Here is a 55,726-nt window from a genome sequence, read left to right as displayed (position 1 = left end):
CACAGATCTCGGCCATCTCCGCGTCGCCGGAATAGCAGTGGAAGACGGTGCGTTCCGGCGCACCTTCCTCCGCGAGAATGCGCAGCACATCCGCGTGCGCCTCCCGATCATGAATGACGAGCGCTTTTCCCCGGCGCTTGGCGATCTCGACATGCGCACGGAAGGAGCGTTCCTGGGCGGCGATTCCCTCCGGCCCGGTGCGGAAGAAGTCGAGCCCGGTCTCGCCCACGGCCTTCACCTCGTCGAGCGCGGCGAGCCGGTCGATCTCGGTGAGCGCGTCGTCCAGCGCCGCGTCCCCGCCCGCCTCGCGCGCCCCCTGCCGCGACCACCCTCCCCCAGGCCCAGGGGCCTGGGTGGTGCCCCCATGGTCGCCGAGGACGATCCGGGGCGCCTCGTTCGGGTGCAGCGCGACGGCCGCGTGCACCTGCCGGTGCGCGGCGGCCGTCTCGGCGGCCCAGCGGGAGCCCTTGAGGTCGCAGCCCACCTGGACGACGGTGGTGACACCGACGGCGGCGGCGCGGGCGAGCGCCTCCTCGACGGTGCCGTCCTGCATGTCCAGGTGGGTGTGGGAATCGGCGACCTCCACCCCGAGGGGCTCGGGCAGCGGAGGGGGTGCGGACTTCGAGCTCATGGGCGCGATCCTACGAGGCGCGCCGGACGCGCCGCTCACGCGCCCCGCACACCCCGCACGCCCCGAGCGCGCGGGTCACCTGCGGTGCTGGAAGGGGTGCAGGAGGTCGGAGAGGTGCCGCTGCCGGGGCGCCCCGGCAGTCGTATCACCCGACGACGCGTCGCCGCCCCCGGTCTCCTCGCCGCCCTGCCCGCTCTCCGCGCCCTGCGTGCCCTGCCCGCTCTCCGCGCCCTGCGCGCCCCGTGCGGTGCCCTGCCCGCCCTGCGCGTTCTGCGCCATGAGCGCCATCACGGACGAGACCCGGCCCGCCCGCATGATCCGCACGACGTGCCCGCCGCAGTTGAGGCAGGTGGGGCTGGACAAGGGGGACGGCACGCGCTGCCCGTCGGCCTTGTAGACGACGAACGCCTGCCCCCTGCCGTCGACATGGTGCTCGATCTCGTAGGACTGCTCCCAGCCGTGCCCGCAGCGCATGCAGGCGAACGAATACGCCTCGTGCACCACAGCGGTTCCGGTGGTGCCGGTGGTCTCGCTCATGCCAGCTCCTCTCCACTGTGTCCAGTGGACGCCTTTTCCGGCGGGAGCGCATCGGCGCCTGTCGATTAATGGTGCGGACTTGGGAATTTCCATGCACGAAAGGGCCAGGGCGCGGTCTGCGCTTTGCCTTTCACCATAGTCCTTTACGTCCCTTGCCGACTCAAGGGGCCTTTCGATCCGCGTTCTTTGCCGCCACGACGGCATCGAACACCTCGCGCTTGGGCAGGCCCGCCTCGGCGGCCACCGCCGCGATCGCCTCCTTGCGCCGCTCCCCCGCCTCCTCGCGCACCCGCACCCTGCGCACCAGTTCCCCGGCGTCCACCTCGCCGGGCGCCGGCTCGGGGGCGCCCTCCACGACGACGGTGATCTCGCCGCGCACGCCCTCGGCGGCCCAGGCGGCCAGTTCGCCGAGGCCGCCGCGCCGGACCTCCTCGTAGGTCTTGGTCAGCTCGCGGCAGACGGCGGCGCGCCGGTCCGCGCCGAAGACCTCGGCCATCGCGGCGAGGGTGTCGTCGAGGCGGTGCGGGGCCTCGAAGTAGACGAGGGTGCGGCGCTCGGAGGCGACCTCGCGCAGCCGGCCGAGGCGTTCGCCCGCCTTGCGGGGCAGGAAGCCCTCGAAGCAGAAGCGGTCCACGGGCAGCCCGGAGAGCGCGAGGGCGGTCAGCACGGCGGACGGCCCGGGGACGGCGGTGATCGGGACGTCCCGCTCCACGGCGGCGGCGACCAGCCGGTAGCCGGGGTCCGAGACGGACGGCATACCCGCGTCCGTCACCAGGAGCACCCGCGCGCCGCCGACCAGCGCGTCGACCAGTTCGGGGGTGCGGGCGGACTCGTTGCCCTCGAAGTAGGAGACGACCCGGCCGGTGGTCTGCACCCCGAGGGCCTGGGTGAGGCGGCGCAGGCGCCGGGTGTCCTCGGCGGCGACGACGTCCGCGCCCGCGAGTTCGGCGGCGAGCCGGGGCGGGGCGTCGGCGACGTCGCCGATGGGGGTGCCTGCGAGGACGAGGGTGCCGGGCTTGGAAGTCACCCGGCCATCCTCCCAGGCCCGTCCCGCGACGAGGCCACGTGCCCGTCCCGCCGCCGGGGCCCGCGCCCGCGTGCCCGAAGCGCCCGCCCGCCCCCGGAGCGACGCCCGCACCACCCCGCCCATCACCCGCCCACGCGTCCGTGCCCCGCCACGCGCCCCGCCCGCAGCCGCGTTCCCTACGATGGCGCGGTGACCAGTACCGCGCCACAGACCATCGAGGGCAGGGACGCCGGGCAGCCGCCGCCCGACCGGCTGCGCAGGCTGCGCCGCTTCGGCTACGCGGCGCCGCCCGTGACCGGCCTGCGCGACCGCCTCGTCCCGCCCTACACGCGCCCCACCCCCGCCTTCTGGCAGGTGTTCGGCGTCCGGCGCGGCGACGGGGACGTGCTGGCCGCGATCGCCGCGTGGGCGGGTCCGCTGCTGGTGGCGCTGGTCGCGGGTGTGCTGCGGTTCTGGAACCTGGGCAAGCCGCACGCGGTGATATTCGATGAGACGTACTACGCCAAGGACGCCTGGGCGCTGATCAACCAGGGGTACGAGGGGAGCTGGCCCAAGGACGTCGACAAGACGATTCTGCGGGACGGCTCGGCGGTGATGCCGCCCGTCGACCCCGGGTACGTGGTGCATCCGCCGGTCGGCAAGTGGGTCATCGGCATCGGTGAGAAGCTCTTCGACTTCACACCGTTCGGCTGGCGCTTCATGGTCGCGGTGCTCGGCACGCTCTCGGTGCTGATGCTCTGCCGGATCGGCCGCCGGCTGTTCCGCTCCACCTTCCTCGGCTGCCTCGCGGGGCTGCTCCTCGCCGTGGACGGTCTGCACTTCGTGATGAGCCGCACCGCGCTGCTCGACCTGGTGCTGATGTTCTTCGTGCTGGCCGCGTTCGGCGCGCTGCTGCTGGACCGGGACCGGACCCGGAAGCGGATGGCGGACGCGCTGCCGGTGGACGACGAGGGGGTGCTTCGCCCGGACGCGCGGATCGCGGAGTCCCTGCGGATGGGCTGGCGGCCCTGGCGGCTGGCGGCCGGCGTGCTGCTGGGCCTGGCGGCCGGCACCAAGTGGAACGGCCTGTTCGTCATGGCCGCGTTCTGTGTGATGAGCGTGCTGTGGGACGTCGGCATGCGCCGCACGGCGGGCGCGGTCCGCCCGTACGCGGCGGTGCTGCGCCGCGACCTCGTCCCGGCGTTCGTCTCGACGGTCCCGGTCGCGCTGGTCACGTACCTGGTGACGTGGACGGGGTGGATCGTCACCGACAAGGGCTACCACCGGCAGTGGGCGAGCACCGGCCCCGGCCGGGACAGCGCCTGGGGCTGGCTGTTCCCGGACTGGCTGCGCAGCCTGTGGCACTACGAGGCGCAGGTGCTGGACTTCCACGTCGGCCTGACGGACGGGCACACCTACGAGTCCAACCCGTGGAGCTGGCTGGTGATGGGCCGGCCCGTCTCGTACTACTACGAGGACGTGCAGCCCGGAAAGGGCGGCTGCCCGGCGGGCACGGTCGACAAGTGCGCGAGCGAGGTCCTGGCGCTGGGGACGCCGCTGCTGTGGTGGGCGGGGTGCTTCGCCCTCGCGTACGTCGCCTGGCGCTGGCTCTTCCGCCGCGACTGGCGCGCGGGCGCGATCCTGTGCGCGTTCCTGGCGGGCTGGGCGCCGTGGCTGCACTACCAGGAGCGCACGATCTTCGTGTTCTACGCGGTGGTGTTCGTGCCGTTCCTCTGCCTCGCGGTCGCCATGATGATCGGCGCGATCCTGGGCCCACCCGGCTCGGACGAACGCCGCCGGGCGGTGGGCGCGATCGGGGCGGGCGTGCTGGTGCTGCTGATCGTCTGGAACTTCATCTACTTCCACCCGATCTACACGGGCGCGCCGATCCCGCTGGACGACTGGCGCAACCGGATGTGGCTGGACACCTGGGTGTAGCGGGGGCGGCCCGACGAACCGGGGCGGCCCGGGGCTCACCGGGAGCACTTCACTTGTTGCGACAGTTTCGTTTATTGCGAATAATGAGTGGATGGCTGTCACCGTCGTACAGCAACGCCGACCGGGGAGCGCCTGATGACGAGAACCGACATCCGCCAGGAACAGCTACCGCCCGAGAGGACCCACGAGGCCAACCTGGCGTTGGAGCAGGTCCGCGGATATCTCGCACGCCACCGGGAAGCGACACGAATCCAGGTGACGGTCCAGGACGGCGGGGGCGAAGCGCTGGCCCTCCCCCGGGAAGCGGTCGAACTGCTCGCCACCGTGCTCGCCCACATGGCCGCAGGCCGCAGCGTGTCCGTGGTACCCCACAACGCCGAACTGACCACGCAGCAGGCGGCCGACCTGCTCAACGTCTCCCGGCCGTTCCTGATCGGGCTGCTGGAAGCGGGCGAGATCGAATTCCGCACCGTGGGCAAGCACCGGCGCGTCCTGGCGTCGTCCCTGCTCGCCTACAAACGTGATGACGACAGGAAGCGCCGGGAGGCCGCCGACGAGCTGACACAACTGGGCCAGCAGACGGGACTGATCTGACCCGTGGCATTCGTCGTCGTCTACGACGCCAATGTGCTCTACCCGAGCACCCTGCGCGACCTCCTCATCCGGATCGCCGCGGCAGGGCTGGTCCAGGCCAAGTGGACCGAGGCCATCCTGGACGAGACCTTCCGCAGCCTGGCCGCCAACCGCCCCGACATCGACCGGGCGGCGCTCGACCGCACCAGGCACCTCATGAAGAGGGCCGTGCGGGACTGCATGGTCAAGGGGTACGAGCCCCTCGTCGGAGCCCTCGACCTCCCCGACCCGGACGACCGGCACGTCCTCGCGGCAGCGGTACGTGCCCGGGCGCAGATGATCGTGACGTTCAACGTCAAGGACTTCCCTCAGGACAGGCTTGCCCCGTGGGATGTCGAGGCCGTTCATCCCGACGCCTTCATCGAGGCCCAGATCGGTCTCGACCCCGAACGGGTCTACGCGGCGGTCCATCAGATAGCCGACAGCTGGCGGAATCCCGCCGGCACGGTCGAGGACGTGCTCGACCACCTCGAACGGCAGGGGATGGTCGCCTCGGTCGCCGCGCTGCGTGCCCTCTGAGGCCGCGCCCCTCACCGGGACGCGTCCTCAAGGAGCTACCCGCTCAGACCTTGCCGCCGCAGATCACGTCGTACGGGCGCCCGATGGCCATCATCAGCTCCATGGGCTGGGTGGTCCCGGACGGGCAGTTCTCCTTGCCCTTGACCAGGTCCAGCACCTTGTACGCGTCCGCACCGGCGGAGGCGCAGGCGATCTCCTTCGCCGTGGCCGTCACGCAGTCGCCCTTGACGAGCTGCCCGCCGCCGGCGCCCGCGTCGCCGGGGTGGTCACCGGAGAGGTTCCGCCCGCAGACGGTGTTGGTGGGGATACCGCCGCCCTTGGAACTGCCGCCGTACGACACGGACACCTTGATGATCAGATCGGTCCCGGGCGGGCACTGCACGGAGTTGTCCAGGAACGCGCCGTCCTGGATCTCCAGCGCCTTGAACGTCGCCCCGGAGTCGTCGCAGTCGAACGCCTTGTACCCGTCGGGCGCGTTGTCGGGGTCGGGCCCACCGCAGTCCCCGACCTTCCACGGCCCGTCCTTGCCGCCGTCGCCCTTGTCCGCGGCGGGGGACGCGGAGGCCCCCGGCGGCGTGGACGAGGAGTCCTCCCCGAACAGCTTCGACGCCCCGTACCCGAGCCCGATGACCACCAACAGCACGACGACCGCCTGCAGACACCCCCCACGTCTCCTCGGCTGCGACGGAGGCGGCGGCGGGGGCGCGGCGGCGTGCGGGTTGCTCATGGGACGTCTCTCCTCGGCTGGGCCATGGGGTCGGCGGTGCGCGGTGCGCGGTGCGCGACACCGGGGACGCGCCATGGACACCTCATGGTTCCGCCGAGAGCCGACAGAACGCGGGGCCGTTCCTGTGACAGGGTGACCACCGTCCGTCCACCCACCTGGGGAAGCGAGGTGCGCCATGCGCGACGACTCCACCGGGCCCGACGCCGGCCCTCCGCCCGTGAAGGGTGCGCTGCGCCCGATCCGGCGGCTCGCCAACCGGCGCCTCTCCGCGGCGAACCGGTCGGCGGGCCGCTCGATGTGGACCGCGGACCTGGGCGACCGTCCGCTGACCGTCGCCGATCTCGACGTGCACGAAGCCCCCGCGTCCGCACCCGTGGCGCAGGCCCTCGGTCTCGCCGTGGGGGAACCGGTCGTCGTCCGCGACCGCCTCTACGTCGTCGAGGGCGAGCCGGTCCAGCTCGCGACCTCCTACCTCCCCGCCGCCCTCGTCCGGGACTCGGCCATCGCCCGCCCCGACACGGGCCCCGGTGGCGTCTGCGCCCGCCTGGCCGAACTGGGCCTGAGACCAGTCCGGTTCACGGAGGAACTGCGCGTCCGCCCGCCGAGCCGGACCGAGGCCACGCGTCTGCGACCGGGCCCGTCCGCTCCCGTACTGGAGATCTGCCGTACCGCGTTCACGGACGAGGGCCGCGCGGTGGAGTGGACGCGGATGGTGCTGGACCCCGCCGTGTTCGTCCTGGAGTACCAGCTCACCGACGCGTAGATGCCAGGGATTCAGTCGAGACCGTGGACCAGCCGGCCCGAACTCCGCGTCCCGGAGCCGGACTCCGAGGGCGGGCGGGGTCTGCAGCTCGTCGCCGCGCTCGCGCAGCGCTGGGCGGTCGGCGAGCGGTGCGGGCCGGGGAAGGCCGTACGGGCGGAAGTGCATGTACGCGAACCGGACAGCCGTGGCCGGAACGACGTCGGCCGCGTCCCGGTCGGATAACGGGGGCCCCGGGCGTCACGGGTGTCCCGTAGGGTGCGGCCGTACGCGCTTTCTTGAACGTGTTCACAGGGGAAACGGTCACGGCGGCGCGGCGCACGCACTCCGGGGAGGGGGCTGCACAGTCATGCGCAGTGGAGCGAAGGTCGCCGTCGTGGGCGGTGTGTTCGCCGTGGTGGCGACGGGTGTCGGGTACGCGGGGTGGAACCTCTACGAGGGGATGACCGGCGGCGGGGACGGGCAGGCGTCCACGCGGTCCGCCCCCGCGCCGAAGAAGACCGGGCCGCCGGACGCCGGGGAGGTCGAGGCGACCGCCAAGGACTTCCTCGCCGCGTGGGCCGCCGGGGACGGGCCGAAGGCCGCGCAGCTCACCAACAACGCCGTCGCCGCCGAGCCGCTGCTCACCGGGTACGCGGCGGAGGCCCACATCACCGAGGCGGTGATCACGCCCGGGCAGGCGACCGGCGCGGAGGTGCCGTTCACGGTGAAGGCGACCGTCGCCTACGAGGGCGTGCGCAAGCCCCTCACGTACTCCTCCTCGCTGACCGTCGTCCGCGGGCTCACCACCGGCCGGGCGCTGGTGGACTGGAAGCCGTCCGTGGTGCACCCGGAGCTCAGCGAGGGAACGTCACTGCGGACCTCCGAGTCGGCCGCGCCGCCGATCAAGGCCGTCGACCAGGACGGCGTCGAGCTGACGAAGGAGAAGTTCCCCTCCCTCGGCGGGGTCCTGGACGAGCTGCGGGAGAAGTACGGTGCCCAGGCCGGCGGCACCGCCGGCGTCGAGCTGGTGGTCACCGCCGCCGACGGCAGCCGGCCGGACGAGCCCCTGCTCACGCTCACCAAGGGCAAACCGGGCCGGCTCCAGACCTACCTGGACGCCGGGGTGCAGGCCGCCGCCGAGCAGGCGGTGAAGCGGTACGCCAGGGCGTCCGTCGTCGCCGTGGAGCCCAGCACCGGACGCATCCGGGCCGTCGCCAACAACCCGGCCGGCGGCTTCAACACCGCGCTCCAGGGCGGCCAGGCGCCCGGCTCCACGATGAAGATCGTGACGGCGGCGATGATGCTGGACCGGGGGCTGGTCAAGGGCGCGGACTCGCCCGTCGACTGCCCGCCGACCGTCACCTGGGAGCGCGAGTTCCAGAACCTCGACAAGTTCGAGGTCCCGAACGCGACGCTGCGCACCGCCTTCGCGCGCTCCTGCAACACCACCTTCATCAAGCCGGTGAAGCCGCTCGATGCGGCCTCCGGCACCGCGCTGGGCGAGACGGCGCGGAAGTACTTCGGCATCGGGCTGGAGTGGCGCTCCGGCGTGGTGACGCGGGACGGCTCCGTACCGGCCTCCACCGGCTCCGAGACCGCCGCGTCCTACATCGGCCAGGGCCGCATCCAGATGAACGCGCTCAACATGGCGTCCATCGCGGCCACCGTGAAGAACGGCGGCTTCCGCCAGCCGGTGATCGTGCCGCAGTCCCTCGACGACCGCGAACTGGCCACGGCGCAGCCGCTGCCGGCCGGGACGGCGGGCACCCTGCGGCAGCTGATGCAGGCGTCCGCGACCGGCAACGGGACGGGCGCCCGGGCGATGGCCTCCGTCGGCGGGGTGAAGGGCGCGAAGACCGGCTCGGCGGAGGTGGACGGCCAGGGCGACTCCAACGCCTGGTTCACCGGGTACGCGGGCGACCTCGCGGCGGCGGCCGTGGTGACCGCGGGCGGACGCGGCGGCGACGCGGCGGGCGACGCGGTGGCGACGGTCCTCCGGGCGCGGTGAGCCCGGCCGGGGCCCCGGCCCGTCCCGGCCCGGGCCCGGGGCCCCGCTCGTCCCGGCCCGCGAAACGGGTTCGCGTGGCCCGTACACCTACCACTAGCGTGCAGCCCATGACCACCCCCGACTCCCCCGCCGCCACCGCCGACGCCCACCCGCGCTTCGCCGCGGCCCTGCGCGAGCTGGGTCTCGACGTGGCCGTGCGGCGCTTTCCGGACGCGACCCGGACCGCGCGGCAGGCCGCCGACGCCATCGGCTGCGAGGTCGCCGAGATCGTGAAGTCCCTGGTCTTCGCGGCGGACGGCGAACCGGTCCTGGTCCTGGTGGACGGCGCGTCCCGGGTCGACGTGGAGCGGGTGCGCGCGGAGCTGGGCGCCGGGGAGGTCCGCCGGGCCGACGCGGACCTGGTGCGGGAGACGACCGGGTACGCGATCGGCGGCGTCCCGCCCTTCGGCCACCGCGTCCGCACCCGGGTGCTCGCCGACCGGGGGCTGCTGGAGCACCCCGTGGTGTGGGCGGCGGCCGGGACCCCGCACACCGTGTTCCCTCTCGACCCGGCGTCCCTGATCGCCCACGCGGGCGGGACGGTGGTGGACGTCCGCGAGCCCACCGCGTGACCCCGCTGGTCGCCGCCGCCGTCCTGGCCGCCGCGGTCACGCACGCCGGGTGGAACGCGCTCGCGCACCGCATCCGGGACCAGCTCGTCGCGTTCACCCTGATCGCGGGCGGGGCGGGGGCGCGTCGGGCCCGGGGCCGGGGCGGGCGGCCTCGCGGGTACGGGCCCGCCGTGCTGCGCCGGCACCCGCACCGGGCACCGGGGGACCCGGCCCGCCCCGGCGACGGCGTCCGGTTCGGCCCGGCGCCGGCGCCCCGTGAACCGGTCCGGCGCGCACGGCGTCCCTCCCCGCATGGGCAGCACGCAGAAGACCGACGGCACGGACGCCACCACGCCCGGGGAGCGGGAGGCGGCGGCCCCCGGCACCGCCCCGCGCGCCGCCGCCGGGGCGGAACGCACCCCCACGCCCGGACGCACCCCCGGCACGCGGCGCACCCCCAACGCCCCCGGCGCGAAGCGCACGCGCGCCCGCGCCGCCCTCGCGCGCTGGACCGGGCAGTTGCTCCGCTTCACGGTGCTGGAGGCCCGCTGCTGCGCCTTCGCCGTCGCGCTCGTCGGCGGTATCGCGGTGTCGGGGATGCTCCCCGCGCTGCCCGTCCCCCGCTACGACCTGCTCCTCCTCTACGGCATCGGCCTGACCGTCCTCGCCTGGCGCCTGGGCTGGGACAGCACCCGGGACATCGCCGTGATCGCCGCCTGCCACGCCATCGGGCTGCTCTTCGAGCTGGTCAAGGTGCGGATGGGCTCCTGGAGCTACCCCGAGGAGGCATGGACCAAGGTCGGCGGGGTCCCGCTCTACGGCGGCTTCCTCTACGCGGCCGTGGGCAGTTACGTCTGCCGTGCCTGGCGGCTCTTCGACCTGCGGCTGACCGGCTACCGCCCGCGCCTGATGGCGGTCCTCGCGGCGGCGGTCTACGTCAACTTCTTCAGCCACCACTGGCTGCCCGACGCCCGCTGGGTGCTCGCCGCCCTGCTGCTGGCGGCGACCGCGGGCACCTGGGTGCGGTTCCGGGTCGGCGGGGAGGACCACCGGATGCCGCTGGCGCTCTCCTTCGTGCTGATCGGTTTCTTCCTCTGGGTCGCCGAGAACGCGGCGACCTGGGCGGGCGCCTGGAGCTACCCGCACCAACTGGACGGCTGGGAGCCGGTGTCGGTGGCCAAGTTCGGCGCGTGGGCGCTGCTGATCTCGGTCACCTTCGTGCTGGTGGCACGGGGGCCGGGCCGGGCGCCCGGCCCGGTCACGGCAGGTCCCGGTCCCGGTCCGGGGCGGACGCTCGCTCCGCCGCCCGGTGGAAGCCCGTGTTGACCGCCAGCAGCCCGCCGTCGACCCGCAGGGTGGTGCCGGTGATCCAGGCCGCGTCCCGGGAGGCGAGGAAGGCGACGGCCGCCGCGATGTCCTCGGGCTCCCCGACCCGGCCCAGCGGGTAGACCTCGGCCAGCGCGTCGAGGACGTCCGCCCGCCCCTCCCAGGCGCGGGTGCGCACGGTCCCGGGGTTGACCTGGTTGACGCGCACCCCGCGCGGGGCCGCCTCGCCCGCCAGCGTCCGGGTCAGTGAGGCGAGCCCGGCCTTGGCGGCGCTGTAGGCGTGGCCGCCGAAGGACTGCTCGGCGTTGACGGACCCGATGTTCACGATCGCGCCCCGCCCGGCCGCGCCCCGCCCCGACGAACCCGGCCCACCGGACGCGCCCCGCCCCGGCGCACCCCGCCCCGACGTGCCCCGCTCCGGCGAGCCGCCCCCGGCCAGGTACGGCAGGGCGGCCCGCGCGCAGCGCATCGCGCCGCTGAGGCAGATGTCGATGTCCCGGGCCCAGCCCTCGTCGGGCAGGTCCTCGAACGGGCCCTGGTGGTCCAGCGCGGAGAGCGCGTTGTTGACGAGGACGTCCAGCGAGCCGAAGGTCCCGGCCGCGTACGCGACGGCCGCCTCGACCGAGGCCCGGTCCGCCACGTCCACGCGGTACGCCTCGGCGCCGTCGACCGCCTCGGCCGTCTCCTTCGCCGCGTCCGCGTCGATGTCGGCGACCAGCACCCGCGCGCCCTCCGCCGCGAGCCGTCGGACGGTGGCCGCGCCGATGCCGCGAGCCCCGCCCGTGACGATCGCCCCGTACCCCTCGAAACGCCTCACGCCCGCACCCCTGTCCTCGTGCCGTCGCCCGCCGCGCGCCCCGCGCGCCCCTCCCACCGGCCGGCCGGCGACCCGGGGTCACAGCGTGGAACGTACCGCGCGGATCAGCGCCTGCGCACGGGGGTCGGCGGTGACTCCCTTGCGCATCCCGTTGGTGACATAGCCGAGCGCGATGCCCGACTCCGGGTCGGCGAAGCCGAGGGAGCCGCCGCGGCCCGGGTGCCCGAAGGAGCCGGGGCCGAGCAGCGGGGCGGCGGGCCCGTGCAGCATGAAGCCCAGGCCGAAGCGGGTGGCGACGACGAGGACCCGGTCCGGCCCCGCGGACTCCTCGGTGCGGGCCAGGGTCAGCGTGGCGGGCGCGAAGAGCCGCGCGCCGCCGTCGACCTCGCCGATCGTGGCCGCGTAGAAGCGGGCCAGGGCGCGGGCGGTGGAGACCCCGCCGGAGGCGGGCAGGCCCGCGGCCCGGTACGCGGGGTCGTTCTCGTCCGGCAGCGGCTGGATCGCGGAGAAGGCCCGCCGGGTGAGCGAGTCCGCGTCCTCGTAGGCCGCCGCGACCGAGCGCTTGGGGCGCAGCCGCAGTCCGCCCCCGGCGGCGGGCGCGGGCTCGGCGACGGGGCCGATCCGGCCGACGCGGTGGGCCTCCTCGGCGGGCAGGCCCATCCAGAAGTCGAGCCCCAGCGGCCGGGCTATCTCCTCGGCGACCCAGCGGCCGATGGTCCGCCCGGTGACCCGGCGGACCAGTTCGCCCAGCAGCCAGCCGTAGGTGTGCGCGTGGTAGCCGTGCTCGGCGCCGGGCTCCCAGACCGGCGCCTGCGCGGCGAGGGCCGCCGGCCCGGAGACCCCGTCCAGGGCCTCGGCCGGGGTGAGCGGCCGGTCCAGGACGGGCAGCCCGGCCCGGTGCGAGAGGAGGTGGCGGACGAGGAGGCGTTCCTTCCCGGCCGCCTTGAACTCGGGCCAGTAGGTGCCGACGGGCGCGTCCAGGTCGATCTGGCCGCGCTGGTGGAGCAGGAGGACGACGGCGGCGGCGACGCCCTTGGTGGCGGAGCGGACGATCTGCGCGGTGTCCACGGCCCAGGGCTCGGCGCCGTCCACGTCCCGGGTGCCGGCCCACAGGTCGACGACCTTGCGGCCGTGCCGGTAGACGGCGACGGCCGCGCCGCGTTCGCCGCGCTGCTCGAAGTTGCGCACAAAGGCGTCGGCGACCGCCCCGTATCCTCCGGCCGCCGTACCCCGGACGTCCACCACGTCTGCTCCTTCGCTGCCGTCGCTCTCCCCCATGGTGCAACGCCCCCGGGGAACCTCCGCTTCCGGGGCGGGCGCACCCGGGCCCCCGCCCCCGGACGTCAGCTCAGCACGATGGAGACGTCGATGTTGTCCCGGACCGCGTTGGAGTACGGGCAGACCTGGTGAGCCGCCGAGACCAGGCGGGTGGCGAGGTCCTGGTCGACGAGCGGCAGGGAGACGCTGAGCGCGACGGCCAGCCCGTAGCCGCGCGCGTCGTTGGGGCCGATGCCGACCTTGGCGGCGACGGTGGACCCACTGAGGTCGAGTCCGGCGCGGCGGCCCACGAGGACCAGGGCGTTGTGGAAGCAGGCGCTGTACCCGGCGGCGAAGAGCTGCTCGGGGTTGGTGCCGTCGCCGTCCCCGCCGAGGGCGACCGGCATCGCGACCCGCAGGTCGATCTGCCCGTCGTGGCTGGTGACATACCCCTCCCGCCCGCCGTGCGCGGTCGCCTCCGCCACATAGACGATGGTGGTGGGCCGGGTGCCGAGGATGTCCGGGTCGGTGTCGATCTGCTCGCTGTCGGTCCGCTCGCTCACGCGCCTCCCTCCGCCGTCGCGGCCTCCGCCAGCCGCCGAAGTTCGGTGCGCAGCCGGGCGATCTCCTCGCCCCCGAGCCCGGTGCTGCGCATCAGCCCGGCCGGGACGCACTCCGCCCGCCCGCGCAGCGCCGCGCCCTCCTCGGTGAGGACCAGCCGCACCGAGCGCTCGTCGGCCACCGAGCGTTCCCGCCGCACCAGCCCGGCCGACTCCAGCCGCTTGAGCAGCGGCGAGACCGTCCCGTAGTCCAGGCGGAGCGCGGCGGTGAGTTCCTTGACGGGCACCTCGCCGCGTTCCCAGAGGACGAGCATCGCCAGGTACTGGGGGTAGGTGAGGCCCAGTTCGGCGAGGAGCGGCCGGTAGGCGGCGGTCACCGCGCGCTGGGCCGCGTACAGGGCGAAGCAGAGCTGGTCGTCGAGGAGCAGGGAGACAGGCTCCCCCGCCGTCGTCCGGTCGTCAGTCACCCGCCCATTCTCACGGACCGGCCGACCGCCCGTTCTCGGGGCCGACCGACCGCCCGTGCTCAGGGACCGGTCGCCGGGGTCGGCACGGACCGGGGGTCGAAGCCGAACGGCAGCTCCAGCCGGTGCGCCCGCATCAGCTCGGCGTCGCAGAGGAGTTCACCGGTCGGGCCGTCCGCCGCGATCACGCCCTCGCTGAGGACGACCGCGCGGGGGCACAGCTCCAGGGCGTACGGGAGGTCGTGGGTGACCATCAGCACGGTGACGTCCAAGGCCCGCAGGATGTCGGCCAGTTCGCGCCGGGAGGCCGGGTCCAGGTTGGACGAGGGCTCGTCCAGGACCAGGATCTCCGGTTCCATCACCAGCACCGTCGCCACCGCCACCCGGCGGCGCTGCCCGAAGGAGAGGTGGTGCGGGGGCCGGTCGGCGAACTCCGCCATGCCGACCCGGTCCAGCGCGGACATGACCCGCTTCTCCAGCTCCGCCCCGCGCAGCCCGCCCGCCGCCGGCCCGAAGGCGACGTCCTCGCGGACGGTGGGCATGAAGAGCTGGTCGTCCGGGTCCTGGAAGACGATGCCGACCCGGCGGCGGATCTCGGCGAGGTGGCGGCGCTCGACGGGCAGCCCGGCGACGGCGACCGTGCCGACCCCGCCGCTCAGGATGCCGTTGAGGTGGAGGACGAGGGTGGTCTTGCCCGCGCCGTTCGGGCCGAGGAGGGCGACCCGCTCGCCCCGCGCCACGGTGAGGTCGACCCCGAACAGGGCCTGGTGCCCGTCGGGATAGGCGTAGGCGAGGCCCCGCACCTCCAGCGAGGGCGGGGCGGCGGGGTCCCGGGGCGGCGGCGCGGGCTCATGCGTCGGTTCGTGGGTCACAGGGTCCATCCCAGCAGACAGACCACCAGGGCGAGGGCGGGCAGCACGGCCGCGTGCGTCCACTGGGCCCGGCTCGCCCCCGCCTCGTCGAGCAGTGGCATCGCGCCGGTGTAGCCGCGGCTGACCATCGCGAGGTGCACCCGCTCACCGCGCTCGTAGCTGCGGATGAACAGCGCCCCGGCCGACTTGGCGAGCACGCCCCAGTGCCGGACGCCCCGCGCCTCGAAGCCGCGCGAGCGGCGGGCGACGGACATCCGGCGCAGCTCGCCGGCGATCACGTCCCCGTAGCGAATCATGAACGAGACGATCTGGACCAGCAGGGACGGCAGCCGCAGCCGCTGGAGGCCGGCGACCACGGAACGCAGTTCGGTGGTGGAGGCCAGCAGCACGGAGGCGGCGACGCCGAGGGTGCCCTTGGCCAGGATGTTCCACGCGCCCCACAGCCCGGGCACACTCAGCGCCACGCCCAGCACCTCGGTCCGCTCCCCGGGCACCACGAACGGCATCAGCAGGGCGAAGGCGACGAAGGGCACCTCCACCAGCATCCGCTTCAGCAGATGGCCGGGCGGGACGCGGGCGAGCACGGCCACCCCCGCGAGCAGCGCCGCGTACAGGCCGAAGGCCCAGACCGCCTCGCGCGGGGTGGAGACGACGATCAGCACGAAGCACAGGACGGCGACGAGCTTGCAGTGCGCGGGGAGCCGGTGCACGGGCGAGTCCCGTGGCACATGGAGGGCGTGCGCGTGCCCGGCTCCCATGGTCAGGCGGAGCTTCCGGCGGTGTCCCGGTCGCCGCCGCCCGTGCTTCCGGCGCCGTCCCCGGAGCCGGTCCGGCGGCGGCGCACCGCATAGAAGACGCCGGTGCCGACGACGACGGTCGCGCCGACGCCGATCACCCCGGCGAGGCCGCCGGAGAGGCGCGCGTTGGTGATGTCCGCGACCCCGTAGTCGGCGAGGGGCGAGTCGGCGGTGTGGTGCTCCTCGACGGACTTGTCGAAGCCCTTGTCGGAGGCGACCCGCTCCAGGCCGTCCGGGTTGGCGGAGGCGTAGAAGGAGACGAAGCCGGCCAGGACCAGGGAGGCGACGAGGCCGCCGATCCAGACCCTGCGGGGCGAGCGGGCGGGCGCCGGGGCGGGCTCGGCGGCCGGGGCGTCGACCAGTTCCCCGCCGACGCGCAGCTTCAGCGGGGCGGCCAGTCCTCGGGCGCCGTAGACCAGGTCGGGCCGGACGGCGAGGACGGCGCTCACGGTCAGCGCGGTGATCAGCGCCTCCCCGATCCCGATGAGGACGTGCACCCCGACCATGGCGGCGAGCACCGAGCCGAGCGGGACCTCGGTGACCCCGCCGAGCGCGTAGAGCAGCACGAAGGCCGCCGCCGAGGCGGGCACGGAGAGCAGGGCCGCGACGAAGGAGGCGACGACCACGGAGCGCCGGGTGCGCGGCAGCAGGGCGGTCAGGCCGCGGAAGACGCCCCAGGCGACGAGCACGGTGACGATGCCCATGAGCACGATGTTCACGCCGAGGGCGGTGAGCCCGCCGTCGGCGAAGAGGACGCCCTGCATCAGCAGCACGACGGAGACGCAGAGGACCCCGGTGTACGGGCCGACCAGGATCGCCGCGAGGGCACCGCCGAGGAGGTGTCCGCTGGTGCCGGCGGCGACCGGGAAGTTGAGCATCTGCACCGCGAAGACGAAGGCGGCGACCAGGCCGGCGAGGGGTGCGGTGCGTTCGCCGCCGATCGGCCCGGCCCGCTCCCCGCCCAGCTCGCGGCGGGCGCCGCGGAGGCTCACGGCGACGGCGCCGGCGGCGACCACGCCGGCCGCCACCGAGACCGGTGCGTCGATGAATCCGTCGGGGACATGCATGTGCGCCTCCGCTCCGGACAGAAGTACAACCGTCCAATGATAGAGACCTGTTGCGAAGGACTCGCAAGAGCGCAGAGGTCACAAATGAACATGCCCCTCAGCAGAGGGTCGAGCACTCCGCACAAAATATGGGACATTAGAGGACAAAGCAGACGAGTGTGAGGAGCCGGTCGATGTCCCCCGCCGTCACAGAGCACGCCCGAGGTCGGATCGTCACCGACGCTCCCCAGCACCGCGCCGTCCGGGTCTCCCTCCGCTACGACCCGGTCGCGGACCCGCAGTCCGTCTGCTTCGCGTTCCCGAGCGGCCGGGAGTGGACCTTCCCCCGCGAGCTGCTGGAGACCGGGCTGAAGGCCCCGGTCCGGCGCGGGGAGGTGGAGGTCTGGCCGTGCGGCCGGGTGCAGACGGTCGTCGAGTTCCACACGAGCGACGGCGTCGCCGTGGTCCAGTTCGACGCGAAGACCCTGAAGCGCTTCCTCCGCCACACCTACGCGGTGACGGCCACCGCCCCCTCGCGCTGAGCGCCCCGCCCGCGCCGCGCACCACCCCCTCGCGCTGAGCGCCCCCGGGGCCCGGTCGAGGCCCCCGAACACGACGGCGGCCGTTTCCGCACGGACCTCACGGTCTGCACGGAAACGGCCTTCTCCGTACGCGGCGGCCCCCGTCCCCACGGTGCCGCCGCGTCGCCCGGGAGCTCGCTCCTCCGGCCCGGGACGGACCGCGTGGTCCGCCCGGAGCCGGCCCCCCACGGCCTGCCGGTCCGCCGGGGACTCCCGGAGTCCAGGGGTGCGGGCCGGACGGACCGGCCCGTACCCGGGTGGGGTCAGACGCGGACCAGTTCCCGGTCCTCGTCGGGCTCGTCGGAGCCGGCGTCGCCGGGCTCCGCCTTGTGGAGCTTGTCGCCCTCCACGTCCAGGTCCGGCAGGACCCGGTCCAGCCAGCGCGGCAGCCACCACGCCTTGCGGCCGAGCAGCGCCAGCACCGCCGGCACGATCGCCATCCGGACCACGAAGGCGTCGAAGACCACCGCGATCGCGAGACCGAAGCCGATCATCTTGATCATCTGCTCGCTGGAGCCGATGAAGCCCGCGAACACCGCGATCATGATGACCGCCGCGGCCGCGACCACCCGGGCCCCGTGGCGGAAGCCGGTGACGATCGCCTCGCCGGGCCGCTGGCCGTGGACGTACGCCTCGCGCATCCGCGTCACCAGGAAGACCTCGTAGTCCATGGCGAGACCGAAGACCACACCGATCATGAAGATCGGCATCATCGACATGATCGGACCGGTCTGCTCGACGCCGAACACCGAGCCGAGCCAGCCCCACTGGAAGACCGCCACGACCGCGCCGAGCGCGGCGACCACCGAGAGCAGGAAGCCGAGGGCGGCCTTCAGCGGCACCAGCACCGAGCGGAACACGACCATCAGCAGCAGGAACGCCAGGCCCACCACGAGCGCCAGGTAGGGCAGCAGGGCGTCGTTCATCTTCTGCGAGAAGTCGGTGTTCATCGCGGTCGCGCCGGTGACGTAGACGTTGTCGCCGCTCTTGTCCCGGATCTCGTGGACCAGGTCCTCGGTCTCCACCGAGGACGGGCGGTCCTTCGGGACCACGGTGATCATCGAGGTGTCGCCGGCCTTGTTCGGGGTCGGCGGGGTGACCGCGGCGACACCCTCCATGTCCTTGACGGTCTCCACCGTGCGGTCGGCCTCGGCCTTGTCGCCGTCGACGACGACCAACAGCGGGCCGTTGAAGCCGGGGCCGAAGCCGTCGGACAGCAGGTCGTACGCCTTGCGCTGGGTGGTGCTGACCGGCTGGGAGCCGTCGTCGGGCAGGCCGACCTCCAGCGAGGCGGCCGGCACCGCGATCGCGCCGAGGCCGACCACGCCGACGAGCAGCACGGCGACCGGGCGGCGGAGCACGAACCGGGCCCAGCGGGTACCGGCGTTGGGCTTGTCGGAGACCTGCTTGCCCTTGCGGACCTTGCGGCCGACGACCTTGTCCCCGGCGAAGCCGAGCAGCGCCGGGATCAGGCTGAGGGCGATCAGGACGGCGATGACCACGGTGCCGGCGGCGGCGAAGCCCATCTTGGTGAGCATCGGGATGTTGACCACCGCGAGGCCCACCAGGGCGATGACCACGGTCAGACCGGCGAAGACCACGGCCGATCCGGCGGTGCCGACGGCCCGCCCGGCTGCCTCCTCCTTCTCCCGGCCCTCGGCCAGTTCGGCGCGGTAGCGGGAGACGATGAACAGCGCGTAGTCGATGCCGACCGCGAGGCCGATCATCATCGCGAGGGTCGAGGTGGTGGTGCCGAGGTCCAGCACGTTCGCCAGCGCGGTGATCGTGGAGATGCCTATGCCGACGCCGATGATGGCGGTCAGCAGCGGCAGCCCGGCGGCGACCAGCGAGCCGAAGGTGATCACCAGGACGATCCCGGCGACGATGACGCCGATGATCTCGCCCGCGCCGGTGTGGGGCATGGCCTGGAGCGCGTCGCCGCCGATCTCGACCGTCAGCCCGTCCGCCCGGGCCCCCTCACCGGTCTTCGTCAGCGCGTCACGGGTCTTGTCGGTCAGCTCCATGGAGTTGACCTTGTAGGTGACGGAGACGTACGCGGTCGAGCCGTCCTGCGAGACGGCCTTGACCGCGTAGGGGTCGGTGACCTGGGCGATCTGGTCGGAGCCGGACTTCAGCGCGGCGACCGCGTCGGTGACCTCGGCCTTCGGGCCGGCGTCGGTCATCTTCTGCCCCTCGGGGGCCTTGAAGACGACCCGGGCGGTGGCTCCGTCGGCGCTGCCGCCGGGGAACCGTTCCTCCAGCAGGTCGAAGGCGCGCTGCGCCTCGGTGCCGGGGATCGAGAAGGACGAGGAGGTGGCGGCGGGCGCCATGGCCGCGCCGGTGCCGGCGATCGCCAGCAGGGCCACCCACAGCAGGGCGACGAGTCGGCGGCGCCGGAACGCCAGCCGGCCGAGTTTGTAGAGGAACGAGGCCACGAGGGCTACTCCCGTGTGTGAGGTGAACAGGGCAGGGGGAGCCGGCCCGACGACGAGAGCGGCGCGTCAGGTGCTGCGGGTGCGTGGTGCCTGGTGCTTCGGGGAAGCGGACTTGCGGGATCCGGGGACGGTGCGGAGACGGGGAGCTCCGCGGCACCGGAGGCGGGGACGGGCACTCCGGGTGCTGTCCGGAGCGGGGTGCTCCGGGGCCGGAGCGGGGAGACTCCGGAGGTTCGGTGGATCAGGGGTGGATCAGGTGTGCAGGACGGGCAGGACGACGGCGTCCAGGTACTCGCTCAGGAAGGCGCGGTCGGGGATCCGGTCCTCGATGAGTTCGCGGGTGACGAACGCGCCGATGAGCATATGGACGACATAGGGCAGAGCCGGGTGGTCCGGGCGGACCTCGCCCCGCTCGACCGCTCTGCGCAGCACCGCTTCCAGCCCGGTCATCTCGGGCTCGACCAGCAGCTCGCGCAGCGCCTGGTGGAGGTCGGGTGACGTGTGGACGGCCTGGAAGAGGCCCCGCATCAGGGCGGAGTCCTTCTCCATCTGGCAGTCGTCCGTGCGCTCGATCATCGCCTCGAAGTCCCCGCGCAGGGACCCGGTGTCGATGTCGGCCGCATGGACGGGCTTGCTGTGCCGCATGGCCTTGACGACCAGTTCGGCCTTGCTCCCCCACTGGCGGTAGAGGGTGGCCTTGCTGGCCCGCGTCCGGGCGGCGACGGCGTCCATGGTGAGGGCGTCGTAGCCGACCTCGCGCAGCAGGTCGAGCACGGCGTCGTACAGCTCCGCCTCGCGTTCGGGGGTGAGCCGGCTGCGTGGTGTCGTCATGCCGCCTCCTCACGTCCCGGGCGCGGACGCCAACTGAACGAAACCGTTTCGTACACGACGGTAGCCCATCCCTCCCGCGAAACGAAACCGTTTCGCTTGTGGACTGGGTCACGCCCGGGGCCCGGCGGCGGGACACGCCGCGAGTTGCCGCGCCCCGGGCACCCGGAAAGCATTGGGGGGTGAGTGACGACGCCGCGTATCTCCGCTTCCCGCATCTGCACGAGGACCTGCTGTGCTTCGCCGCCGAGGACGATCTGTGGGTCGCCCCCCTGGTCCCGGAAGGGCAGCGGCCCGGCCGCGCCTGGCGGTTGACGGTGGACCGCACCCGGGTGGGCCATCCCCGCTTCTCCCCCGACGGCACCGGCATCGCCTACACGAACTGGCGCAGCCTCGACCCCGAGGTCCACCTGGTGCCGGTGGACGGCGGACCGGCGACCCGGCTCAGCTACTGGGGCTCCACCGACACCCGGGTCTGCGGCTGGACGCCCGACGGCCAGATCCTCGCGGTCTCCTCGCACGGCCAGCCCTTCTCGTACTTCTCCTGGGCCTACAGCCTCCCCGTGGACGGCGCCCCCGGCGGGCGGCTGCCCTGGGGCCCGGTCGCGGACATCGCCGTGACGGACGTGGCCGAGGGCCCCTCCCAGGCCGGCGGCGCCGGCTGCGAGCGGCGCACCCTGCTGCTGACCGGCAAGCCGCCGCACGAGCCGGCCGCCTGGAAGCGCTACCGCGGCGGTGCGATGGGCCGGCTCTGGCTGCACGGCGAACGGCTGCTGCCCGATCTGGACGGGCACCTCGACTCCCCGATGTTCGTCCGGGGGCCGGGCGCGGACCGCTGGGCGCCCGAGGAGGGCGGCCGGATCGCCTTCCTCTCGGACCACCAGGGCGTCGGCAACCTCTACTCCTGCCTCCCCGACGGCACCGACCTGCGCCGCCACACCGACCACGACGCCTTCTACGCCCGCCACGCCTCCAGCGACGGCCGCCGGGTCGTCTACCAGTGCGCCGGCGACCTGTGGATCGTCGACGCGCTCACCCCCGACTCCGAGCCCCGGAAGCTGGAGGTCCGCCTCGGCGGGCAGCGCGCCGGGCGCCGCCCGTACCAGGTCCCGGCGGCCGGGAACGTGGACGCGCTCTCGGTCGACGAGACCGGCCGGGCCAGCGCCGTCGGGGTGCGCGGCAGCCTGTACTGGCTCACCCACCGCGACGGCCCCGCCCGCACCATCGCGGACACCCCCGGCGTCCGGGTCCGGCTGCCCGAGATGCTGGGCAGCGGCGGCCAGGTCGCCTATGTCACCGACGCGGGCGGCGAGGACGCGATCGAGATCGCCTCCCTGCCCCGGGCCACCGGCGACCGGCCCGCCCGCCGCCTCGCCCAGGGCGCACTGGGCCGGGTCCTGGAGCTGGTCCCGGACCCGGACGGGGAGCGGATCGCGGTGGCCGCGCACGACGGGCGGCTCCTCCTGGTCGACGCGGACGAGGAGGGCACCGGCGAGGTGACCGAGCTGATCCGCTCGGTCAACGGCCCGGTCCGCGACCTGGCGTTCTCCCCCGACGGCGGCTGGCTGACCTGGTCCCACCCGGGCATCGGCCGCTCCCTGCGCCAGATCAAGATGGCCCGGATCGCGGACCGTACGATCGTGGACGTCACCAACGGCCGCTTCGAGGACGAGAACCCGGTCTTCACCAGCGACGGCCGCTATCTCGCCTTCCTCTCCTGGCGCGGCTTCGACCCGGTGTACGACGTGCACACCGGCGACCTCTCCTTCCCGCTCGGCTGCCGCCCGTACCTGGTGCCGCTGTCCTCGGCGACCCCGTCCCCGTTCGCGCTCACCCCGGAGGGGCGTCCGGCGGCGGGCGGTCTCGATCCGCTCGGCGGCGGGGAGGCCGGGGACGGGACGGTGATGGTGGAGACCGAGGGGCTGGAGAGCCGGGTGGTGCCGTTCCCGGTCGCCGCGTCCAAGTACTCGGCGCTGCACCCGGTGAGCGGCGGCGGGCTGGTGTGGCTGCGCTGGCCGATCTCGGGCGCGCTGGGCGAGACCTTCGCCAACCCGGCGGACACCTCCGGGCGTCCGACACTGGAGCACTTCGACCTGGCCAAGGCGCGCAAGTCCGAACTCGTCGACCATCTGGACTGGTTCGCGGTCAGCGGCGACGGCAGCCGGCTGGTCGTGGTGGACGAGGGCGAGCTGCGCGCGGTGCCCGCCACCGAGTCCGGCGACAGCGACTCCACCGTCTATCTGGACATGCGCCGCATCCTGCACGAGGTGGACCCGCCCGCCGAGTGGCGCGGGGCCTTCGACGAGGCGGGCCGCATCATCCGCGCCTACTTCTGGGACCCGGACATGTGCGGGATCGACTGGGACGGGGTGCTCGCCCAGTACCGTCCGCTGGTCGAACGGGTCGCCTCCCCCGACGAGTTCGCCGATCTGCTGCGGGAGGTCATGGGCGAACTGGGCACCTCCCACGCCTATGTCACCGCCGGGCGGCGCAACGAGGGGCCGGCCCACTACCAGCGGGCGATGGGCCTGCTCGGCGCCAACCTGGTCTGCCGGGACGGGACGTGGGTGGTGAAGCGCATCCTGCCCGGCGAGTCCTCCGACTCCAAGGCGCGCTCCCCGCTGGCCGGCACGGGCATCCGCGAGGGCGCGGTGCTCACCCATGTCGACGGCCGCCCGGTGGACCCGGTCGCCGGGCCGTACCCGATGCTCGCGGCGGCGGGCGGCACCACGGTGGAGCTGACCTTCCTCCCGGCGGAGGCGGGCGGGGGCGCGGCCGCGGGCGAGGGCGACGCCGGGGGCTCCGGCGCGCGGCCGCGCCGGGTGGCCGTGGTGCCCCTGATCGACGAACGCCCACTGCGCTACCAGGACTGGGTGGCCAAGCGGCGGGACGTGGTCCGGGAGCTGAGCGGCGGCAAGTGCGGCTATCTGCACATCCCCGACATGGGCGGCTCGGGCTGGGCGCAGTTCAACCGCGATCTGCGCCTGGAGGTCTCCCGCCCGGCCCTGATCGTGGACGTACGCGGCAACGCGGGCGGCCACATCAGCGAGCTGGTGATCGAGAAGCTGACCCGGAAGATCCTCGGCTGGGACCTCACCCGGGACGCCCAGCCGGTCAGTTACGCCTCCAACGCGCCGCGCGGCCCGGTGGTGGCCATCGCCGACGAGGCGACCTCCTCCGACGGCGACATGATCACGGCGGCGTTCAAACTCCTGGGCCTCGGACCGGTGGTGGGCACCCGGACCTGGGGCGGGGTGGTCGGCATGACGGGCCGCCACCGGCTGATCGACGGCACGGTGATCACGGTGCCGATGAACGCGGCCTGGTTCGACGCGTACGGCTGGTCCGTGGAGAACCACGGCGTGGAACCGGACCTGGACGCGCTGCGCACCCCGCTGGACTGGGCGGAGGGGCGGCACACGGACATGGACGACGCGATCCGGCTGGCGCTGGACCTGCTGCGGTCCAGCCCCGCGGCGGAGCCCCCGGACCACTCGGCGGTCCCGGACCTCCGCCGCCCGAAACTGCCCCCGCGCGACTGACGGGGGCCGGTGCGCGAGACCCGGTCCAGGGGACGCGGGTGCCGATGCGCGGGCCCGGGCCGGGGGCGCGGGGGCCGATGCGCGGGACCGGGCGCACGGCCCGGGCCCTCCCCCGGTGCGCGGGGACCCGCCCCCGTCCGGACCGTCAGGCGGGCGCGTCCGCCGGACGCTCCGCCTCGTCGGCGGCGCCGCCCGCCCCCACCAGCCCGGTCGAGACGGTGGCCAGCCGCGGCTCGAAGCGGCGCATCTCCCGCTGCCCCACCGTCGCGATGATCCCCGGCAGATAGCCGCGCACCGACTGCATCCCGCGCAGCCACCACTGGGCGTACACATGCGCCGAGCGCCGCTCGATGCCGGCGACGATCCGGTCCACGGCCGGGCCGAGCGGGTACGTCCGGTTCGACGGCCACGGCAGCCGCTGCCGCAGCTCGCGCATCACGTCGTCCTGGTCCGCGCCGCGCACCATGTCCGTGTCCGTCCAGGACAGGTAGCCGACGCCGACCTTCACGCCCCGGTAGCCGACCTCGGCGCGCAGGCTGTGCGCGAACGCCTCCACGCCCGACTTGGAGGCGCAGTACGCGGACATCATCGGCGCGGGCGTGATCGCGGCGAGGGAGGCTATCTGGAGGAAGTAGCCGCGGCTCTCCAGCAGGACCGGCAGGAACGCCCGTCCGGTCACCGCGCTGCCGATCAGATTGACCTCGATCACCCGCCGCCACGCCACCGGGTCGGAGTCGAGGAACGGGCCCCCGGCCGCCACGCCCGCGTTGGCGACCACGATGTCCACCTTGCCGAAGCGCTCCTTCACCTCCCGCGCGACCCGCGCCATGGCCTCGTGGTCGGTGACGTCCGCGTGCCAGTGGTCGCAGTCGCTGTGCAGCCGGGACGCGACCTTCTTCAGCTCGTCCGGCTCCAGGCCGACCAGCGCCACCTTGGCGCCGCGCGCCGAGAGCTTGCGGGCCAGGAGTTCGCCGACGCCGCGCGCGGCGCCCGTGACGACCGCGACCTGCCCGTCGAGGCTCTGCCTGCTCATGCTGCCTCCTCCTCGGCCGGCGCCCCGCCGGCCCTCGTCGTCCCCGGCGCGCCGCCGGACACCCGTTGCCCCGGTACCGGAGCCGCCGCCCCGGCGGGGTCCGTGCCGGAGTCCGTGTCGCCGGCCGCCGACAGCCCTGCCACGCCCACGAGTTCGCGGATCTTCGCGGTGACCGCCTCCGGCGCCTCGACCGGGGTCATGTGCCCCATGCCCGCCAGCTCGACGAGTTCCCGGCACTGCGGGAGGTCGAGGGCGAGCCGCTTGGCGTGCACCAGCGGGGTCAGCCGGTCGACCGTCCCGGCCAGGACGATCACGGGCAGGTCGAGCTTGCGCACGCCCTCGTCCAGGTCGAGTTCGCCGAGCACCTGCGACCAGGCCACCCGGGCCCGGCGCGGGCAGGCGTGCACGATGCGGGCACAGGCGTCGACCCGCTCCGGCGCCGAACCGGGCCCCATCGTGGCGTACTTGAGGACGGCACGGGAGATCGGTGTGACCGGACCCAGCGGCGCCCTGGCACCGAGGACCAGATGGGTGAGCCGGCTGCGCAGGGGGCCCGGCCGCAGCGGCACCACCAGCGACTCGTCGGCCAGCCGGGCGCTGCCGGTGCTGCACAGCAGCACGGCGGCGGCGTGTTCGCGGAACGCGGGGCGGGCCGCAGCGGCCATGATCGTCATTCCGCCCATGGAGTGGCCCGCGACCACGGCCCGTTCGCCCGGTGCGAGGACGGTCCGGAGCACCGCCTCCAGGTCGTCCGCGAGCCGTTCGGTGCCGACCTCGGCCGCCGGGGTGCGGCCGTGGCCGCGCTGGTCGTAGGCGACCACCCGGTGGTCGACCGCGAGGTCCCGGATCTGCGCCGCCCAGAAGTGGGTGGAGCAGGTCCAGCCGTGCGCGAGGACCACGGTCGGGGCGCCCTCGGGGCCGTGCACCTCGACGTGGAGGTGCGAGCCGTCGGCGGAGACGGCGGTCAGCTCGTGCGCGGGGACGGGCGGCGCCCCCGCCCGCTTCAGCAGCCTGCTCATGCCACGGCCTCCTTGTCCGCCCGGCCGGCCTTGCCCGTCGCGACCGTGGTCCCGGGGACCGCGGCCGGGACGGCGGCGGGGCGGGGCCGGCGCACGACCTCGTACTCGGACAGGTCCACCCGCCGGGTGGCGTTGCGGAACTCGGTCGTCGTCCCCGGCCAGATCGTGGTGTTGCGCCCGCTCGCGTCCAGGTACCAGCTGGTGCAGCCACCGGTGTTCCAGACCGTGCGCTTCATGCGCTCCTGCACCCGCCGGTTCCACGCGTGCACGGCCGACGCCCGGGCGGAGAGCACGCTGTTCTCGCCGAGGACGGTCAACTGGCGCAGGTAGTCGGCCATGTAGTTCAGCTGGGACTCGATCATCAGGATCATGGAGGAGTTCCCGAGGCCCGTGTTGGGGCCGATGATGGTCATCCAGTTGGGGAAGCCGGCCGCGGTCGCGCCGCGCAGCGACTCCATGCCGCCCTTCCACGCCTCCGCCAGCGTGATCCCGTCGACGCCCACCACCCGGTCCGCGATCGGCATGTCGGTGACATGGAAGCCGGTGCCGAAGACGATCGCGTCGACCTCGGTCTCCGTCCCGTCCGCCGCGACCACGGTCGAGCCGCGCACCTCGCTCAGCCCGGAGGCGACCACGTCCACATTGGGCTGGGCGATCGCCGGGTAGTAGGTACTGGAGAGCAGGATGCGCTTGCAGCCGATGCGGTAGTCGGGCGTCAGCTTGGCCCGCAGCGCCGGGTCCTTGATGGACTTGGCCATGTTCGCCTTGGCGAGCCGCTCCACCAGGCCGAGTTCGTTCGGCCGCTTGGTGAACGCCTGGACCTGGAGTTCCCGGATGCCCCAGAGCAGCCCGCGCCGGGCCGCGCCCGTGAACGGGAGCCGGCGGTGCAGCCAGCGCTCGGCCCCGGAGACCTTCCGGTCGACCCGGGGCATGACCCACGGCGGGGTCCGCTGGAAGAGCGTCAGGTTCGCGACCTTCGGCTGGATCGCGGGCACGATCTGGATCGCCGAGGCGCCCGTGCCGATCATGGCGACGCGCTTGCCGGTCAGGTCGTAGTCGTGGTCCCAGCGGGCCGAGTGGAAGACCTTCCCGGGGAAGGTGTCCAGACCGGGGATGTCCGGCGTCTTGGGATCGGAGAGCGGCCCGGTCGCGGAGACGACGACCTGCGCGGTGAAGCGCCCCCGCGAGGTCTCGATCTCCCAGCGGGCGGTGTCCGCGTCCCACTCCATCCGCAGCACCTCGTGGTTGAGCCGCAGGTGGGAGCGGAGCCGGAAGGTGTCCGTGACGTGCTCCAGGTACGCCCGGATGTGCTCCTGGCCGGAGAAGGTCCGCGGCCACTCGGGGTTGGGCGCGAAGGAGAAGGAGTAGAGGTGGGACGGCACGTCGCAGGCGCAACCCGGGTAACTGTTGTCACGCCAGGTGCCGCCGACGGAGTCCGCCCGCTCCAGCACCACGAAGTCGGTGATCCCCTCGCGGCGCAGCCGGACGGCGGCGCCGAGGCCGCCGAAGCCGGATCCGATCACCGCCACGCGTACGTGCTCGTGCTGCTGCTCCTGCTGCTCGGTCATGCCTGTGCCTCCCGCTGAAACCGCCGAACGTCCCGTGTCGCCGTTCCGTGAAGGGCCACGCCCCCACGAGAAACGCTGCCACCAATCACTGGCATGGTTGGGAGGGTAGAGCAGCGGCATACCGAGCGGTAGGGGTAGGACCCGACAAGTTACCGGCGGTACAACATAGGCTTCCGGTGTGACTGGAGCGCGTGAGTACCGCATGGAGGAATTGGCCGAGGCGGCCGGCATCACGGTGCGCACCCTGCGCTTCTACCGCGAGCGGGGGCTGATACCGCCGCCCCGCCGCGAGGGCCGGATCGCCTGGTACGACGACCACCACCTGGCCCGGCTGCGCACCATCGCGGCCCTGCTGGAGCGCGGGCACACCCTCAACGGCATCGCGGACCTGGCCGACGCCTTCGACAGCGGACGGGACGTGGGCGAGGCCCTCGGACTCGTCGAGCCGACCGAGGAGACCCCGGTCCGGCTCACCCCGGAGGAGCTGGCCGACCACTTCGAGGGCGAGGTCACCCCGGAGAACCTGGCGAAGGCCCTGGAGCTGGGCTATCTCACCGTCGACGGCGACGAGATCGTGCACGTCAGCCGCCGTCTGCTGGACGTCTCGGCCGCGCTGGTGCGCGAGGGCGTCCCGCTCTCGGCGGTCATGGAGGCGGGCGGGCGCATCCGCGAGCACGCCGAGGCGCTGGCCGACCTCTTCGTCGAGGTGATGCTGAAGCACGCGGACGGGGCGGCGGACGTGGAACGACTCCGTCCGCTGGCGAAGAGCGTGGTCGACGCGGAGCTGTCCATGGCGATGGACCGCCGCCTGGCGGTGCCGCCGCCCGGCGGGGCCGGGCGGGACTGACCGGGTCCGGGCGCGCCTGACGGGCCCGGCGGGGCGGGGGTGCGCCTGACGGGGCGCGAGCCTGAGCCCGGACGGGCCCGGGGGGCGCCTGACGGGTCCGCCGTCGGGCGGGCCGGGGCGGCAGCCCCGGGTCAGCCGAGGCGGTAGGTCGCGCTCACCGGCGCGTGGTCGCTCCAGCGCTCCGCGTGCGTCGCCGCCCGCTCCACCCACGCCTTCACCGCGCGCTCCGCGAGCCCCGGCGTCGCGACCTGGAGGTCGATGCGCCAGCCCGTGTCGTTGTCGAAGGCCCGCCCGCGGTAGGACCACCACGAGTACGGCCCCTCCTGCTCCGGGTGGAGGGCACGGACCACGTCCACGTACCCGGCCTCGTCGTAGACCCGCGACAGCCAGGCGCGCTCCTCCGGCAGGAAGCCCGCGCTCTTGCGGTTGGCCCGCCAGTTCTTGAGGTCCGCCTCCTGGTGGGCGATGTTCCAGTCGCCGCAGACCACGACCTCGCGGCCGTCCGCCGCCGCGCGCTCCCGCAGCCCCTTCAGATACGGCAGGAACTCGTCCATGAAGCGGACCTTCTCGTCCTGCTTCTCGGTCTCCGCCTCACCGGACGGCAGATAGAGGCTGGCGACCGTGACACCCGGCAGGTCCGCCTCCACATACCGGCCGCTGCCGTCGAACTCGGCCGACCCGAAGCCGGTCCTGACCGCGTCCGGCTCCCGCCGTGTGAAGAGCGCCACACCCGCCCGGCCCTTGGCCGAGGACGGCGCGAAGACCGTGGACCAGCCCTCGGGGCTGTGCACCTCGGCGGGGAGCTGGTCCTTCTCGGCGCGCACCTCCTGGAGGCAGACGACATCGGCGGAGGTGCCGGCCAGCCACTCCACGAAGCCCTTCTTGGCGGCGGCCCGCAGACCGTTCACATTCACGGAAGTCACGGTGTACAAAACATGCTCCTGCTGAGTGGCTGTTCATCATCGGGTCAGGAACCGTCGGCCCACGGGCCAGGTTCCCACACCGGCCGGCACTCGACTCGCGTCCCGGTCGGGGTACGCACGAGCGCGACCCGGCGCAGCAGCTGCTTCAAGAGGCTGCCCTTGTGCTGATCGCCGATGGCGTCCCAGGTGGACAGAAGGTCTGCCGCAATCGGCTCGAAGCTGACAGCGCCCCGCCTCGGCCGGGGCGCTGTCGTGTTCCCTCAGGCGTCCGGCTGCTCGATCCCGAACTCGTAGGCGATCTCCCATCGCACGTCCGCCACCGTGATGTCCGCCGTCTCGACAGGCCGTCCGCTGCGGTCGTAGTAGGTGCGCTCAACCTCGGTGATCAGGTCGCCCACGGAGATGCCGAGCAGGTTGGCGATGTGCTGCGTTGCGCGGGCAGGGCGCGGGATCTCGACGGCCGTCTCGATCAGGACACCGATGGACCGCATGCGCTCGACCACCCCGGCCCCGGCGAGCGGACCCATTTCGGGGAGCACGACCGGGGTGCCGTCCGTGATCGTCATGGGCTCCCACGATTCGGAGAGTTGGACCGGCTGACCGTCCGCCAGGAATTCGTAGCAGGTGTGGACGCACGGGTCGCCAGGGGCGATGGCGAGTCGCTCGGCGATGGGCTCGGGGGCCGGCACCCGAGCCGTGCTGCGGGACTCCCACGTCCCCGCCTTGCCCTGCTCGCGCATGTCGGCGCGGAAGGGCGAGCCGCCGCGTCGCTCGCGGTGGCGGGAGCGGACCATCCGCAGCCGCTCGCGCGGCCGCCGCACGTACGTGCCGGATCCCGCACGGCCTTCGAGGAGGCCCTCGATGATCAGGCGCTCCATCGCGCGTTGGGCGACGCTCTGGCCGACGCGGTACTCATCGGCGATACGTGCTCGGCTGGGGAGCTTGTCGCCGATGGCCCACTCGCCGGCCTTGATGCGGTCGCGCAGTGCATCCGCGACCTGCAAGTAAGGCGTTTCGCGTGGCATATACGCAGCTCCAGCTTTCGAACGTTGACATTGACAAAGCTAACCCATCAGGTTGAAGCTGAATACTCAGCATCACGAAACGTGATCTGCTCATCACCAGGGGAGATCCATGCCTGATACGCCTCCGGGTGTCGCCGCCCTCGCGGGCGCTCTCGCCACGGCGACCGGCAGCGAGCCGACGATCTCAAAGGTCCCCCGCGGGCATCGCATCGAATGCGCTCTCCCCTCCGACATGTCCGACGTCACCCGCTCCACAGTCCTCGACACCCTTGCGTTGGCCGACCGGTACGGGCACATCCGCACCGCCAGCGACGACAGCGTATGGGCCGAGATCGATCGGAAGGCAGCCCCGTGACCCACCACCTTGTCCTGCCCTTACTCGTACCCGACTGTCCGGCGGACACGGTTCCGCCCCTGCTTCTGCTCGACCGGCACCCCGAATCCGTGGGCTACGCCCGCCGGCACGCACGGCAGTTCGTGACGTCGCACGTCCCGGACGTTCCCCGTGATCCGCTGGCAGACGTCGTCCTGGTCGTGTCCGAGCTGGTGACGAACGCCGTCCGCTACGGCGGAGAGCCGGGCGACTCGGTGCAGGTGGCGGTCGCGGCGGAGCCGGGCCGCGTGCGGATCGAGGTCCGGGACACGTCCCGCCGGCGCCCGCAGCACCGGCCCGAGTCAGAGGACCGGACGCGCGGCCGAGGGCTGCGCATCCTCGACGAGCTGACGCGATGGGGCGTCGACGATGCCCCTTTCGGCAAAGTCGTATGGGCCGAGGTGACATGGTGACAACCACACACAAGGGAGCAGGGACGTTGCCGGGCGCCGAGTTCTCGTCCCGGGCGCAGGTCGAGGTGGTGCTCGCCGTCGGGCTGGAGTCACTGGCCGCCGGGTCTCGACGGCAGGCGTTCGAGGCGTACCTGCTACGGCACATGCCGCGAGGCCGAGTGATGCCCGGCCTCGTGCGGCCGCTGTCGTGTTCGTAGCGTAGCCGTCCAGCCACCGCGTCACATGAGGTCAGGTGCGAGATGTTTTGCACACGGTGCCCGAAGTCACGGTGAGCATTGGGGCAGCCTACCGACCCCGGGGCCGGGAGCGGGCGCCTTCCGGGCAGCCGTACGCTTTTCAACATGCAGCTCAGAGCCACGGCCTTCGACCACCCCGACGCGGTGAAGCTCAATGATCAGGTGCAGCTCGAGTACATCGAGCGCTACGGCGACGACGAGGGCGACGCGACCCCCCTTGACGCGTCCATGTTCGTCCCGCCGCGCGGCCTCTACCTCCTCGCGTACAACGGCGACCGCCCCCTGGCCACCGGCGGCTGGCGCACCCAGGACGCCAACGACATGGGGTACTCGAACGGTGACGCCGAGCTGAAGCGCATGTACGTGGTCCCCGAGGCCCGCGGCCTGGGCCTCGCCCGCCGCATCCTGGCCGCCCTGGAGGACGACGCCCGCGCCGCCGGCCGCGTCCGGATGGTCCTGGAGACGGGCGACATGCAGCCCGAGGCCATCGCCCTCTACACCTCCAGCGGCTACGAGCCCTGCGCCAAGTTCGGCCACTACCGCTTCTACGAGAGCAGCCGCTGCATGGCCAAGCCCCTGCGCCTGGCGGCCTGACCTCCCGGGCCCCACAGCCCCGGTCCCCGCCGCGGCACCGCCCGCCGGTCGTAGGTCTCGGTGGGGACGGCCCCTTGGTCCGTAGCCCTCCCGAAGGACCGCAGGAGGGTCACGGAGGGGGACTACAACGGCCCCTTCCCCCGCCTACCGTCATGATCACCGAGCTGTGAAGGGCAGTGACATGACGGTTCATCAGACGACGACGGTCCGGCCGGGCGCATTCTCCCCGCCCCCGTCCGCGGCGGACGGGGACACCCCCGGCGGAGGGGCCGGCGGCAAGGCGTTCGCGCCCGAGTACCAGGGGGCCCTGGGCTCCCTGTCGGTCAACTCCTCGCTCCACGAGGTCGTCGAGCGCGGCCTCGCGGAACTGCGGACCGCCGAGGCCACCGGCGACCACCGGGAGTCCGCGCGCTGCGGGATAGCCGTCGCGGAGGCGTACCGCCGGCTGGGCCGGATCGAGGACGCCGAGCGGATCTGGAAGTCCAGCTACCGCACCGCCCGCGCGGCGGGCGACCTCGGCGGTATGGCCTGGGCCGCCTGGAGCGGCGGCACCCTCGCACGGCAACGCGGTGCGCTCCCCCTCGCGTACCGACTGCTGCGGATCGCCGCCGACCTGGGTGAACGCGGCGGGGACGTGGTCGCCCGCGGCTACTCCCTCGCCGGGCTGGCCGAGACCGGGCGCATCCAGGGCGACTACGAGGCCGTGGGCCGGCTGCACGAGCAACTGCTCGCCGAGGCGCGCCGCCGGGGCGAGGCCCGCCACACGGTGTGGGCCCTGGAGGGCATCGCGCAGATGCACCGCAACACCGGCTCCTACGACACGGCCCTGGCCCTGTTCGAGGAGGCGGCCGAGACGGCGGAGCGGGCGGACGACCGGCGCGGCCGCGCCTGGGCGCTGCGCGGGGTCGCCGATGTGCTCTCCGCGCGCGACGGCGATGTGGACCGGGCGCTCGCCCTGCTGGCCGAGGCGGCGGAGCTGTGCCGGGAGATCCGCCTGGCCGGCGCCCTGGCGTACAACCGCAAGATGCGCGGCAACGTCCTCTACCGGGCCGGGCGTTATGCGGAGGCCCGCAAGGAGTACACGCGCGCCCTCGCGGAGTTCCGGGAGATGGAGGAGGCGCGGGGCACGGCGCTCGCCCGGCTGGGTCTGCTCAAGTCCCGGGCCAGGCTGGGCCGGGACGCCTCGGAGACCGCCGCCGAGCTGGCGGACCTGCACGGCGAGCTGCGCCGGATCGGCCTGCTGCACGCGGACCGGGTGATCGTGCGGGCGGCGGAGGAACTGGGCGTCGAACCGCCGCCGGGGGCGGAGGCGGTGGCCACGGGCACGGGAGCGGTCCGATGAGCCCGGTCCGTTCCGCCGCCGCCCCGCCCGCTCCCCCGGCCCCGCCGGTCCGCACCGAGGAGGCGCGGTCCGCCCTGGACCGCTGCCGCGCGCTGGCCCGCCCGGCCCTGGCCCGCGCACTGCGCGAACTGGACCCGTGGACCGGGGAGATGGCCGCGTACGCCTTCGGCTGGCAGGACGTGCACGGCACCCCCGCGCCCGGCGCCTCCCAGGGCAAGGGCGTCCGCCAGACCCTCGCCGTACTGGGCGCGGAGGCGGCCGGCGCACCGGGCGCGGCGGGCGTCCCGGCGGCCGTCGCGGTCGAACTCGTCCACGCCTTCTCCCTGCTGCACGACGACCTGATGGACGGCGACGAGACGCGCCGCCGCAGGCCCACCGTCTGGAAGGCGTACGGTCCGGGCCCGGCGGTCCTCGCGGGCGACGCGCTGTTCGCCCTCGCGGTGCGGACGGTGGCGCACACCCCGGACGCCGTCGCACCCGCGGCGATGCGCCGGCTCTCCACGGCCCTGGCCGACCTGGTCCGGGGACAGGCGCAGGACCTGGTGCACGAGGGCCGTCCCTGGCAGGGCGCGGGCGCGGTGAGCCCGCAGGAGTACCGGGTCACCGCGGAGCTCAAGACCGGTTCCCTGCTGGGCTGCGCGGTGGCGACGGGCGCGCTCCTGGGCGGGGCGGACGAGGACACCGTGGAGGCCCTGAACCTGATGGGGCGTCACGCGGGGGTCGCCTTCCAGCTCGTGGACGACGTCCTCGGCATCTGGGGCGACCCGGCCGCGACGGGCAAGCCGGTCCACGGCGATCTGCGGCGCCGCAAGAAGACCTACCCGGTCCTCGCCGTCCTCTCGTCCGGCGGCCGCGCGGCCCAGGACCTGTCCGCCCTGCTCGCCGCCCCGCCGCCCGGCAGCACGGACCGCCCCGGCGACACCGACGACGCGTGGGCGGCGCGGGCCGCCGCGCTGGCGGAGGCGGCGGGCGGCCGATCGGCGGCCCTGGCCGAGGCGGGCCGCCATCTCGCCGCCGCCCGCGCCTGTCTGCGCGCCGTGCCGCTCGCCCCGGGCGCGGCCCGCACGATCGACGCCCTGCTGACGCGCCTCCACGACCGCACGAACTGACCCGCCCGCCGCCGGCGCACCCCTGAAAACGCCGTGATCCCGGCCCGACACCAGGTCGGACCGGGATCACGTGCACCACCCGCCGGGCGGCCGCGATCGCCCGCCCGGCGGCACCCGGCCGCCGAGCCGTCCGGACAACCACGTCACGGGCCGGGCCGGAGCCGCCATCCGGAGCAGCGGCCTCCGGGCCCGGCCCGGGCGGGACGGCACCCGCCCGGACCGAGGAACCGGGCCGGGCCGGACCGAGGAACCGGCCCGGCCGGGCCGTCAGGCGGCCCCGCCCGGCTCCCTCCCGCGTCGCCGCATCCACCACACCAGCGCCCCGCCGGCGACGGCGATCGCCGCGGCGATACCCGAGATCAGGCCGACGGGCGTGTCGGAACCGGTGTCGGCCAGGTCCCCGTCCGGCTCCTTGCCCGGCGGCACCGGCTTCGGGGAGCCGTCACCCGGACCCGAGGGGTCCGGCGCCGGGTCCGACGGCGGCGGCCCGCTGGGCTCCCCCGGCTTCGTCGGGGAGGGTGTCGGCGTCGGATCGGGCCCGTCGCCGCCACCGCCCGGGTTGCTCCCGGCGGTGTTGCCGCCGAGGTAGAGCGTGCCGGCGTTCTCCGCGTCGTCCGTCATCGCCCGGACCGAGGTGTCCTTGGTGCGCGGCAGATAGCGGTGCTCCGCCTTGAAGCGCTGGGCGGAGACGTTCCGCTTGGGCGCCTTGGACATGTCGACCCCGCCGACGATGTAGATCATCGTCCCGCCGGCCGTGGGCACGTCGTACTGGAACTCGCCCTCCGTGTAGATCTTGCGGTACTTCTGGAACAGCTCGTTCTTGTCCCACTTCTCGTTCGGCGCGCGCAGCGGCCACCGGGAGACGTCGTTGCTGTTGATGATCTTCCGGTAGTCCGTGGGCGCGACCGCGTCCTGCTGGCGGACGAACTCCGCGGCGACCCGCGCGTTGTACACGCGCCGCAGATCCGCGTACTGCGGTTCGGTGTTGATCTGCTTCTCGACCGCCGGGACGATCATGGCGTCGATCACCGCCTGGGCGGCCCGGGTCTGCGCCTCGTCCGGGGTGCAGATCGGCTCACCGGGACCGGGGGTCTGCGTCGTCTGCGCGGTGGACTTCAGGCGCAGGGGCGCGTCCAGGATGTAGATCCCGCCGTCCTGCTCGCGCACCTGGGCGGGCTTGGGCTCGATCCAGTTCCGCAGGCCCGGCATACAGGGCTTGCCGTCCTCCTTGGGCAGGGCCGCCCAGTAGCGCCGGCCGAGGTCCGTCGCCGGGTCCATGGCCTTGTAGAAGTCGTGCTTCATCCGGAGGTCGGCTTCGAGCAGGACCCGTCCGGCGTCGGTCTTCCCGAAGCGCGCGTCCATGATCCGGTCGGGCTCGTCCGGGTTGAGGTTGACCCAGAACTTGTCCGGCGTCAGGGCCAGCCAGGTGTTGAACGCGTCGGAGATGAGCTGGGCCTTGGCCTTGCCGCCCCAGCCGGAGTTCTCCTCCGGGTCCTCCTTGGCGCTGAAGGCGTAGTCGACGCCCTTGCCCTTGACCGGCTTGCCGACGTACTTCAGCTCCAGGGTGGAGAAGTCCACCCCGCCCGGCCCGCGCAGCGCGCGCTCCGCCCCGGGCACCTTGCGGGCCGCCTCGATCTGGCGGCGCATGGTCTCCGGCGTGGGCTGCGAGCGGTTGATCATGTCCGCCCCGCCGGTGCGCGCCCCGGGCTGTCCGGGCGGCGCCATCAGCCCATTGCCCGGCTTGTGAGGGCTGCCGCCGGCCGGGGGCTTCTCCACGGCCGAGGACAGGTGCTGGTAGGTGGTGATGGAACGGGACGGCGCGTTGCCGCGCAGTTCGTTCACGAACTTCGTGGTCCCGGACTTCTGCTGCTGGCCGTGCACGATGGTGTAGCGGGACCCCTTCCACTTGGGGTCCTTGGACCAGGCGCGGTCCTTCGGCGCCTGCTTGGGGTCGTGCTTGCCGTTGGACTTGATCTCGACGATGTGCTTGGTGCGCTTGTTGTACGCGTCCAGGGTCCGCCGGTGCTCGACCCCGGTGTCCGGGTCCTTGAAGATCACGTCCTTCTGGCAGATCCAGTCCGGGCCCACCAGCCCCATGTCCCGGACGACCTTGGCCTCGTAGGCCTTGCCCCGCGGGTCGTGGCCGGACGGCGGTATGTACGCCTCGCGCAGCCAGGTGCCGAAGTCGGCCCAGTGGTCCGGGTAGTTCTTGCGGGCCTTCTCCCAGTAGGCGTAGACCCGCTCCTTGGTCCCCTTCTTGTAGTCGTCGGGGTTGTCGCTGAACTCGCCCGGCTCGGGGGCGGCCAGTCCGTCCCACTGGAGTCCGCCGTTGACGTAGTCGTAGGTGTCCCAGAGCGCCTTGACGCGGGAGGCGTCACCCGCGGGCAGTCCGCCCGGGCGCACCCCCTTGATGCCGTACAGCTCGTCGCAGCGCTTGCCCGGGCTGAGTTCCTTGGGCTTGGGCTTGGGCGCCGCGCCGGCCGTTCCGGTGAGCGCCGGCAGCGCGCCGAAGGACATCACCGCGGCACAGGCGGCGGCGACGGCGGTGCGCGTGAGCGTGCGCAGGCGGCCTTGTCGTGATCGTGGTGTCGTTGGGTGCACGTCGATTCCCTGAGGGCCCCCACAGGGCAGTCCCTCGCACGGCACCAGGGCCCCCGTGGTCGATTGGCACCGGCGAGAACCGCCACCCTAGGGGTGTCATGCACCTGAAATCCCAGGGTTCGGCCGGCCTGTCGCCGACCAACTCCGTTTGTCCACAGGATCGTTGCAAGCGGTACCGGGCACCACCGTTAGAGTCGCCCGGTATGGGTGTCGAGGATGACTTCGTGGACGACGGGGACGGGGACGACGAGGCCGCCTGGCTCGCCGACCAGGAGAGGCAGCACGCGGTGGACGGGCTCCGCTGCGACAACCCCGTCCTGAACGAGTGGCTGGCGGCGCGGCGGGCCGCGTTCCCGGCGTGGGCACAGCGGCACGGCGGCGACTGGGACTTCGGCCTCGCCTCGCTCGACCGGCTCGAAGCCCTCCTCCGCGCCTCCTTCTCCTCCTACGAGGAGGCCCGCTCGCGGGAGGACGACCCCTTCCTGCTGACCGCCGCCTGGTACCTGGGCGAGGTGCACAACCGCGCCCGCGGCACCGTCTGGCAGCTCCACCCGGACGCACCGGACCACCCTCCGTACAAGGCGCAGCCGTTCGTGAAGATCCCCTGGGAGCGGAAGGACGAGTACGAGGACGCCGAGGGCATCGAGGACGACGCCCGCCCCCTGTACGCCCCGGTCGACGGCATCTGCCGCCTCTTCACGGGCGGCCCGCCCCGGCGCCTGCGGGACGCGTTGGACCGCTACGACCCGACGGCCTGACTTCCCGGGGCCCGCGACGTCCGGCCCGTCCCGGAAACGACGAGATCCCGCCCTGCTCGATGAGCTGGGCGGGATCTCGTGAACCGTCCGACCTGAGTCGTACGAGTCGTTGTGGACCTGTGGGGATTTGAACCCCAGACCCCCTCGATGCGAACGAGGTGCGCTACCAGACTGCGCCACAGGCCCTTGCGACGTGTGAAACTCTAGCATCCCGATCGCGGTGCTCAAAAATCCGTATCCCCGCGGCCGTCGGGCGGCCCGCCGCCCCTCGCGGACCCGTCCTCACCTGCGGCCCCGCGCCGGACGATCACCCGCCCGGCGGTCGCGCCCGGCCCGGGACGATCACGCGCGACGCCCCCGTGCCGGGGCCGGCACGGGGGCGTCGGAGGCGGAGCCCGGCGGGTGCCGGGTCACTCGTTGGCGGCGCGGGGGCGGTCGTCGTCCGCGTACTGGTCGAACAGCGGGGTGCGGCCCCGGTCGCGGGAGCGACGCTGCTGCGGCGGGCGGCGCCCGGACGGCGACTCGGTCACCGGCGGGGCCTCCTGCTCCTGCGCATCCTGCCGCGCCTGCTGCCGCTGCCGGCGCTGGGCCGGCTCCGCGGCGGAGGAGCGGGCCGAGCTCCAGGTCTCCGGATCGCTGACGTCCACCCCGCTCGTGGCGCGCGGGGCGACGGGCGCGGTGACGTACGTGGGGAGCGGCACCGGGACCGGGTCCCAGCTGTCACCCGCGGCCGGACCGCGCTGGCGGCGCTGCTGGTCGACCCACTCCGCGTGGTCGGTCTGCTCGACGAGGGCGCGGCGGCCGGCCTCCTGCGGGGAGATCGCGGGCTCGGGCTGCGGCTCAGCGTGCGGGGCCGGCTCCCCACCGGACTCCTCGGCGCGCGGGCCGGACTGCCTGCCCCGGGGCCCCTTCTCGCGCAGCCGCTGGGCCGCCGCCTCCGCCTGACGCCGGTCCATCACATAGGCGAACCGCCGCCGCTCCTGCTTGCGCAGGTGGGCGATGTAGCCGCTCAGCAGCACCGCCGGGACGGCGGGCGCCCACAGCAGCCCGAGACCGCCGACGGCCGCGACGACCGCGCCCGCGGTGAAGGCCACGAAGAGGACGGAGGTGGTGCGTCTGCGGCGCGCCAGGACCTTGCTGCGCCGTGCGCGTTCGGCGGCCGCGCGGTTCTGGCGGCTCGCCGGGCGCGCGGGCGCGGACCGGCGGGGCCGTTCCGCGGGCGCCGGAGCGTCCTGGCGCGCGGGCGCCGGGGCGGTGTCCTGGCGCACTTCGGTTCGGGGCGCGGCGAAGGCCCGGACGTCCACGGAACTCAAACGGTCCGTGGCCGCGTCCGGGTCGACGTCGTACTCGGGCTGCTCGGCCGTGCGTCCCCGCTGGTCCTTGGCGTAGCGCCGCTCCATTCCCGCCCGGCCGGACAGCAGCCGGATGGCGGTGGAGAAGCGTTCCGTCGGACGGGCTTCGTTGAGCTCGTCCTGCCTGCGGAGCCACATCGGCACCAAGTAGGCGGCCCAGGCCCCGACGATGACTGCGTAGATGAGGCCGCTGCTGCTCACGCATCACACGGTAGAGGGATTCGCGCAACAGCATCCGCCAATTGGCCCGGTGTGTCGCACGATCTGGCTGATATCACGGACTTTTTTTGTGATTACTCAGATCAGATCGGGATCGACGTCGACCAATTTCGAACATTTATTTTATTTCTTGTGCCGTTCCGGGCGGCGAACCGGGTGCGGTCCGCGTTCGTGCCTGATGCCAGCGCCGGAGCAGCCCGTTGGGCACCTCCTCGGACGTCAGCGCGAACACCAGATGGTCCCGCCAGGCGCCGTCGATGTGCAGATAACGCGGGCGCAGGCCCTCCTCGCGGAATCGGAGTTTCTCCACGACCCGGCGACTGGGCCCGTTCTCGGGGCGAATGCAGATCTCGATCCGGTGCAGACCGACCGCCCGGAAGCAGTGGTCCGCCGCCAGCGCCACGGCCGTGGGCATCACCCCGCGGCCCGCGACCTCCCGGTCCACCCAGTAGCCGACGTGTCCGGAGCACATCGAGCCCCAGGTGATCCCCGCGACGGTCAACTGCCCCACCAGCCGCCCCTGGTACTCGATCACGAAGGGCAGCATCCGGCCGGCGTTCGCCTCGGCGCGCAGATGGCGGACCATCTGGCGGTACGTGGGGCGCCGGGCCACCGGGCCGCCCGGGGCGGGGGGCGGAACGGTCGCCTCCCAGGGGCGCAGCCAGTCCCGGTTGCGCCGGTTGACCTCCCGCCAGATCCGGTGGTCGCGCAGCTTTATGGGGCGCAGGACGACATCGCCGTCCGCCAGGACCACGGGCCAGGTCACGTTCATGACGTCGGGTGCCCCGGGGCGTGGTGCGAGCCGGCGGCGTCCGGTGCGGCGGCGTTCGGTGCGGGGGTGTTCGGTGCGGGGGTGTTCGGCGCGGAGGCGTCCGGTGCGGCGGCGTCCGCCGGGGTGCTCTCCTCCCCGGCGCTCTCCGCCGGGCGCGCGTGGTCGCCGCCGCGGATCTGGTCGACGGCGTGCTTCAGCAGGTGCTCCAGGACGGCCAGCCCGTCCCGGACCCCGCCGGTGGAACCGGGCAGGTTGACGATCAGGGTGCGGGAGGCCACCCCGGCGAGCCCTCGCGAGAGGGCCGCGGTGGGCACCGTGTCGCGCCCGTACGCCCGGATCGCCTCCGCGATGCCCGGCACCTCGTGGTCGAGGAGCGGACGGGTGGCCTCCGGGGTGCGGTCCGTGGGCGAGAGGCCGGTGCCGCCGGTGGTCACGATCACGTCGTACGCGGCCTCGACCCCGTCGCGCAGGGCCTTGGCCACCGGGTCGCCGTCGGGCACCACCCGCGGGCCGTCGACCGCGAAGCCGAGGACCGTGAGCTTCTCGGCGATCAGCGGCCCGCCCCGGTCCTCGTAGACCCCGGCCGCGGCCCGGTTCGACGCGGTGACGACGAGGGCCCGGTAGGCGGCCGTGGCGTGCCCCGCGGTGGCGGCGGCGCTCACGAGTCCGCTCCTTCGCGGCGGTCGCGTTCCTCACGTTCGTCGCGCTCTTCGCGCTCCTCGCGCGTCCAGTCGCCGGACTTGCCGCCGGTCTTCTCCTCGACGCGGACGCCGGTGATGACCGCCGCCTTGTCGACCGCCTTCACCATGTCCACCACGGTGAGCGCGGCGACCGAGACCGCCGTCAGGGCCTCCATCTCCACGCCCGTGCGGTCCGTCGTCTTCACGGTGGCGGCGATCTCGACCGCGTCGTCCGCGACCGAGAGGTCCAGCTTCACGCCCGAGACCGCGAGCGGGTGGCACAGCGGGATGAGGTCGGGGGTGCGCTTGGCGCCCATGATCCCGGCGATCCGCGCGGTGGCCAGGGCGTCCCCCTTGGGCACGCCCTCGCCGCGCAGCAGCTCGACGACCCGCGGGGAGACGAGGACGCGGCCGGTGGCGCGTGCGGTGCGCTCGGTCACGTCCTTCCGGGAGACGTCGACCATGCGGGCCGCCCCCGCCTCGTCGATGTGCGTCAGCCTGCCTTGCGTGCTCATGTGCGCCAGCGCTCCCGGTCCGGACCCGTCAGGGCCTTGTGTGGGCAGACACGCTACCGCCACCGCGCCTCCCTCACCCGAGGAGGACCACCTCGACGTCCGTCCCCGGCTCCACCGAGGTCACCGTCTCCGGGACGACGATCAGGCAGTCCGCGTGCGCCAAGGCGGCCACGAGGTGGGACCCGGCGCCGCCGACCGGCGCCACCCGGCCCTTCTCCTCCTCGTAGGCGCCCCGCAGGAACTGGCGCCTGCCGTCCGGGGAGGTCAGCGCCTTGTCCGCGACCAGTTCGGCCCGGGCCCGGGGGCGGTGCACATCCGGCAGCCCCATCAGACGCCGGATGGCGGGGCGGACGAACAGTTCGAACGACACATAGCTGGAGACGGGGTTGCCCGGCAGCGCGAGGAGCGGGGTGTGCTCCGGGCCGATGGAGCCGAAGCCCTGGGGCTTGCCGGGCTGCATGGCCAGCTTCCGGAAGTCGATGCCGCTGCCCGGCACGTCCTCGTCCCCGACGGAGGCCAGCGCCTCCTTGACCACGTCGTACGCCCCGACACTCACCCCGCCCGTGGTCACCAGGAGGTCGGCGCGGATCAACTGGTCCTCGATGGTGGCGCGCAGCGTCTCGGCGTCGTCGGTGACGGCGCCGACGCGGTAGGAGATGGCGCCCGCGTCACGGGCCGCGGCGGCCAGCGCGAAGCTGTTCGAGTCGTAGATCTGCCCCTCGGCCAACGGCTCACCGGGCTGGACCAGTTCACTGCCGGTGGACAGGACGACCACACGCGGACGGGGACGCACCCGCACGGTGCCGCGGCCGATGGCGGCGAGCAGGCCGATCTGCGGCGGTCCGAGGACCGTCCCGGCGGGGAGCGCGAGGTCGCCCGCCTGCACATCGCCGCCCCGGGCGCGCACATGGGCGCGCTCCTCGGCCGGCCGGTGCACCCGGACCTCGCCGCTCGCGCCCTCGGGGGCCTCACCGGCCGGGCGCATGGTGGTGACCGCGCCGCCGCCCGCGCCACCGTCGGTCCATTCGACCGGGACGACCGCCTGGGCGCCCGGGGGCAGGGGGGCGCCGGTCATGATGCGCGCGGCCTGGCCGGGGCCGACCGTGGGGAGCCCGCCGCTGCCCGCCGCGACATCGCCGATGACGGTGAGGACGGCGGGGAACTCCTCGCTCGCCCCGGCCACATCGGCGACGCGGACCGCGTAGCCGTCCATGGAGCTGTTGTCGAACGGCGGCAGCGCGACCGGCACGGTGACGTCCTCGACCAGGACGCAGCCCTGCGCGTCCGGAAGCTGGAGCTCGATCGGGTCCAGCGGGCGGACCGCGGCGAGGATGTCCTCCAGGTGGTCGTCGACCGACCAGATCGTGCTGCTCACCGTGTCACATCTCCTCGGTCACGAAACTGCGAAGCCAGGCGCGGAACTCGGGGCCCAGGTCCTCACGTTCGCACGCGAGTCTGACAATGGCACGCAGGTAGTCGCCGCGGTCGCCGGTGTCATAGCGGCGGCCCTTGAAGATCACGCCGTGCACCGGGCCGCCGTCGCGGGGGCCGGACGGGGCGGAGTCGGCGTTCGCGTGGTGCGGGGCGCCGGTGCCGTGCGGGGTGCCGGTGCCGTGCGCGTCGGCCAGCTTCTGGATCGCGTCGGTGAGCTGGATCTCGCCGCCGCGGCCCGGTTCCGTCTCGCGCAGTATCCCGAAGATCGCGGGGTCGAGGACGTAGCGGCCGATGATCGCCAGGTTGCTGGGGGCCTCGGCCGGGTCCGGCTTCTCGACCAGCTCCGTGATCTGGACGACGTCGTCCTCGCCGGTGGGCTTCACGGCGGCGCAGCCGTACTGGTGGATCTGGGACGGGTCGACCTCCATCAGCGCGATCACGCTGCCGCCGAGGCGGGCCTGCACCTCGACCATGCGCGCGAGCAGGGGGTCGCGCGGGTCGATGAGGTCGTCGCCGAGGAGGACGGCGAAGGGCTGGTCGCCGACGTGCGGGGCCGCGCACAGGACCGCGTGGCCGAGACCGCGCGGATCGCCCTGGCGGACGTAGTGCATGGTGGCGAGGTCGCTCGACTCCTGGACCCGGGCGAGGCGGCCCGCGTCCCCCTTGCGGGAGAGGGCCTCCTCCAGTTCGTAGTTGCGGTCGAAGTGGTCCTCAAGGGGGCGCTTGTTGCGGCCCGTGATCATCAGGACGTCGGAGAGGCCGGCGGAGACGGCCTCCTCGACGACGTACTGGATCGCGGGTTTGTCGACCACGGGGAGCATCTCTTTGGGGGTGGCCTTCGTGGCAGGCAGGAACCGGGTGCCGAGGCCGGCGGCGGGGATGACAGCCTTGCTGATCCCGGGGTTCGACTGAGTCATGCGGAGCACCATAGCGACAGTGCATGGGAGGAAGATGATGCTCCGGTTAACTTCGTCCTTGTAAAGGCGTATACGAGAGGTTCACAGACGGCCCATGAGCACCGACATGTCAGGAAAGAGTGCCCTGCGGGCCGAACTCCTCGCCTCCCGGCGGCTGCTGTCCGCCGAGGACGTCCGCGCGGCGGCGGCGGTGCTCGCCCGGCACTCCCTTCTCCTGCCGGAGCTGGCCGGCGCCGGGACGGTGGCCGCCTATGTCTCGGTCGGCAGCGAGCCGGGGACCCGCGCGCTGCTGGAGGCCCTGCGCGCCCGGGGCATCCGCGTCCTGCTGCCGGTGCTCCTGGCGGACAACGACCTGGACTGGGGCGTCTACCGGGGGCCCGACCACCTCGCCCCGGCCGGCCGGGGACTGCTGGAACCGGACGGGGAGCGCCTCGGCCCGGCGGCCGTGACCTCCGCGGACACCGTCCTGCTGCCGGGCCTCGCCGTGGACGGGCACGGCATGCGCCTCGGCCGCGGGGGCGGCTCGTACGACCGGGTGCTGGCCCGCCTCGCCGCCGCGGACGCCGACCCCGCCCTGGTGGTGCTCCTCTACGCGAACGAGGTGGTCGCGGCGGTCCCGGCGGAACCGCACGACCGCCCCGTCCACGCGGTCGTCACCCCTCAGGGAGTGCGGCGCTTCACGGAGCCGACGTGGTGTCCGGCGGGAGAAGCCTGAGTCTGTCCACCGTCGCCTTGTCGACGGCGGCGGGGCTGTAGGCCCAGTCCAGCAGCTCGCCATTGGCCCACTTGTCGGTCTGGTCGGTGTAGTGCGCGCTGTAGGCGTGGCCCGAGGCGCCGGTGAGGTTGATCCACCGGGACCGGTCCCAGTCCCCGACGTTGAGGACCATCCGCATCGAGGGGACCCAGATCACCTCGTACCCGCTGGCCGCGTTCCAGCCGGTGGCGTTGACCGCCGCCTCGCCGCCGCCGAGCTTCCAGGGGCCGCGGTTCAGTATGCGCTGGAGGAAACCGGGGCCCTCGGTGCCCAGGGTCTGGTTCTTGAGGTTCAGCTGGTGCAGCCGTCCCCAGCTCCAGCTGGAGGCGTCCTTGCCCATCTCGGCGGTGAGTTCCCAGCGGGCGTCCTCCATGGCCCGGGCGAGCAGCCCGTCCCGGGTGTCGGTGGGGTCGTCGGTGCGGGTGCCCGGGGTGCGCCACCACTCGTTGTCCGCGTCCTTGAGCAGCCTGCGCACCACCTCGTACCAGCGGTCGCCGCCGTCGGGCTGGGCGGACCCGGAGTCCCGCTGGCCGCACTCGCGCACGCGCTCGGTCAGGTCGTCGTCGGGCGCGGTGCTGTCGGCGGGGAGGACGTTGAGGCACTCGCCCTCGATCCGCAGCTCCTTGGGGAGCTTGTTGCCGAAGGCGAGCTTGAGGACGTTGCGCCAGACGGCGTTGAAGTAGGCGGCGGCACCGGAGTCCGGCTCCTGGGTGTAGTCCCAGCCCTCCAGCAGCTTCTGGGCCTCGCGGACATAGGGGTCGGAGACGTCGATCTTCAGCAGGTAGGGGGTCAGCAGCTTGGCGATCTCGCTGCTGTTGTCCATCTGCATGGTCCGCATGTCCTCGGTGGAGATCTTGCCGCCACCGCGGATCTTGGATTCGACGAGGTCGTTGATGCGCTGGCTGCGGGCGCCGTAGCCGTAGTCCTCGGTGATCAGGTACGGGTACTTGTCCGCGTCGATCACGGCCTGGTTGGCGGTGACGATGTAGCCGCGGCGGGGGTTGTACTCGTAGGGCAGCTCGTCGAAGTCGATGAAGCCGTCCCACTTGTACTCCGGGTTCCAGCCGGGGGCGGGGACGGTGCCGTCGCCCTCGGCGCGGACCGGGATCCTTCCGGGGGCCTGGTAGCCGATGTTGCCCTTGGTGTCGGCGTAGATCATGTTCTGCGAGGGGACCTCGAAGTCCCGGGCCGCGGCGCGGAAGGACGTGAAGTCCTTGGCGCGGTTCAGGGCGAAGACGGCGTCCATGCTCTTGCCGGGCTGGAGCGCGGTCCACTGGAGTGCGACGCCGTAGCCGGAGCCGCGGTCGGGGGCCGCGTTGGAGACGGGGGCGCGGTCGCCGACCTTGGCGAGCTCGTCGCTGCGGTCCGAGACGAGCGGGCCGTGCCCGGTGGAGCGGACGGTGATCGTCTTGTCCGAGCCGCCGGCGACCTTGATGACCTCCTTGCGGGTGGTCAGCTTCTTCTCCCGGTCACCGACCAGGTAGGTGTCGCCGTTGAGCTTCTCCAGGTAGAGGTCGGTGACATCGGCGCCGAGGTTGGTGAAGCCCCAGCCGATGTCCTGGTTGTGGCCGATGACCACACCGGGCATACCGGAGAAGGTGTATCCGGCGACGTCGAAGGAGCACTGCGGCGACACCTTCCGGCAGTGCAGACCCATCTGGTACCAGAGGGACGGCAGCTGCGGCGCGAGGTGCGGGTCGTTGGCGAGGAGGGGCTTGCCCGTCGTCGTGTACTTGCCGGCGACGACCCAGGAGTTGGAGCCGATGCCGCTGCCGTTCGGGCCGAGCAGCTCGGGGATGGCGTCCAGGGTGTCGGACAGGGCGCCCAGCTGGGAGTTGAGGCCGGCGGCGGCGCCGGCGGTGCTGCCGTCACCGGTGCCGGTGCCGCCCGTGCCGGTTCCCGTGCCGTCGGTTCCGGTTCCGGTGCCGTCGGTTCCCGTACCGGTCCCGGTTCCGGCGCCCGTTCCCGTGCCGTCCGTGCCGGAGTCGTTCGCGGAGCCGGAGGGCCGGGCCTCGGGGTCGAAGGCTCCCGTGGCCGGGTCGATACCGCCGCCGGGGACGATCGGCTTGTTCCGGTCGAAGGGGTAGGCCGGGTAGAGGTCGCGGATCTGCTCGTCGCTCAGCCGGCTGGTGAGGAGCGAACGGTCGATCTCGTCCTGCATGTTGCCGCGCAGGTCCCAGGCCATGGCCTTCAGCCAGGCCACGGAGTCGACCGGGGTCCACTGCTCGGGCTTGTAGTCGTTCTCGAAGGCGAGGGCCGCGTACTCGACGGAGATCTCCTCGGCGGAACGCCCCTTCAGGTAGGCGTTGACGCCGTCCGCGTAGGCCTGGAGGTACTTCTTCGTCTGCGGTGAGAGCTTGGTGTCGTACTCCTGCTGCGCGACGCGGCGCCAGCCGAGGGTGCGCAGGAAGGCGTCCGTCTCGACCTGCCCGGAACCGAACATCTCGGACAGCCGGCCCGAGGTCATGTGCCGGCGGACGTCCATCTCCCAGAACCGGTCCTGCGCCTGGACGAATCCCTGGGCGCGGAACAGGTCTTCGTCGCTGTCGGCGTAGATCTGCGGGATGCCGTAGTTGTCGCGCCGGACCTCGACCTCGCCGTCGAGGCCCTCGACCGTGAGCGATCCGGTGGTCTGGGGGAAGGATGCGCGAACCGTGCTCACGCTCCAGTAGGCCCCGTACCCGACACCCGCGACGAGCGCCAGCACCAGGACGAGCACGAGCAGTCGGGCGCGTCGCCCCTTCTTCTTCTTGGGGGAAGAGGCTGTTGTGTTGGCGGGCATCGCTGTCCTTCGAGGGGCAGGGTGGTCCTGGGAATGCTGAGGCAACTCTAGGCGCAGCGGCCGACCGGCCCGGACGCGGTATCCACAAGGCACCCCTGCTTCCCGGATGATCGGTTCTTCGTACCGTCAAGGAAACGTTAAAGATTAGGTAAGGTAACGAAGTGCCGCTGCCGGTACGACGTCCGCCGCCATGCCGGGCGCGAGGGGAAGGATCGGCCACTGACTGTCCACCAGCTCAATGAACTTCTGCTCATCTGCTCGCTCGTGCTGCTCATCGCCGTCGCGGCGGTGCGTATCTCGTCCCGGAGCGGGCTGCCCAGCCTGCTGCTGTATCTCGGCATCGGGATCGCGATGGGCCAGGACGGCCTGCTCGACGTCAAGTTCGACGACGCCGAGCTGACGCAGGTGATCGGCTACGCCGCCCTCGTGGTGATCCTGGCCGAGGGTGGTCTGGCCACCCAGTGGAAGGAGATCAGACCGGCGCTGCCCATAGCGGCCGTGATGTCGACGGTCGGCGTCGCGGTGAGCGTGGGCATCACGGCGGCGGGCGCCCACTATCTGATCGGCCTCGACTGGCGCCAGGCGCTCATCATCGGCGCGGTGGTGTCCTCCACGGACGCCGCGGCCGTCTTCTCCGTGCTGCGCAAAGTGCCGCTGCCGTCCCGGGTGACGGGCGTGCTGGAGGCCGAGTCGGGCTTCAACGACGCCCCGGTCGTGATCCTGGTCGTCGCGTTCTCCACGGCCGGCCCGATCGACGACTGGTACGTCCTGGTGGGGACGATCGCCCTGGAGCTGGCGATCGGCGCTGCCATCGGCCTGGCCATCGGCTGGCTCGGCGCCTACGGCCTGCGGCATGTGGCACTGCCCGCGTCCGGCCTGTACCCGATCGCGGTCATGGCCATCGCGGTCGTCGCCTACGCGGCGGGCGCGATGGCGCACGGCAGCGGGTTCCTCGCCGTCTATCTCGCCTCGATGGTCCTCGGCAACTCCCGGCTTCCGCACGCGCCGGCCAACCGCGGCTTCGCCGAGGGACTCGGCTGGATCGCCCAGATCGGCATGTTCGTCCTGCTCGGGCTCCTGGTGACGCCGCACGAGCTGGTGGACGACTTCTGGCCGGCCGTGGTGGTGGGCCTGGCCCTCACCCTGGTCGCACGGCCGCTGTCGGTCCTGGTGAGCCTGGTGCCGTTCCGCCTCCCCTGGCAGGAGCAGGCCCTGATGTCCTGGGCCGGGCTGCGCGGAGCGGTGCCCATCATCCTGGCGACCATCCCCATGGTGGCCGGAGTGCCGGGCAGCGACCGCATCTTCAACATCGTCTTCGTCCTGGTCGTCGTCTACACCCTGATCCAGGGGCCGACCCTGCCGTGGCTCGCCAGGGCGCTGCACCTCGGGCGGTCCACGGAGGCGGCCGATCTGGGAGTGGAGTCGGCGCCGCTGGAGCGGCTGCGCGGACATCTGCTGTCCGTGGCCGTTCCCGAGGGGTCCCGGATGCACGGTGTGGAGGTCGGGGAGCTCCGGTTGCCGCCGGGTTCCGCGGTCACCCTCGTGGTGCGGGAGGAGAAGAGCTTCGTCCCCGGGCCCACAACCGTGCTGCGGCACGGGGACGAGCTGCTCGTCGTCGCCACCGACCCGGTGCGGGACGCGGCGGAGCGGCGGCTGCGCGCCGTGGCACAGGGCGGGAAGCTGGCCGACTGGCTGGGCACGGGCGGCTCCGCGTCGCGCCGCCACCCTTCGAGAAGAATGCCCGATAAGCACGATATGCGGTAAAGTGCAGGGGTATATCAGTGGGCGCCACCGATTCCCAGGCGGAACAGGTCAGAGTCCCTGTACCATGAAGGCACACTGATCGACCAACTCTGCCTGACGCAGAGCTGGCGCGACCGTATGGCGGCCGCGGAGTCCCCCGCTGTGGACCCCGGTATCTACCGCAGTTCCGCGCAAGAGGACAGCTCTCGGCAGCTCCCGGCATCCCGGCGAGCGCTACCAGGCGGCAGAAAGGCAAGGGCCGTGGCATCCACGGTCGCGTCCGGCAAGCGCCCTGGTTACGGGCAGCTGCTCCGCACCCCCGGAGCATGGACGTTCCTCCTTCCGGGCTTCGCCGCGAGGCAGCCCTTCGCGATGCTGACCATCGGCATCGTCCTGCTGGTGCAGCACACCACCGGCTCCTACGGCAGCGCCGGCGCCGTGGCCGCGGTCACGGGCGTCTCGATGGCCCTGTTCGCACCGCAGAGCGGCAAGCTCGCCGACCGGTTCGGCCAGCGCGCCGTCCTGCTGCCCGGCGTGATCGTGCACGCGCTCTCGGTGTCCGCGCTGACGGTGCTCGCTCTGGCGGACGCCCCGCTGTGGGCCCTCTTCGCGGCCGCCGTGCCGGCCGGTGCCTCCGTGCCGCAGGTCGGGCCGATGGTCCGCGCCCGGTGGGCGGCACGTCTCCAGGGCTCGCCGCTGCGGCAGACCGCGGCGGCGTTCGAGTCCGTGACGGACGAGTTCACCTTCGTGGTCGGCCCGGTCCTCGCGACCGCCCTGTGCACGGGCGTCCACCCGGCGGCAGGTCTGATCGCCGAGGCCGGGCTCACCCTCGTGGGCGGTCTGCTCTTCGCCGCCCAGCGCCGCACCCAGCCCGCCCACGGCCACATCGCCGGGACGAGCCGCCGGACCTCCGCCCTGTCGGTGCCCGGTGTGCGGGTGCTCGCCGTCGCCTTCCTCGGGATCGGCTCGGTCTTCGGCGGGATGCAGGTCTCCCTCACCGCGTTCAGTGAGGAGATCGGGCAGCCCGGCGTGAACGGCCTCCTCTACGGACTCTTCGCCGCGGGCAACATGCTCGCCGGCGTCGCCGTCGGCGCCATCGCCTGGAAGACCGGCCCCCGTCGTCGCCTCATCGCCGGGTACGCCGCGCTCACCCTCGCCGCCTCCCTGCTGTGGACCGCGCACTCCGTGGCCCTGCTCGGCGCGCTCGGTCTGGTGGTCGGTCTGTGCATCGCTCCCTCCCTGATCACCGGCTACACGCTGGTGGACTCGCTGGTGCCGGCCTCCGCCCGCACGGAGGCGTTCACCTGGCTGACCGGCGCCGTCGCGCTCGGGCAGGCCGCCGGTGTCACGGTGGCCGGCCGGCTCGCGGACGGCTACGGCGCGAGCGCCGGGTTCGCCGTGCCGCTCGCCGGTACCGCGCTGGCGCTGGCCACCCTGGTGGCCCTGCGCTCCCGGCTCACTCCGGCGACGCCCGGACGGGTGGCGGCACGTGGGATCGGTCACCGAGTGCCGGTGACGGTGGACTGATCCCGCGGAATACGTCACTATGGACCGTCGTTAGCACTCATCGAGTGAGAGTGCCAGGAGGAAGACAGTGCCGACCTACCAGTACCAGTGCACCGAGTGCGGCGAGGGCCTCGAGGCGGTGCAGAAGTTCACCGACGACGCCCTGACCGTCTGCCCGAGCTGCGACGGACGCCTCAAGAAGGTGTTCTCCGCGGTCGGCATCGTCTTCAAGGGCTCCGGTTTCTACCGCAACGACAGCCGCGGCTCCTCGTCGAGCAGCTCCCCGGCGTCGTCCGCGTCGAAGACGTCCGACACGAAGTCGTCCACGGCCTCCGCGTCGTCCACGTCCTCGACGTCGTCGAGCACCGGGTCCACCACCGCGTCGAGCTCTTCCGGCTCGGCCGCCTGACACCTCCGTGCGGCTGCCCGGCCACGGCCGGGCGGCGGCACGACGCCTGACGCGCGCATGCTCGCGTCCCGGCAACCCGTACCCTCCCGGACCCCGCCCCGGCCTCCGCCGGGAGCGGGGTCCGCGGCGTGCGGGGCCCCGGATACTGTGGCCGCCATGGCGACCAACGCGAACGCAGGCCCCGGCACCGGCTCCCGTTCCACCACGGCGGAGATCGGGGTCATCGGCGGCTCCGGCTTCTACTCCTTCCTCGACAACGTCACCGAAGTACAGGTCGAGACCCCGTACGGCTCCCCGAGCGACTCCCTCTTCGTCGGCGAGATCGCCGGCCGGCGGGTGGCGTTCCTGCCCCGGCACGGGCGCGGCCACCACCTCCCGCCCCATCGCATCAACTACCGCGCCAATCTGTGGGCCCTCCGTTCTCTCGGTGTGCGCCAGGTCCTCGGACCCTGCGCGGTGGGCGGGCTGCGGCCCGAGTACGGCCCGGGCACCCTCCTGGTGCCGGACCAGTTCGTGGACCGGACGAAGGCACGGGCACAGAGCTACTTCGACGGCCTGCCGCTGCCGTCCGGCACCGTCCCCAACGTCGTCCATGTCTCCCCCGCCGACCCCTACTGCCCCAGGGGACGGCGGATCGCGCTCGAAGCCGCGCGGGGACGCGACTGGGAGCCGGTGGACGGCGGCACCCTCGTCGTCGTCGAGGGCCCGCGGTTCTCGACCCGGGCCGAGTCCCGCTGGCACGCGGCCATGGGCTGGTCGGTCGTCGGCATGACGGGGCACCCCGAGGCGGTCCTCGCCCGCGAGCTGGAACTCTGCTACACCTCCCTCACTCTGGTCACTGACCTCGACGCGGGAGCGGAGGCCGGTGAGGGCGTCTCCCACGAAGAGGTGCTCAAGGTCTTCGCCTCCAACGTCGACCGGCTGCGGGACGTGCTGTTCGACGTGGTGGCGGCCCTCCCCGCGAACGAGGACCGGGACTGCCTGTGCCGGAACGCACTCGCGGGGATGGACCCTGGATTCGAACTTCCCTGACCCTCACCCCGGAACACACACCGGCACCCCAACTCACCCGCAGCAGCGACGGAGTTGTCCACAACCCCCGACTTGTCCACAGGCTCGAACGCGGACCGGCGGAAACGTGGATCGTGAGCGGAGCCGGACACGGGCAACAGGCCCGGTCCCCGCTCACGACTGGTGGTGTTCCATGTCCTTCCACACCTGCGTCCCCCGCTCCTCCCGTACGCCCGGCCCGGGCGGCAGCCCCGGAGGTCCGACGGGCGCTGCCCCGACGGCCTCCCCGGATGCCCCGGACACCTCGGCACGGGGAGGGCCGGGCGGGTTCCCGTGGCTGCCGGCCGACCCGCAGGCGCCGGGCCCGGTGGGGGTCCCGCCGTTCCCGCCGCTCCATGTGCGGCGCAGCGGTCTGCGGCTGCGCCGGGCGCTGCGCAGGCAGCGCGGGACCATGGCCGCCGGGCTGGCCGTCACCGCGGCGGCGCTGGCCGCGACCGCCGCGGGCCAGTCCGAGGGCCACGCCGGCCGACGTACATCGGAGGCGCCGGAGACGGCGGCGCTGACCGCCGCCGCGCCCGCCCGCAAGCGGCCCGCCGACGAGGAGCTGGTGTCCGCCCCGGTCCGGATCGCCGACGCGGCGACCGTGCGGCTGCTGCGTCCCGGCGACCGGGTCGATGTGATCGCCGCCCCGGACTCCCCCTCGGAGGACGGGCCCGCGGCCGAGATCGTGGCCTCGGACGTCCGGGTCGACGAGGTGCCGGCGCCCGATGCCACCGCCCCGGAGGCGGGTGCGCTGGTCGTGCTCTCGGTCCCCCGGGACACGGCCGCCGCCCTGGCCGGCGCGGGCACGACCTCCCGGCTGGCGGTGACACTGTGCTGACGCGCACGCACACGCCCGGTCACCCGAGGAGTCACACACGGACTCGTACTGACGTATCGTCAGGTCACCTGTTCGCGGGTGCGGATTGGACAGGACGGCCCGGGGCTGCCGTAGGTTTCCCCCCTGTCCCCCTCCCCTACCGCACATGCGAAAAGAGGCTCATCCGTGAGCGAGAGCAAGCCGAGTCTGATCGAGGGCTTCAAGGCCTTCCTGATGCGTGGCAACGTGATCGACCTGGCCGTGGCCGTCGTGATCGGTGCCGCCTTCACCAACATCGTCAACGCTGTGGTGAAGGGCGTGATCAATCCGCTCGTCGGAGCATTCGGCACCAAGAATCTCGACTCCTACACCTCGTGCCTGAAGGCCCCCTGCAAGGTGGTCGACGGCGAGATGGACGGCATCCAGATCGCCTGGGGCTCGGTCCTCGGCGCCACCCTGCAGTTCCTGATCACGGCCGCCGTCGTGTACTTCCTGATGGTCCTGCCGATGGCCAAGTACCTGGCCCGCCGCGAAGCACAGCGGGCGGCGAAGGAGGGCACGCAGGAGATGATCGAGGTCAGCGAGCTGGAGGTGCTCAAGGAGATCCGCGACCACCTGGTCGCCCAGCGCTCCGGCAGCGACAGCGCCACGCCGAGCACGCCCGGCCCCTCGGCGCCCCGGAACGGGGACTGACCTCCCGCCGGAGGAATCGGACGCAGGGCCGCCCGGCGCCCGCGGGCCCGGTCGGCAGCGGGGTCTCAGAGGTGGTGGGGCGGCTTCTCGTCGAGGAAGCGGGCCAGGTCGGTGGCGCTGTCGCCGGCATGAGGCCGCTCACCCCACCCACGGTCCGTATCGTCCGCGGACTGCTGGTCCAGCGGATCGTCGAAGATCAGAGCCGGCTTCGGATGCGGCCGACCGGGCGTCTCCGCGTCTCGCGGTCCGGGGGCGGGGGCGGTGCTCATCCCTCCAGGGTACGGCCGGCCCGCCGCCCGCGGACCCGCCCCGGCCGCACCGGTTCCGGCGACGACCGTCCGAGCCCCGCGCCCCCGGCGGTCGTCTCCCGGCCGGCGCGGCCGGCCCGGTCAGCGGTCCTTGGGATCGACCCACCAGATCGCCAGGACCACCAGGAAGGACAGGCAGAGAAATCCTGCTCCCCACCAGGCGGTCGTAATCTCTCCCTGCATCCAGCTGTTGACGACCACGGTCAGCGCCCACAACTGGCCGACGACCACCGTGCACGCCAGCACGATCCGCGCGGTGAGCCGGGAGGCCCGCTCGGGCTCCTGGTCGGTGCCCGCACCGGGTCCCGGACCGGTGCGGGAGGTACGGGGGTCGCCGTAGCCGCTCGTGGGGCGGATCTGCGGGTAGCGCTCGCGCACCGGGCGGTTCAGCCGCGGATCGGCGCTGCCGGGCCGGTACGCGGGAGGGGCGTCCTCCGGGCTCCGCTCACCCATGCTCCGCTCGCCCATGCCGTCGAGGCCGTCTCCACCGCGCCCGCTCATGCCTCCTCCCCCGTGCCGGTGCCGCGCGCGCCGTACCCGGGGCACTCCAGCAGCGCCGCCTGCTCCGGTTCCCGCTCCGCGAACTGGCGGCACCACGCGTCCCGGTCGTTCTCGCCCGAGCGGACGGTGGCCAGGGCCCAGACGCCGCCGTCGGCGTCCTGGTCCAGGATCACCCGCGGCAGCGGGCGGGGCGGCGGGCCCGCCGTCACCTCTCCGGTGCGGATGTCGAAAACGCCCTCGTGGCAGGGGCAGAGGAGTTCGCCCTCCGGGCCTCGGTCGGCCCGCCAGAGGACCGCGCAGGCCAGATGGGTGCACACGGCCGAGTACCCGACGAGCGTGCCGTCCATGAGCCGGACGGCGACCGCGCGGTCGTCCTCGCCCGGATACCGGAAGGCGAGGGACTCCCCCGGTGCCAGGCTCTCGGCGATCATCTTCGGCTCCGGCGCGCCCTCGTTGTCGCCGTGCCGGTGGAGGATGCCGGCGGCGACACCGATGCCGCCGGCCGCCAGACCACCGGAGACGGTGGCCACGATGCGCAGATAGTCCCGGCGCGTGGTGAGCGCGTCGGCGGCGATCCGGTCGTGCGGGGCCTCCTGCGCGGCGTCCGGCGCGGGTTCGCCCGTCGGCGGCTGCTGGGTGATGCTCATGGGACATCCGCTCCGTTGATCCGGACGATCGGCAGGCCCCCGGGGACCGGCCACCGCACCTTGTCGGCGGGCACGACCATCGCCACACCGGTCTTGACGACGACGTCGCCGAAGGTGAAGGAGTCCGCGACCCGCACTCCGGGGCGCTCGGCCTCCAGCTCCTCCTGCGTTCCGTAGAAGAGCGCGCCGGTGGGGCAGACCGTGGCGCACATCGGGGCGAGGCCGTAGGCGGTGCGGTCGTAGCAGAGGTTGCACTTCATCTGGAGCTTCGCCCCGAGGTCGATCTTCGGTACGCCGAAGGGGCAGGCGCTCACGCAGTTCGCGCAGCCGATGCAGCGGGTGGTGTCCGCCTGCTGCACCACACCGTCGGCGGTGACCAGGATCGCGTCGGCCGGGCACACCTCGGCGCACGGGGCGACGGGGTCCTCGCAGTGCATGCAGACCGTGGGAAGGGAGGCGACGGAGTGCCCCTCGTCGGGGTAGTCGAGATGGATCATGGACGTGCCGCGGTGGGAGTCGCATTCGCGGCAGGCCGAGACACACGCCTGGCAGCCGATGCAGCGACCCGGATCGATGAAGATCGTTCTGCCCATCATGGCGGGCCTCAGCCCCTCTCTGCGGTGCCGCGCCCCTGCGGGGACGTGGGCGGCAGCGGGTCGGTACGGGAGACCTGGGTCTCGGGGTAGGCCACCTGTCCCGGGGCCACGGGTGGCGCGGGCACCACGTCGACGGCCTCGGCGGCCTCCAGGCGGCACGCGCACACCTTGTACTCGGGGATCTTGGACCGGGGGTCGAGGGCGTCGATGGTGAGCGCGTTCGCCGCGGTCGGCACCGGCCAGTGGTACGGCACGAAGACGGTGTCGGGCCGGATCGCCTCGGTGGCGAGGGCGGGGAAGACCTCGCTGCCGCGGCGGGTGACCACCCGGA

At 73.3% G+C, this 55,726-nt stretch carries 54 protein-coding genes, 1 tRNA gene and 1 pseudogene (2 of these 56 only partly in view); 24 read left to right on the top strand and 32 right to left on the bottom strand.

Going from position 1 to position 55,726, the window contains the following annotated elements; translation table 11 throughout:
• The 3 genes from ABZ457_RS03660 to rsmI form a co-directional block, all read right to left on the bottom strand.
• Nucleotides 1–631, bottom strand: the 5' portion of a protein-coding gene (locus tag ABZ457_RS03660; protein ID WP_359153443.1) for a TatD family hydrolase. It extends 269 nt beyond the left edge of the window; the window shows 631 of its 900 coding nt (coding positions 1–631); its start codon is at nt 629–631; its stop codon lies off the left edge, out of view.
• A gap of 75 nt (nt 632–706) precedes the next feature.
• Nucleotides 707–1,168, bottom strand: a complete 462-nt coding sequence (locus ABZ457_RS03655) for a hypothetical protein (protein ID WP_359153441.1) — start codon at nt 1,166–1,168, stop codon at nt 707–709.
• 160 nt (nt 1,169–1,328) lie between these two features.
• A complete protein-coding gene (gene rsmI / locus ABZ457_RS03650; protein ID WP_359153439.1) occupies nt 1,329–2,195 on the bottom strand; it encodes a 16S rRNA (cytidine(1402)-2'-O)-methyltransferase in 867 nt (288 codons plus the stop codon).
• Between the two features lie 189 nt (nt 2,196–2,384).
• Here rsmI and ABZ457_RS03645 point away from each other — a divergent pair, with 189 nt between their 5' ends.
• The 3 genes from ABZ457_RS03645 (at nt 2,385) to ABZ457_RS03635 (ending at nt 5,264) form a co-directional block, all read left to right on the top strand.
• Nucleotides 2,385–4,112, top strand: a complete 1,728-nt coding sequence (locus tag ABZ457_RS03645) for a phospholipid carrier-dependent glycosyltransferase (protein ID WP_359153437.1) — start codon at nt 2,385–2,387, stop codon at nt 4,110–4,112.
• Between the two features lie 135 nt (nt 4,113–4,247).
• Complete coding sequence (locus ABZ457_RS03640) at nt 4,248–4,706, top strand: helix-turn-helix domain-containing protein (protein ID WP_359153435.1); 459 nt, start codon at nt 4,248–4,250, stop codon at nt 4,704–4,706.
• Nucleotides 4,707–4,709: 3 nt separating this feature from the next.
• Nucleotides 4,710–5,264: a PIN domain-containing protein gene (locus ABZ457_RS03635; RefSeq protein ID WP_359153433.1), complete on the top strand. Its 555-nt coding sequence runs from the start codon at nt 4,710–4,712 to the stop codon at nt 5,262–5,264.
• Nucleotides 5,265–5,307: 43 nt separating this feature from the next.
• Here the strand turns inward: ABZ457_RS03635 and ABZ457_RS03630 are convergent, their stop codons facing one another.
• A complete protein-coding gene (locus tag ABZ457_RS03630) occupies nt 5,308–5,991 on the bottom strand; it encodes a hypothetical protein (protein WP_359153431.1) in 684 nt (227 codons plus the stop codon).
• A 175-nt stretch (nt 5,992–6,166) separates the two neighbouring features.
• Here ABZ457_RS03630 and ABZ457_RS03625 point away from each other — a divergent pair, with 175 nt between their 5' ends.
• The 5 genes from ABZ457_RS03625 to ABZ457_RS03605 all read left to right on the top strand — a co-directional run bounded on the left by ABZ457_RS03625 (nt 6,167) and on the right by ABZ457_RS03605 (nt 10,657).
• A complete protein-coding gene (locus tag ABZ457_RS03625; protein WP_359153429.1) occupies nt 6,167–6,754 on the top strand; it encodes a UTRA domain-containing protein in 588 nt (195 codons plus the stop codon).
• Nucleotides 6,755–6,976: a hypothetical protein gene (locus tag ABZ457_RS03620; protein WP_359153427.1), complete on the top strand. Its 222-nt coding sequence runs from the start codon at nt 6,755–6,757 to the stop codon at nt 6,974–6,976.
• Nucleotides 6,977–7,100: 124 nt separating this feature from the next.
• Nucleotides 7,101–8,741, top strand: a complete 1,641-nt coding sequence (locus tag ABZ457_RS03615; protein ID WP_359153425.1) for a penicillin-binding transpeptidase domain-containing protein — start codon at nt 7,101–7,103, stop codon at nt 8,739–8,741.
• Nucleotides 8,742–8,848: 107 nt separating this feature from the next.
• The gene (locus ABZ457_RS03610) at nt 8,849–9,352 is read left to right on the top strand and encodes a YbaK/EbsC family protein (RefSeq protein WP_359153423.1); all 504 of its coding nucleotides are present in this window, start codon (nt 8,849–8,851) and stop codon (nt 9,350–9,352) included.
• Between the two features lie 291 nt (nt 9,353–9,643).
• Nucleotides 9,644–10,657, top strand: coding sequence for a DUF817 domain-containing protein (locus tag ABZ457_RS03605; protein ID WP_359153421.1), 1,014 nt, complete (start codon nt 9,644–9,646; stop codon nt 10,655–10,657).
• Here the strand turns inward: ABZ457_RS03605 and ABZ457_RS03600 are convergent.
• The 7 genes from ABZ457_RS03600 to ABZ457_RS03570 form a co-directional block, all read right to left on the bottom strand.
• The gene (locus ABZ457_RS03600) at nt 10,590–11,474 is read right to left on the bottom strand and encodes an SDR family oxidoreductase (RefSeq protein ID WP_359153419.1); all 885 of its coding nucleotides are present in this window, start codon (nt 11,472–11,474) and stop codon (nt 10,590–10,592) included. The genes ABZ457_RS03605 and ABZ457_RS03600 overlap by 68 nt on opposite strands.
• Nucleotides 11,475–11,552: 78 nt before the next feature.
• Nucleotides 11,553–12,716, bottom strand: a complete 1,164-nt coding sequence (locus ABZ457_RS03595) for a serine hydrolase domain-containing protein (protein WP_359153484.1) — start codon at nt 12,714–12,716, stop codon at nt 11,553–11,555.
• 101 nt (nt 12,717–12,817) lie between these two features.
• Nucleotides 12,818–13,294 carry an organic hydroperoxide resistance protein gene (locus tag ABZ457_RS03590; RefSeq protein ID WP_359153417.1) on the bottom strand — a complete coding sequence of 159 codons (477 nt, stop codon included), beginning with the start codon at nt 13,292–13,294 and terminating at the stop codon, nt 12,818–12,820.
• Nucleotides 13,291–13,758 (bottom strand): MarR family transcriptional regulator, encoded by a 468-nt coding sequence (locus ABZ457_RS03585; protein WP_359153415.1) that lies wholly within the window; start codon nt 13,756–13,758, stop codon nt 13,291–13,293. The genes ABZ457_RS03590 and ABZ457_RS03585 overlap by 4 nt, the downstream gene beginning before the upstream one ends.
• Nucleotides 13,759–13,817: 59 nt before the next feature.
• Nucleotides 13,818–14,636, bottom strand: a complete 819-nt coding sequence (locus ABZ457_RS03580; protein ID WP_359153413.1) for an ABC transporter ATP-binding protein — start codon at nt 14,634–14,636, stop codon at nt 13,818–13,820.
• On the bottom strand, nt 14,624–15,385 hold the full coding sequence (cbiQ, locus tag ABZ457_RS03575; RefSeq protein ID WP_359153411.1) for a cobalt ECF transporter T component CbiQ: 762 nt from the start codon (nt 15,383–15,385) through the stop codon (nt 14,624–14,626). The genes ABZ457_RS03580 and cbiQ overlap by 13 nt, the downstream gene beginning before the upstream one ends.
• Before the next feature lie 2 nt (nt 15,386–15,387).
• Complete coding sequence (locus ABZ457_RS03570; protein ID WP_359153409.1) at nt 15,388–16,491, bottom strand: energy-coupling factor ABC transporter permease; 1,104 nt, start codon at nt 16,489–16,491, stop codon at nt 15,388–15,390.
• 173 nt (nt 16,492–16,664) lie between these two features.
• Between ABZ457_RS03570 and ABZ457_RS03565 the strand changes: the two genes are divergently transcribed.
• Nucleotides 16,665–17,012: an SsgA family sporulation/cell division regulator gene (locus ABZ457_RS03565; protein ID WP_359153407.1), complete on the top strand. Its 348-nt coding sequence runs from the start codon at nt 16,665–16,667 to the stop codon at nt 17,010–17,012.
• A gap of 302 nt (nt 17,013–17,314) precedes the next feature.
• Here ABZ457_RS03565 and ABZ457_RS03560 read toward each other — a convergent pair whose 3' ends face one another.
• Nucleotides 17,315–19,486 (bottom strand): MMPL family transporter, encoded by a 2,172-nt coding sequence (locus tag ABZ457_RS03560; RefSeq protein WP_359153405.1) that lies wholly within the window; start codon nt 19,484–19,486, stop codon nt 17,315–17,317.
• Nucleotides 19,487–19,738: 252 nt separating this feature from the next.
• Nucleotides 19,739–20,317, bottom strand: a complete 579-nt coding sequence (locus tag ABZ457_RS03555) for a TetR/AcrR family transcriptional regulator (protein ID WP_359153403.1) — start codon at nt 20,315–20,317, stop codon at nt 19,739–19,741.
• 179 nt (nt 20,318–20,496) lie between these two features.
• On the opposite strand from ABZ457_RS03555, the gene ABZ457_RS03550 reads away from it, so the two are divergent.
• Nucleotides 20,497–23,856: a S41 family peptidase gene (locus ABZ457_RS03550; RefSeq protein WP_359153401.1), complete on the top strand. Its 3,360-nt coding sequence runs from the start codon at nt 20,497–20,499 to the stop codon at nt 23,854–23,856.
• A 145-nt stretch (nt 23,857–24,001) separates the two neighbouring features.
• On the opposite strand, the gene ABZ457_RS03545 is transcribed toward ABZ457_RS03550, so the two are convergent.
• Genes ABZ457_RS03545 through ABZ457_RS03535 form a run of 3 tightly spaced genes read right to left on the bottom strand, consistent with a single transcriptional unit; the run spans nt 24,002 to nt 27,476 of the window.
• Nucleotides 24,002–24,889 carry an SDR family oxidoreductase gene (locus tag ABZ457_RS03545; RefSeq protein ID WP_359153399.1) on the bottom strand — a complete coding sequence of 296 codons (888 nt, stop codon included), beginning with the start codon at nt 24,887–24,889 and terminating at the stop codon, nt 24,002–24,004.
• A complete protein-coding gene (locus ABZ457_RS03540) occupies nt 24,886–25,908 on the bottom strand; it encodes an alpha/beta hydrolase (protein WP_359153397.1) in 1,023 nt (340 codons plus the stop codon). Before ABZ457_RS03540 ends, ABZ457_RS03545 begins: the two co-directional genes overlap by 4 nt.
• A complete protein-coding gene (locus tag ABZ457_RS03535; protein WP_359153395.1) occupies nt 25,905–27,476 on the bottom strand; it encodes an NAD(P)/FAD-dependent oxidoreductase in 1,572 nt (523 codons plus the stop codon). The genes ABZ457_RS03540 and ABZ457_RS03535 overlap by 4 nt, the downstream gene beginning before the upstream one ends.
• A 202-nt stretch (nt 27,477–27,678) precedes the next feature.
• Here ABZ457_RS03535 and ABZ457_RS03530 point away from each other — a divergent pair, with 202 nt between their 5' ends.
• On the top strand, nt 27,679–28,323 hold the full coding sequence (locus ABZ457_RS03530; protein ID WP_359153482.1) for a MerR family transcriptional regulator: 645 nt from the start codon (nt 27,679–27,681) through the stop codon (nt 28,321–28,323).
• Nucleotides 28,324–28,454: 131 nt separating this feature from the next.
• Here the strand turns inward: ABZ457_RS03530 and ABZ457_RS03525 are convergent, their stop codons facing one another.
• Nucleotides 28,455–29,255, bottom strand: coding sequence for an exodeoxyribonuclease III (locus ABZ457_RS03525; protein ID WP_359153393.1), 801 nt, complete (start codon nt 29,253–29,255; stop codon nt 28,455–28,457).
• 251 nt (nt 29,256–29,506) lie between these two features.
• Entirely contained in the window at nt 29,507–30,271 is a 765-nt protein-coding gene (locus tag ABZ457_RS03520; protein WP_359153391.1) for a GntR family transcriptional regulator, read from the bottom strand.
• A 109-nt stretch (nt 30,272–30,380) separates the two neighbouring features.
• Here ABZ457_RS03520 and ABZ457_RS03515 point away from each other — a divergent pair, with 109 nt between their 5' ends.
• The 5 genes from ABZ457_RS03515 (at nt 30,381) to ABZ457_RS03495 (ending at nt 34,338) form a co-directional block, all read left to right on the top strand.
• Nucleotides 30,381–30,626, top strand: a complete 246-nt coding sequence (locus tag ABZ457_RS03515; RefSeq protein ID WP_359153389.1) for a hypothetical protein — start codon at nt 30,381–30,383, stop codon at nt 30,624–30,626.
• Nucleotides 30,623–31,057, top strand: coding sequence for an ATP-binding protein (locus tag ABZ457_RS03510; protein ID WP_359153387.1), 435 nt, complete (start codon nt 30,623–30,625; stop codon nt 31,055–31,057). The genes ABZ457_RS03515 and ABZ457_RS03510 overlap by 4 nt, the downstream gene beginning before the upstream one ends.
• Before the next feature lie 341 nt (nt 31,058–31,398).
• Entirely contained in the window at nt 31,399–31,887 is a 489-nt protein-coding gene (locus ABZ457_RS03505; RefSeq protein ID WP_359153385.1) for a GNAT family N-acetyltransferase, read from the top strand.
• Between the two features lie 181 nt (nt 31,888–32,068).
• Nucleotides 32,069–33,229, top strand: coding sequence for a tetratricopeptide repeat protein (locus ABZ457_RS03500; RefSeq protein WP_359153383.1), 1,161 nt, complete (start codon nt 32,069–32,071; stop codon nt 33,227–33,229).
• On the top strand, nt 33,226–34,338 hold the full coding sequence (locus ABZ457_RS03495; protein ID WP_359153381.1) for a polyprenyl synthetase family protein: 1,113 nt from the start codon (nt 33,226–33,228) through the stop codon (nt 34,336–34,338). Before ABZ457_RS03500 ends, ABZ457_RS03495 begins: the two co-directional genes overlap by 4 nt.
• Before the next feature lie 267 nt (nt 34,339–34,605).
• Here the strand turns inward: ABZ457_RS03495 and ABZ457_RS03490 are convergent, their stop codons facing one another.
• Complete coding sequence (locus ABZ457_RS03490; RefSeq protein WP_359153379.1) at nt 34,606–36,939, bottom strand: hypothetical protein; 2,334 nt, start codon at nt 36,937–36,939, stop codon at nt 34,606–34,608.
• A 203-nt stretch (nt 36,940–37,142) separates the two neighbouring features.
• Here ABZ457_RS03490 and ABZ457_RS03485 point away from each other — a divergent pair, with 203 nt between their 5' ends.
• Nucleotides 37,143–37,697: a hypothetical protein gene (locus ABZ457_RS03485; RefSeq protein WP_359153377.1), complete on the top strand. Its 555-nt coding sequence runs from the start codon at nt 37,143–37,145 to the stop codon at nt 37,695–37,697.
• A gap of 112 nt (nt 37,698–37,809) precedes the next feature.
• Here ABZ457_RS03485 and ABZ457_RS03480 read toward each other — a convergent pair.
• The 7 genes from ABZ457_RS03480 to ABZ457_RS03450 form a co-directional block, all read right to left on the bottom strand.
• Nucleotides 37,810–37,883 (bottom strand) — tRNA-Ala (locus tag ABZ457_RS03480).
• A 224-nt stretch (nt 37,884–38,107) separates the two neighbouring features.
• Nucleotides 38,108–39,250, bottom strand: coding sequence for a gephyrin-like molybdotransferase receptor GlpR (gene glpR, locus ABZ457_RS03475; protein WP_359153375.1), 1,143 nt, complete (start codon nt 39,248–39,250; stop codon nt 38,108–38,110).
• A 136-nt stretch (nt 39,251–39,386) separates the two neighbouring features.
• Nucleotides 39,387–40,040, bottom strand: a complete 654-nt coding sequence (locus ABZ457_RS03470) for a GNAT family protein (RefSeq protein ID WP_359153373.1) — start codon at nt 40,038–40,040, stop codon at nt 39,387–39,389.
• On the bottom strand, nt 40,037–40,702 hold the full coding sequence (locus tag ABZ457_RS03465) for a MogA/MoaB family molybdenum cofactor biosynthesis protein (RefSeq protein WP_359153371.1): 666 nt from the start codon (nt 40,700–40,702) through the stop codon (nt 40,037–40,039). The genes ABZ457_RS03470 and ABZ457_RS03465 overlap by 4 nt, the downstream gene beginning before the upstream one ends.
• Nucleotides 40,699–41,235, bottom strand: coding sequence for a cyclic pyranopterin monophosphate synthase MoaC (gene moaC, locus ABZ457_RS03460; protein WP_359153370.1), 537 nt, complete (start codon nt 41,233–41,235; stop codon nt 40,699–40,701). Before moaC ends, ABZ457_RS03465 begins: the two co-directional genes overlap by 4 nt.
• 73 nt (nt 41,236–41,308) lie before the next feature.
• Complete coding sequence (glp, locus tag ABZ457_RS03455; protein ID WP_359153368.1) at nt 41,309–42,610, bottom strand: gephyrin-like molybdotransferase Glp; 1,302 nt, start codon at nt 42,608–42,610, stop codon at nt 41,309–41,311.
• A gap of 4 nt (nt 42,611–42,614) precedes the next feature.
• A complete protein-coding gene (locus tag ABZ457_RS03450) occupies nt 42,615–43,586 on the bottom strand; it encodes a UTP--glucose-1-phosphate uridylyltransferase (protein ID WP_359153366.1) in 972 nt (323 codons plus the stop codon).
• 94 nt (nt 43,587–43,680) lie between these two features.
• Between ABZ457_RS03450 and ABZ457_RS03445 the strand changes: the two genes are divergently transcribed.
• A complete protein-coding gene (locus ABZ457_RS03445; protein ID WP_359153364.1) occupies nt 43,681–44,301 on the top strand; it encodes a 5-formyltetrahydrofolate cyclo-ligase in 621 nt (206 codons plus the stop codon).
• Here the strand turns inward: ABZ457_RS03445 and ABZ457_RS03440 are convergent.
• Entirely contained in the window at nt 44,264–47,122 is a 2,859-nt protein-coding gene (locus tag ABZ457_RS03440) for a penicillin acylase family protein (protein WP_359153362.1), read from the bottom strand. The two genes, ABZ457_RS03445 and ABZ457_RS03440, sit on opposite strands and share 38 nt — an antisense overlap.
• 219 nt (nt 47,123–47,341) lie before the next feature.
• Here ABZ457_RS03440 and ABZ457_RS03435 point away from each other — a divergent pair, with 219 nt between their 5' ends.
• From ABZ457_RS03435 to mscL, 6 genes are all read left to right on the top strand, one after another.
• A complete protein-coding gene (locus ABZ457_RS03435) occupies nt 47,342–48,886 on the top strand; it encodes a potassium/proton antiporter (protein ID WP_359153480.1) in 1,545 nt (514 codons plus the stop codon).
• A 240-nt stretch (nt 48,887–49,126) separates the two neighbouring features.
• Entirely contained in the window at nt 49,127–50,392 is a 1,266-nt protein-coding gene (locus ABZ457_RS03430; RefSeq protein ID WP_359153360.1) for an MFS transporter, read from the top strand.
• A gap of 67 nt (nt 50,393–50,459) precedes the next feature.
• Nucleotides 50,460–50,780 carry an FmdB family zinc ribbon protein gene (locus tag ABZ457_RS03425; protein ID WP_359153358.1) on the top strand — a complete coding sequence of 107 codons (321 nt, stop codon included), beginning with the start codon at nt 50,460–50,462 and terminating at the stop codon, nt 50,778–50,780.
• Nucleotides 50,781–50,936: 156 nt separating this feature from the next.
• The gene (locus ABZ457_RS03420) at nt 50,937–51,812 is read left to right on the top strand and encodes an S-methyl-5'-thioadenosine phosphorylase (RefSeq protein WP_359153356.1); all 876 of its coding nucleotides are present in this window, start codon (nt 50,937–50,939) and stop codon (nt 51,810–51,812) included.
• A gap of 346 nt (nt 51,813–52,158) precedes the next feature.
• A complete protein-coding gene (locus ABZ457_RS03415) occupies nt 52,159–52,671 on the top strand; it encodes an RcpC/CpaB family pilus assembly protein (protein WP_359153354.1) in 513 nt (170 codons plus the stop codon).
• Nucleotides 52,672–52,836: 165 nt separating this feature from the next.
• Nucleotides 52,837–53,343, top strand: a complete 507-nt coding sequence (gene mscL / locus ABZ457_RS03410) for a large conductance mechanosensitive channel protein MscL (protein WP_359153352.1) — start codon at nt 52,837–52,839, stop codon at nt 53,341–53,343.
• Nucleotides 53,344–53,408: 65 nt separating this feature from the next.
• Here the strand turns inward: mscL and ABZ457_RS03405 are convergent, their stop codons facing one another.
• The 5 genes and pseudogenes from ABZ457_RS03405 to ABZ457_RS03385 all read right to left on the bottom strand — a co-directional run.
• Nucleotides 53,409–53,612 carry a hypothetical protein gene (locus ABZ457_RS03405; RefSeq protein WP_359153350.1) on the bottom strand — a complete coding sequence of 68 codons (204 nt, stop codon included), beginning with the start codon at nt 53,610–53,612 and terminating at the stop codon, nt 53,409–53,411.
• 120 nt (nt 53,613–53,732) lie between these two features.
• Nucleotides 53,733–54,119 carry a hypothetical protein gene (locus tag ABZ457_RS03400; protein WP_359153478.1) on the bottom strand — a complete coding sequence of 129 codons (387 nt, stop codon included), beginning with the start codon at nt 54,117–54,119 and terminating at the stop codon, nt 53,733–53,735.
• A gap of 29 nt (nt 54,120–54,148) precedes the next feature.
• Nucleotides 54,149–54,799, bottom strand: coding sequence for a Rieske (2Fe-2S) protein (locus ABZ457_RS03395; RefSeq protein WP_359153348.1), 651 nt, complete (start codon nt 54,797–54,799; stop codon nt 54,149–54,151).
• Nucleotides 54,796–55,395, bottom strand: a complete 600-nt coding sequence (locus ABZ457_RS03390; protein ID WP_359153346.1) for a 4Fe-4S dicluster domain-containing protein — start codon at nt 55,393–55,395, stop codon at nt 54,796–54,798. Before ABZ457_RS03390 ends, ABZ457_RS03395 begins: the two co-directional genes overlap by 4 nt.
• Before the next feature lie 8 nt (nt 55,396–55,403).
• Nucleotides 55,404–55,726: pseudogene (locus ABZ457_RS03385) on the bottom strand (molybdopterin oxidoreductase family protein); it runs 1,893 nt beyond the window's last position.

The sequence above is a fragment of the Streptomyces sp. NPDC005805 genome, assembly GCF_040630445.1.
Taxonomy (GTDB): domain Bacteria; phylum Actinomycetota; class Actinomycetes; order Streptomycetales; family Streptomycetaceae; genus Streptomyces.
Note: the sequence above shows the minus strand (reverse complement) of the source record. Positions and strands in the feature narration are given on the sequence as shown.

Bases quoted from the DNA above. Each gene is read 5' to 3' on its own strand.
- ABZ457_RS03655 (WP_359153441.1), bottom strand. From the start codon at position 1,168: ATGAGCGAGACCACCGGCACCACCGGAACCGCTGTGGTGCACGAGGCG.
- ABZ457_RS03640 (WP_359153435.1), top strand. From the start codon at position 4,248: ATGACGAGAACCGACATCCGCCAGGAACAGCTACCGCCCGAGAGGACC.
- ABZ457_RS03630 (WP_359153431.1), bottom strand. From the start codon at position 5,991: ATGAGCAACCCGCACGCCGCCGCGCCCCCGCCGCCGCCTCCGTCGCAG.
- ABZ457_RS03625 (WP_359153429.1), top strand. From the start codon at position 6,167: ATGCGCGACGACTCCACCGGGCCCGACGCCGGCCCTCCGCCCGTGAAG.
- ABZ457_RS03620 (WP_359153427.1), top strand. From the start codon at position 6,755: ATGCCAGGGATTCAGTCGAGACCGTGGACCAGCCGGCCCGAACTCCGC.
- ABZ457_RS03615 (WP_359153425.1), top strand. From the start codon at position 7,101: ATGCGCAGTGGAGCGAAGGTCGCCGTCGTGGGCGGTGTGTTCGCCGTG.
- ABZ457_RS03610 (WP_359153423.1), top strand. From the start codon at position 8,849: ATGACCACCCCCGACTCCCCCGCCGCCACCGCCGACGCCCACCCGCGC.
- ABZ457_RS03605 (WP_359153421.1), top strand. From the start codon at position 9,644: ATGGGCAGCACGCAGAAGACCGACGGCACGGACGCCACCACGCCCGGG.
- ABZ457_RS03580 (WP_359153413.1), bottom strand. From the start codon at position 14,636: ATGGACCCTGTGACCCACGAACCGACGCATGAGCCCGCGCCGCCGCCC.
- cbiQ (WP_359153411.1), bottom strand. From the start codon at position 15,385: ATGGGAGCCGGGCACGCGCACGCCCTCCATGTGCCACGGGACTCGCCC.
- ABZ457_RS03570 (WP_359153409.1), bottom strand. From the start codon at position 16,491: ATGCATGTCCCCGACGGATTCATCGACGCACCGGTCTCGGTGGCGGCC.
- ABZ457_RS03565 (WP_359153407.1), top strand. From the start codon at position 16,665: ATGTCCCCCGCCGTCACAGAGCACGCCCGAGGTCGGATCGTCACCGAC.
- ABZ457_RS03555 (WP_359153403.1), bottom strand. From the start codon at position 20,317: ATGACGACACCACGCAGCCGGCTCACCCCCGAACGCGAGGCGGAGCTG.
- ABZ457_RS03545 (WP_359153399.1), bottom strand. From the start codon at position 24,889: ATGAGCAGGCAGAGCCTCGACGGGCAGGTCGCGGTCGTCACGGGCGCC.
- ABZ457_RS03540 (WP_359153397.1), bottom strand. From the start codon at position 25,908: ATGAGCAGGCTGCTGAAGCGGGCGGGGGCGCCGCCCGTCCCCGCGCAC.
- ABZ457_RS03535 (WP_359153395.1), bottom strand. From the start codon at position 27,476: ATGACCGAGCAGCAGGAGCAGCAGCACGAGCACGTACGCGTGGCGGTG.
- ABZ457_RS03530 (WP_359153482.1), top strand. From the start codon at position 27,679: ATGGAGGAATTGGCCGAGGCGGCCGGCATCACGGTGCGCACCCTGCGC.
- ABZ457_RS03520 (WP_359153391.1), bottom strand. From the start codon at position 30,271: ATGCCACGCGAAACGCCTTACTTGCAGGTCGCGGATGCACTGCGCGAC.
- ABZ457_RS03515 (WP_359153389.1), top strand. From the start codon at position 30,381: ATGCCTGATACGCCTCCGGGTGTCGCCGCCCTCGCGGGCGCTCTCGCC.
- ABZ457_RS03505 (WP_359153385.1), top strand. From the start codon at position 31,399: ATGCAGCTCAGAGCCACGGCCTTCGACCACCCCGACGCGGTGAAGCTC.
- ABZ457_RS03500 (WP_359153383.1), top strand. From the start codon at position 32,069: ATGACGGTTCATCAGACGACGACGGTCCGGCCGGGCGCATTCTCCCCG.
- ABZ457_RS03495 (WP_359153381.1), top strand. From the start codon at position 33,226: ATGAGCCCGGTCCGTTCCGCCGCCGCCCCGCCCGCTCCCCCGGCCCCG.
- ABZ457_RS03485 (WP_359153377.1), top strand. From the start codon at position 37,143: ATGGGTGTCGAGGATGACTTCGTGGACGACGGGGACGGGGACGACGAG.
- ABZ457_RS03470 (WP_359153373.1), bottom strand. From the start codon at position 40,040: ATGAACGTGACCTGGCCCGTGGTCCTGGCGGACGGCGATGTCGTCCTG.
- moaC (WP_359153370.1), bottom strand. From the start codon at position 41,235: ATGAGCACGCAAGGCAGGCTGACGCACATCGACGAGGCGGGGGCGGCC.
- ABZ457_RS03450 (WP_359153366.1), bottom strand. From the start codon at position 43,586: ATGACTCAGTCGAACCCCGGGATCAGCAAGGCTGTCATCCCCGCCGCC.
- ABZ457_RS03445 (WP_359153364.1), top strand. From the start codon at position 43,681: ATGAGCACCGACATGTCAGGAAAGAGTGCCCTGCGGGCCGAACTCCTC.
- ABZ457_RS03440 (WP_359153362.1), bottom strand. From the start codon at position 47,122: ATGCCCGCCAACACAACAGCCTCTTCCCCCAAGAAGAAGAAGGGGCGA.
- ABZ457_RS03420 (WP_359153356.1), top strand. From the start codon at position 50,937: ATGGCGACCAACGCGAACGCAGGCCCCGGCACCGGCTCCCGTTCCACC.
- ABZ457_RS03405 (WP_359153350.1), bottom strand. From the start codon at position 53,612: ATGAGCACCGCCCCCGCCCCCGGACCGCGAGACGCGGAGACGCCCGGT.
- ABZ457_RS03400 (WP_359153478.1), bottom strand. From the start codon at position 54,119: ATGGGCGAGCGGAGCATGGGTGAGCGGAGCCCGGAGGACGCCCCTCCC.
- ABZ457_RS03395 (WP_359153348.1), bottom strand. From the start codon at position 54,799: ATGAGCATCACCCAGCAGCCGCCGACGGGCGAACCCGCGCCGGACGCC.
- ABZ457_RS03390 (WP_359153346.1), bottom strand. From the start codon at position 55,395: ATGATGGGCAGAACGATCTTCATCGATCCGGGTCGCTGCATCGGCTGC.